We start from the raw sequence: 57,671 nt of genomic DNA, 5'->3' as shown, positions 1-57,671 counted from the left end.
ATCTGCGGTGACTGCCGACTGCTGCGACTGCCCCGTACCGGCTGTGACCGGCGGTGATGACCAGGTGGTCGGCTCACGGATGACATCGTCCGTCCGACGCGGCACAGTGAAGGCATGACGAACAACGAGACCCATGTGACCGTGACCCGCACCATCGACGCCCCGGCGAAGGACCTGTTCAGCCTGCTGACGCTGCCTGCGCGGCACCACGAGTTCGACGGCTCGGGCACCGTGCGGAACTCGGACGACACCGAGCGCATCGACAAGTCCGGCGAGAAGTTCGTGATGAACATGCACCGCGACGCGATGGGCGGCGACTACCGCACCCACAACTTCGTCACCGCGTACGACGAGAACAAGATGGTCGGCTGGCAGCCGGCCCCCGAGGCAGAAGATGGCACCGCCCCCACCGAGCCCCTCGGCTGGGAGTGGCTCTACGAGCTCAAGTCCCAGGGGACGGACTCCACCGAGGTGAGCCTGACCTACGACTGGTCCAAGGTCACCGACCAGAAGCTCCTGAAGCAGGTCGGCTTCCCGGCCATCCCCGAGGAGGACCTCGAGCAGTCGCTCAACCTGCTCGCCGCGGCGGTCACCAACCCCTGATCAGCCCCCGAGCGGCGGCCTGATCGGCCCTCGAGTAGCGGCCTGACCTGCCCCCGAGCAGCGGCCCGACCTGGCCTGCGCAGCACTGCGGTGCCTCCCGGACGGGAGGCGCCGCAGTGAGTACGGGAGGTCCGGGTCAACCGGCGTCGGGGGACGAGAGCGCGTCGGCTCTGTCCCGGAGGACGTCGTAGACGTCCAGCCGCACCCCGTTGGAGAAGGTCTCCGAGCGTTGCAGCGCCAGGCGGCTGTAGGCGTCGCCGTCGGCGAACAGACGCTTGCCCGTGCCGAGCACGACCGGGAAGGTGAGCAGGTGATAGCGGTCCACGAGTCCCGCCGCGGCGAGCGACTGCACCAGCGCCGCCGAGCCGTGCACGAGGACCGGACCGCCCTCGCCCGCCAGCAGCTCCCGCACCTCGTCGAGATCGCGCAGCAGGTGGCAGTTCTCCCAGCGCGTCCCCATGACCTGCTCCCGGGTGAGGGTCGTGGACACGACGTGCTTGGGCATGCGGTTGTACGCGGCGAACTGCTCGTCCATGTCCGGCCAGACGGGCGCGAACTCCTCGAAGGAGACCCGGCCCAGCAGCAGCGCGGTCGCCTCCTCCTGCTCGCTGCCCTTGATCGCGTACGCCTCGGGCACGAACTCGAGGCCCTGGACGGTCCATCCCGCATGGGGATGGGCGCCCCCGCCGGGGGCCTCCATCACCCCGTCGAGGCTGAGGAACTCGGTGACGATGAGCTGACGGGTCATGGGTCTCCTCGGAGAGGGGTGCGCCGCAGCGTGCATCGCAGGCGGACACAGCAGGCGGACACAGCAGGCGGACACAGCAGGCGGACACAGCAGGCGAGTGCAGCAGGCGGGCACAGCAGGCGAGTGCAGCAGGCGGGCACAGCAGGCGAGTGCAGCAGGCGGGCACAGCAGGCGAGTGCAGCAGGCGGGCACAGCAGGCGGGCACAGCAGCGATGGCACCTCGATGGCACCGCGGCGGCACGGCGACGGTGCGGTCAGCATAGGCCGCTCGGACTCGCCGCGCGGGTCGGTCTTGACTGCGGGCCGGACTCTGTCACTCTGGGGTACAGGCGGCACCGTAGCCGCCCACCGAGCACGAGGAGTTCCATCATGCGTGTTGGCAACATCCAGGCCACCTCGGACGACGTCCCTGATGAGATCAAGCGCAGCATCCGCATCAGAGCGACCGCCGAGACCGTGTTCGCGATCGTGCGCGAGCCGGGCTGGTTCATCAACGACGGGGAGTACCGCAAGCACGAGGTGCAGACCGCCGGCGGGATCTCCCGGATCAAGGACCCCGTGTACGGCATCTGCAGCCTGTCGGCCACGGTGTACGAGCCGCCGGACAAGGTCGGATTCCGCTGGCTGGGAGGAGGGATCGGAGCCATCTCCGACGCCTCCAACAGCGTCGTGTTCACCATCGATCCCGTCGGCTCCGCACGGTCCGACGAGGTGCGGCTGACCGTGCAGGAGACCGGGTTCGCCCGGCTGGGGGAGGACGTCGCAGTACGTCGGAAGAACTATGAGGAGAACGCCGTCGGCTGGGACCAGCAGCTCGAGCTGGCACGCGATCTGGCCGAGAAGCGCTCGGACCCGCGCCGACGCGGCTGACGGGTCCCCGTCGGTGCGACTGACGAGAACTTCCCACACCGGGGTGCAACCAGCGGGTTGCACCCTGTCGTCGGCTCTGGCACGCTGTGGGGAAGCGGCCGCTTCGGCCGCGCCCCCACGCCGAGGAGCAGGTCATGACCGACCACGAAACCCGTCTCACCACGGACGACGTCCCGGACGAGATCGAGCGAAGCATCCATATCGACGCCACGGCCGAGACGGTCTTCGCGATCATCCGTGAGCCGGGGTGGTACATCAACGACGGGGAGTACCGCGAGCACGAGATCACCACCGACGGCGCCGTATCCACGGTCGTCGATCCCGTGCACGGGACGTTCTCGATCGTGACCGAGACGCTCGAGCCGCCCCGTCGTGCGGTGTTCCGCTGGCTCGGTGGAGCACCTGGCGGAGCTGCTGACGACGCCGATGCCTCCTCCACCGTCGTCGAGTTCACGATCCGCTCCGCGGGTCCGACGGCAGCGGACGGCGTGCAGCTCACCGTGCGCGAGCACGGCTTCTCGACGATCAGCGAGGACGCTGCGGTGCGTCGTACGACCTTCGAGGAGAACTCCCGGGGATGGATCGAGGAGCTCGAGGTCGCACGCACGGTCGCGGAAGCCGCGCGGTGAGCCCGGACTCCGAACCGGGTCGACGACTCCTCTCACCGGACTCCTCGGGGGCGCCGGATCCGTCGGAAGGCCTGCTCGGTCCAGGTGCGGACGCCGTCTTCACGGCGCTCGCCGACCGCACCCGTCGGCAGATCCTGGTGCGCCTGGCGGAGAAACCCGATGACGCCGGCGCCGTGGCCCGCGATCTGGGTCTGTCGCGGCAGGCGGTCGCGAAGCAGCTGCGAATCCTGGAGAGCGCCGGGATGGTCGATGCCCAGCGGGTATCGGCGAGGAAGGTGCACTCGGTCGACCCCTCCCGGATTCTCTCGGTCTCCGATCTGCTCGGGGCCGTGGGCGGCGGCCGGGATCGTCGCCTCGCGCGGATCAAGGACGTGGCCGAGCAGTGGGACGGGTCGGACTGAGGGAGCGGGCCGTGGGGTGGCGCCGAGCGGGCTCGCTGTGGGCTCGGACCACGGGGTCGGATTGTGGTGCGGAGCCGCGGCGCAGGTGAGCGGACTATCCTCGGAGGATGGGCAGGGTCACCGACACGACGCGGATCCGCACCGTCCGGGTGCGTGAAGGCAGGCTGTATGCAGGCCGCAAGGGCGATCACGTCGCGGTCGAGGAGCCTCTGGACATCCGGGTGAACGGTCAGCAGATCTCGCTGACCATGCGCACTCCGGGCCACGACGTCGAGCTCGTCCACGGCTTCCTGCACGGCGAGGCCGTGATCCGCGACCGCGAGGACATTCTCGAGGCGCGCTACTGCGACGGCGCCGTGGTGGACGACGGCAGCGGCTTCGCCCGGAACTCGTACAACGTCATGGACTTCACGACCTCCCGACCCCAGTTGCTTCCCCTGGTCACGAAGAACTTCACCACCACCTCCGCCTGCGGGGTCTGCGGCTCCGAGAGCATCGACGCGGTGCGGCAGAAGAGCCGCTACACGCTGCTGCGCAGCTGGACCCTGGATCCCCGCGTGATCCTCGAGGCCGCGCGCACGCTCACCGCTCACCAGGCCGTCTTCGCCCGCACGGGCGGCGTCCACGCCGCGGCGCTCGTCGATCTCGAGGGGAACCTCCTCGTGGCGCGCGAGGACGTGGGCCGGCACAACGCGGTGGACAAGGTCATCGGCTGGGCTCTGCTCGAGGACCGGTTGCCACTGCGCGACTGCTTCCTGCTGGTCTCCTCCCGGGCCAGCTTCGAGATCGCCCAGAAGGCGTATATGGCCGGCATCCCGCTGCTGGCCTGCGTCTCCGCCGCGACCTCGCTCGCCGTGGAGACCGCCGAGGAGTTCGGGATGACGCTCGTCGGCTTCACCCGTGCGGCCGAGGACGGCGATGGACGCATGAACATCTACACCCACCCCGACCGGCTCGACCTCTCCGCCGCCGAAGGCTGACCGGCTCTGCAGGGCCAGCGAGACCACCGGGTGCCGACGGGGCCAGCGCGGCGAGCGGGCGCCGACGAGCCAGTGAGGGGAGCATGTTCCGACGGGGCCAGCGAGGGGAGTGGGCGCCGACGAGTCCATGAATTCGCTGTTCATCTCAGGAATCGGAATGTAGCGTCGCGGTGTGAATCTCTCTGCGCGCAGCGACTTCTGGGCGCTCGCCCGCGCCGCCCATCCGGGCCTCCCCTTCGAGCCCCCGGAAGCCTGGGCCTTCGGGGCGACCGCGGGACAGGCCGATGAGCTCCTTGCCCTCGTGCTCGACGGGTCCAAGTCCGCCACGAGCTCCTCAGTGCAGGATTACGCCGACGAGGACGAGCCCCTGCCCGCGATCGGGGACCTGTCGATCGTGCTTGACGAGGCAGGGGTGCCCAGGGCGGTGCTCGAGGTGGTCTCCGTCGAGGTGAGGCCCTTCGACGAGGTGACCGAAGAGCATGCCCGCGCCGAAGGGGAGGACGACCGGACCCTGGTCAGCTGGCGTCGCCTCCACGAGCAGTTCTGGCGGGAGCACTCCGCCCACGGCTTCGCCCGGGACATGCCCGTGCTCTGCGAGAGCTTCCGGGTGCTGCACGCAGCAACCCCGCGACATTCCTGACGCTGTATTGCGCAGGGGTGGGCCGATGGTGCTGCGCAGGGGCGAGCTGCTGGTGCTGTGCAGGGGTGAGCCGGTGGTGAGGTGACGTGGGGATATCGCCATGTCACCTCACCAGTGGCCCGGCGCCGACACGGCACCGTGCCCCACGCCGGGAGGTAGCCGGTGGCGCGAGGTGTGCAGCGGGGACATATATGGCGGTGCCTGTTCACCTGGCGACGGTGGATGCGTATTTGGCGGTGCCTGTTCACCTGGCGACGGTGGATGCGTATAGGTAGGGGTGGATCCGGACGGATAGGGGTGGATCCGGACGGATAGGGGTGGCCACGGACGGATGCGGGTGGATGCGTATAGGTAGGGGTGGATCCGGACGGGCATGGGCGGCTGCGGCCGCCGGCAGATCAGCGCAGTGCGAGCAGGCTCATCGCGGTGACCTCGTCGACGACCAGGTCGGTGGCGGCGCCGGCCCGCAGCGCGGCGCGCAGCGGCAGGGCCTTGCGGGTGCCGGCGGCGAGCAGCAGCCGGCGGGGGATCCGCGCCAGCTGGGACGGGTTCGGGCCGGAGCAGCGGGCGTTCATTCCGATGTCCCGGAAGGTCCCGTCGGCCCGCAGGAACACGGTGCACACGTCCCCGACCGCCCCGTCGGCCCGCAGCGACCGCAGGTCCTCGCCGGTCAGGTAGTTGTTGGTGTAGACGTGGCTGGGCACGGCGGCGTCGAAGGCGCCCACCCCGAACACGGCCAGGGTGCACTGCTGCTGGGTCTCCAGCACTCGGTGCACGGAGCGCTCGTGCCACATGGCGTCCCGGGTCGCGGCGTAGTCGAAGAAGGCGGGGACGGGGAAATGGTGCACGGTCGCGTCCCAGAGCGCCGCGGCGCGGGAGAGCACCGTGGAGACGTAGGTGAGGCCGGAGCCCTCCGTGTTGATCGCCCCGTTGAGCTGCACGATCCGCAGCCCCGGCACCGGGCGCGGCCGCAGCGACCCCACCAGGGCGGCGATCGTGGTGCCCCAGGCCATCCCCACCGTCATCCCCGGCTCGAGCATCTCGTCGAGCATCGTGGCGCCTGCGTCGGCCACGGCCTGCAGGCGTTCGCGCTCGTCCTCGGTCGCACCGGCGGCGATCACGTGCGCCTGGACGCCGTACTGCTGGGAGATCCGCCGACGGAGCTCCTCGACCCGGTGCGCCCCGGGCGGACGCAGCGAGATCTGCACCAGTCCGGCCTCCCGGGCATCGCGGAGCATCCGGGACACCGTCGACCGCGAGACGGCCAGGGAGCTCGCGATGGACTCCATGGTCTGGCTCTCGCCGTAGTACATCCGTGCAGCCGCAAAGGCGGTTTCGAGGCGGTGGTCGGGGATCACCCCCTCAGTGTTGCACGTTCGTGCACGGGACTTGCGGGATGGTGCACGGAGGTTCCACGATGGCTCCGGATGCCGCAGCTAACGGCGGCGCCCACTGCGACGGATTCGGCCTGAGAAGGTCCGGTCTCGGGAGATACGGCCCTACAGGGTCCGCCTCCACAGGGCCCGCCTCCAGAGGACCAGCCGTCGCGGCGCAGACGTCACGGCAAAGGAGCAACCACGTGTCCGATCAGCATCGGTCAGCACTCACCCCGGAGAACCGGGCGGAGCACCTCTCGCGTCTTCGCGCCGCGACCCCGCAGAACCCCCTGGACGTGCTCGTCGTCGGCGGCGGCGTCAACGGCGCCGGTGCGGCCTTCGATGCGGCGACCCGCGGTCTCTCCGTCGGGCTGGTGGAGACCCGCGACTGGGCCAGCGGCACCTCCTCGCGCTCCTCGAAGCTCATGCACGGCGGCCTGCGCTACCTCCAGATGCTCGACTTCAAGCTGGTCGCCGAGGCGCTGCGCGAGCGCGACCTGCTGCTCACGCACACGGCCCCGCACCTGGTGAAGCCCATCAAGTTCGTCTTCCCCTTCTTCAAGAAGGTCGTGGACCGCGCCTTCATCGGCTCGGGTGTGATGCTCTACGACGCGATGCAGTCGGTGGGCCGCAAGCGCGCCGTGCCGATGCACCGCCACCTCCTGCACGACAAGATGCTCGACGTCTTCCCGGCCCTGGACGGCGAGAAGGCCGTCGGCGCGCTGGAGTACTACGACGCCCAGGTGGACGACGCCCGCTTCGTGATGATGCTGGTGCGCTCCGCCGCGCAGCATGATGCCTCGGTCGCCAACTACACGAGCGTCGTCGACTACCTCCACGAGGGCACCCGCGTGATCGGCGCCCGGGTGCGCGACGAGGAGACCGGCGAGGAGTTCGACGTCCACGCCCGCGAGACCATCCTCGCCGGCGGTGTCTGGACCCAGGACCAGCAGGACCTCGCGGGTGCCGACGCCGGCCTCGAGGTGCTCGCCTCCAAGGGCATCCACATCACGATCGCCCGCGACCGCATCCCCGCCGTGCCGGATACCGGCATCATCACCCAGACCGAGAAGTCCGTCCTGTTCATCATCCCGTGGGACGAGTACTGGGTCATCGGCACCACCGACACCCCGTGGACCCAGGACCCCCGCGACGTGGGCGCGACCGCCGAGGACATCGAGTACGTGCTCGAGCACGCCAACGAGGTGCTCGCCGACGATCTGACCCGTGAGGACGTCATCGGCGTCTACTCCGGCCTGCGCCCGCTTCTGCAGCCGGTGCGCAAGAACTCCGGTGGGGGGTCGACGAAAGTCTCCCGTGAGCACACCGTGATGGAGGTCGAGCCGGGCCTGTCCGCGATCGCGGGCGGCAAGTACACCACGTACCGGGTGATGGCCGAGGACGTCGTCGACTTCGCGATCAAGGACTCCCAGCCCGGGCGCCCGAGCCTGACCCGCTCGGTGCCCGTGATCGGTGCCCAGGGTTACGAGTCACTCGTACGCGACAAGCAGGAGATCGGCCGACGCTACGGCTTCGACGAGATCCGCGTGGATCGCCTGCTCTACCGCTACGGCGCTCTGCTGACCGATGTCCTCGCCCTGATCGATGAGGACCCCTCGCTCGGCACCCCGCTCGAACACGCCCCCCGGTACCTGCGCGCCGAGGTCCTCTACGCCGTGCGCGCCGAGGGGGCCCGCCATCTCCTCGACGTGCTCCAGCACCGCACGCGCCTGGACTACGAGACCCGCGACCGCGGCGTCGACGCTGCCCCCGAGGTCGCCGCGCTCGTCGGCCCCGAGCTGGGCTGGGACGACGCCATGCGCGACCGCGAGGTCGAGACCTACCGTGACTTCATCGCCGCCCGACTGGACGGCGAACGCACCACCAGCGATGAGCAGGCCGCGGCCCGCCTCGCCGACGTCGCGGAGGTGCCCCCTCGCCGATGACCGAGACGGTGCCCGGAGACGAGATCCGGGCACCGTGGGGGCGCGCACCGTGCGCGCCCCGGCAGAGCTCCCCGGGGCTCTGCGACCGGCCGATCCGGGTTCCGCCCGACGCGCCCCCGCTCCACGACGAGCGGCAGAGGCGCGTCACCCGTCGACTTGCTGCGTCCATCGATGCCGCAGCATGCGCGCCGAGGAGCCAGGGCTCGACCGGATCCCGATCCGCACCGACGCGGATCGCTAAGGAGAACACCTGATGGAAACGATCGGAACGATCCTGCTGTCGGAGATCGCGGGCACCGCGATGCTGACGCTGATGGGTGGTGGCGTGGTCGCCAACAACATCCTCGGCAAGACGAAGGGCAACGGTGGCGGCTGGCTGATGGTCAACTTCGGCTGGGGCCTCGCGGTCTTCGTCGGCGTCTACACCGCGTTCAAGACCGGCGCGCACATCAACCCGGCCGTCACCACCGGTCTGCTCTTCAGCGAGGCCACCGAGTACGCGCCGGGCATCCCGATCACGTTCGGGACCACGATCACCTACTTCATCGCCGAGGTCGTCGGCGCCTTCATCGGCGCCGTGCTGGCCTGGCTCGCCTACAAGAACCACTACGACCAGGAGACGGACCCCGGGACCATCCTGGGCACCTTCTCCACCGGCCCCGAGATCCGCTCCAAGGGCTGGAACCTGGTCACCGAGATCATCGCGACCTTCGTGCTGGTGTTCGTGATCATCATGTTCGGCAACACTCCCGACAAGCTCGGCCCGCTCGCGGTCGCGCTGCTGGTGGTCGCCATCGGCGCCTCCCTCGGCGGGCCGACGGGGTACGCCATCAACCCCGCCCGTGACCTCGGCCCGCGCCTGGCGCATGCAATCCTGCCGATCAAGAACAAGGGCGGCTCGGACTGGGGATACTCGTGGGTACCGATCGCCGGCCCCCTGATCGGTGGCCTCCTGGCAGGCGTAGCCTCGATCTTCTACTTCTGATCGACGACTTCTGACCAGCCACGTAGCGTCGCGCCGATGCGCGGCACTGCGACCTCACGACACGTCATCCACGACGACTCATCCATGACGAAGGAGTTCTGATGAACGACGACACCATGTACATCATGTCCATCGACCAGGGCACGACCTCGACCCGGGCGATCATCTTCGACCACGGCGGCCAGATCGTCGCCAGCGGCCAGAAGGAGCACGAGCAGATCTTCCCGAAGTCCGGGTGGGTCGAGCACGATCCGAAGGAGATCTGGAAGAACACCCGCGACGTCGTGGGTCAGGCGCTCGTGAACGCCGAGATCAACCGCCATCAGCTGGCGGCCGTGGGCATTACCAACCAGCGTGAGACCGCCGTCGTGTGGGACAAGAACACCGGTGAGCCGGTGTACAACGCCATCGTCTGGCAGGACACCCGCACGCAGAAGATCTGCAACGAGCTCGCCGGCGACGAGGGCGCCGACAAGTACAAGGAGCGCGTGGGCCTGCCCCTGGCCACCTACTTCTCCGGGCCCAAGGTGAAGTGGATCCTCGACAATGTCGACGGCGCCCGCGAGAAGGCCGAGGCCGGGGACCTGATCTTCGGCAACACCGACGCCTGGCTGATGTGGAACCTCACCGGCGGCACGAACGGCGGTATCCACGTCACCGACGTCACCAACGCCTCGCGCACGATGCTCATGAACATCGACACCCTGGACTGGAACGAGGACATCGCGAAGGACATGGGTATCCCGATGTCCATGCTCCCGGAGATCAAGTCCTCCTCCGAGGTGTACGGGAAGGGCCGCAAGAACGACCTGCTCATCGACACCCCGATCGCCGGCATCCTCGGCGACCAGCAGGCGGCCACCTTCGGCCAGGCCTGCTTCGAGGTGGGCCAGGCGAAGAACACCTACGGCACCGGCAACTTCATGCTGATCAACACGGGCGAGGATCTGGTGCGCTCCGAGAACGGGCTGCTCACCACCGTCGCCTACAAGATCGGCGACAACAAGCCGGTCTACGCCCTCGAGGGATCGATCGCCGTGACCGGCTCGCTCGTGCAGTGGGTGCGCGACAACCTGGGCCTGATCAAGGACGCACCCGAGATCGAGGACCTCGCCAAGAAGGTCGACGACAACGGCGGCCTGTTCATCGTCCCGGCGTTCTCGGGCCTCTTCGCCCCGCACTGGCGCTCCGACGCCCGCGGCGCGATGGTGGGCATGACCCGCTTCCACACCAAGAACCACATCGCCCGGGCCACCCTGGAGGCCACGGCCTTCCAGTCCCGCGAGGTGCTGGACGCGATGGTCGCCGACGCCGAGAGCGAGGGCGTCGAGCTCTCCGAGCTCAAGGTCGACGGCGGCATGGTCATGAACGAGACCCTCATGCAGTTCCAGGCCGACATCCTCGGCGTGCCCGTCGTGCGCCCGAAGGTCATCGAGACCACCGCGCTCGGTGCCGCCTACGCGGCCGGCATCGCCGTGGGCTTCTGGGACGGCGAGCAGGACGTCATCGACAACTGGGCCGAGGACAAGCGCTGGGAGCCCGCGATGGACGACGAGACCCGCGATCGCTACCTGCGCCTGTGGAAGAAGGCCGTCGAGCGCACCCTGGACTGGGTCGACGACGACACCGAGGCGCTGTACAGCTGAGTCGTCGCCCTCGGGCCTTCGGGCCTTCGGGCCTTTGGGTCCCCGGGCCCTCGCGTCCCCACGCCAGTGCGCGCTGGGTTTCCATGTCTGGAAGCCCAGCGCGCACTGCCGTGAGGATGGCAAGGCGTGGGGAAGGAAAAGCGTGGGGAAGGCACGGCGTGGGGCGGGCAGTCGCCGGCGGTTCCCGACCGCACCTGAGCCCCTCCCTCCAGCCCTCACCTCAAGCCTCCCCCCCCGCCCGCCCCGCTCTCCAGGTCGTTACCGCGGGGTTATGTGCACGTGGCTTCCCGTTGTGGAAGCCACGTGCACATGACTGCGCGGTAGCTGGTGGGAGTGAGGGATACGGGTCGGCGGGACGCTGAGAGGCGAGCGGGATGGAGCGGGGGAGTGCTGGCCCGGACAGCGGAATCGACCGTCGCGAGAGATGTCACCGTTGGGATACAGCTGCAGTGATCGGCGACACGGAGGCGTATCCTCGGCGTCACCCCTCAGTACCGACGCTCGCGCGGCGTCCCGTCACCATGTCCGAGGGCCGGCGCTGCACCATCGTCGGACGGTGATCGAGATCCGCGCACCGATCTGCGGCGCTCGTCCCGAGCGTCGTGCACGGAGCACGCTGCACCCGGCAGCTCCTCGAGAGCTCGCCGTGTGCGCTCGTTCCCCCCGCCCCCCGAGCGCGCCCTGTCCGTCGCCCGCCCCTCGACCCCCTCGACCACCTTCCCCACCCCTGAGATCGGAGTCCCCTCATGGATCTCGTCTTCAAGATCATCGCCCTGGCCGTCTACTTCCTCGTCATGATCGGCATCGGCCTGTACGCCTTCCGCAAGACGTCGGACGGTGAGGACTACATGCTGGGCGGGCGCCAGCTGCATCCCTTCACCGCCGCGCTCTCCGCCGGTGCGTCGGACATGTCCGGCTGGCTGCTGATGGGCCTGCCCGGCGCGCTGTACATGAACGGCCTGGTCGAGGCGTGGATGGCCATCGGTCTGACCGTCGGCGCCGGTCTGAACTGGGCGTTCGTCGCGCCGCGTTTGCGTCAGTACACGCAGATCGCCGGCAACTCGATCACCGTGCCGAGCTTCTTCGGCAACCGTCTGCATGACCGCACGAACATCCTGCGCGTCGCGGCGGGCGTGATCATCCTGGTGTTCTTCACCTTCTACGTCTCCTCCGGCATGGTCGCCGGCGGCGTGTTCTTCCAGTCGACGTTCGGCGGCTCCTACCTCATGGGCATGCTCCTGGTCGCAGGCGTCACCATCCTGTACACGCTGTTCGGCGGCTTCCTCGGGGCCAGCTACACCGACGTCGTCCAGGGCATCATCATGATGATCTCCCTGATCGCGGTCCCGATCACCGCGATGATCGTGGTCGGCGGACCGACGGCGATGTTCGAGTCCGTGCGCGAGGTCAACTCCACCTTCGGCTCCCTGACCGCCGGGGGCACCTTCATCGGCATCGTCTCCTCGGCCGCCTGGGGCCTGGGCTACTTCGGCCAGCCGCACATCATCGTGCGCTTCATGGCGCTGCGCTCCTCGCGCGATGCCAAGTACGGCCTGGTCGTGGGCATGAGCTGGATGATCATCTGCGTCCTCGGCGCCGTGTTCACCGCGCTCGCGGGTCTGGCCTATTTCCAGCAGAACGCCGATGCGGTCCTCACCGACTCCAAGAACGGCGAGTCGGTGTTCCTGGACCTCTCGCAGCTCCTGTTCCACCCGCTGATCGCCGGGTTCCTGCTCGCGGCCGTGCTGGCGGCGATCATGTCCACGATCTCCTCGCAGCTGATCGTCTCCAGCTCCGCGCTGATCGAGGACCTCCTGGGCGGCATCGGCATCAAGCTCAGCGCCAAGAGCGCCCTGTGGGGCGGCCGCATCGGCGTGCTCGCCGTCTCGGTGATCGCGCTGATCCTGGCTCTGAACCCGGACAGCTCCGTGCTGGGCCTGGTCGGCTTCGCGTGGGCCGGATTCGGTGCGGCCTTCGGCCCGATCGTGCTGCTGTCGCTGTTCTGGCGCCGACTCACCATGATCGGCGCTGCCGTGGGCATGGTCTCCGGCGCGGCGGTCGTCTTCATCTGGGGCCAGTTCACGCCCGACGTCGCCTGGGGCCTGTTCGGTGATCAGCACCTCTACGAGATCGTCCCGGGCTTCCTGGTCTGCCTCGTCCTGGCGATCGTGATCAGCATGATCACGCCCCAGCCGCCGGCGAAGGCGATGGAGGAGTTCGACGAGATGCTCGGCTCCCTCAAGACCGGCGAGTTCATCGATCATTCGGCCGACGCGGAGCCTGCCGGCTCCGGCGCGACCGGTTCCGGACCGGCTGTCTGACCCGTTCGGAACGCCTGATCGAGACGGCGCCCGCCCGACGAAGGACTGTCGGGCGGGCGCCGTCTCGTGGCGCGGGTACCGGATCTCGCCTGCTTCTCGCCTCAGGGCAGGGCAGGGCAGGGCTCCGGATCAGGCGGCGAACAGCCGCTCGCCCGTGGGGCCCGCGACGCCGGGTCGGACCGAGAACAGCGACCCGGCCTGCGGATCCTCCCCGTCGGAGAGGTTCTCCCGGCTGGTGGTGATGAACAGGGTGCTGAGGTCCTCGCCGCCGAAGGTGCAGGCGGTGACCTGTCGCGCGGGGACCTCGATCCGGGAGGCGACCGCGCCGCGAGCGTCGAGACCCAGCACCTGGCTCCCGCCGTGCATCGCGACCCACACGTTGCCCTCCGCGTCGAGCGTGAGCCCGTCGGGGGAGCCGTTCTGGTCGGCGAGGTCGGCGAACGGGCGACGATTGGTCAGGCCCTCCGCGTCGGACCAGTCGAACAGGTCGACGCGGTTCGTCGGGGTGTCGACGTAGTACGCGAGTGTGCCGTCGGCGGAGAAGGCGAGCCCGTTGGAGATGGTGAGATCGCCGAACTCGCGGTGGGTCGTGCCGTCGGGCAGCAGGCGCCACATGGCGGCGCCGCCGGTGTGGCCGTCATAGGCCATCGACCCGCACAGGAACGAGCCGTCGGGCGCGATCGCCCCCTCGTTCATCCGCACGTCCTCGTCCCACAGCGGCGGGAGCAGGCTGATCGACCCGTCGGGATCCTCGAGGCCGAAACCCTTCTCGAGGGCGAGCACCGCGCCGCCGCTCGAGGCGGGGCGCACGCAGGCCACCACCGGGCTGGGCGTGGAGATGCGCTGCACCGTGCCGTCGGCCGTGAGGTGCATGAGGTCGCCGGCGAGCATGTCGACCCAGCGCAGCCCGCCCCAGGTGTCGGACCAGTACGGGCCCTCGGCGTGATAGCAGATCGAGTCGGTGAGGCGGTCGGCGTGCATGAGGGCTCCATTCACTCGGAACTGCGGTGCGGCCCACCGTACGGGGTGCAGCTGGTGGCGTGTGCCCAGGGGAGAGGACCCGCGGGATCCGGCCGACGGGGGACGGCCGGCGGGCTCGGGCCGACGGGGGACGGCCAGCGGGCCCGAGTCGACGGGCGTCCCGGTGCTCAGCGCGGCAGCACCCCGAGGGCCTGCGCCACGGGGACGGCGCTCGCGGCCGCCCAGGCCTGGGGCCGGCACGAGGACGGATAGGGGAGCGGCGGGTCGACGTCGTCGCTGCTCCTGCCGCCGAACAGCTCGGGCAGGCGCTGGTCGAGGCCGTCTGCCGCACGGAGCAGTCCCCTGGCCACGATCTGCGCCTCCGCCTCGAACCCGGAGCGGAGCAGGCCGCGCAGGATGAACCCGGTGTCGTGGGTCCACACGCTGCCCCCGTGGTACCGCAGCGGCCCATAGCCGCTGTTGGTCGTGGACAGGGTACGGATCCCGAAGCCGGAGAACAGGCTCGGATGCAGCAGACGGTCCACCACGAGACGCTCCTGCGACGCGTCGAGGATCCCGGTGCCCAGCAGATGGCCCATGTTCGAGGCGACCCCGGTGACCGGGCGCTTCTCGCCGTCCAGGGCGAGCGCGACGAAGGGCCCCAGCTCGTCCTCGCACCAGAACGTCCCGTGGAAGCGTGCGTGCAGGCGGTCGGCCCAGGTGCGGAGGCGGTCGGGGAGGGCGGCGCGGGATACCGACGCCTCGAGCAGGCCCGACGGCGCCTCGAGCAGGCCCGACGACCCCTCGAGCATGTCTGCGGCGTGCCGGGCCGCAGCATAGGCATAGCCCTGCACCTCGGCCGGGGCGATCGCTCCGGTGGCGACGGAGTCGTCGGCGAAACGGATCGAGTCCCCGGAGTCCTTCCACCCCTGATTGGCCAGGCCGTGCCCGGAGTCGTCGAGGTATTCCAGCAGGCCGTCCCCGTCGGCGTCGGCGTGCTCGAGCAGCCAGAGCGACGCCGCCTCCAGGGCAGGTCGCAGCTCGCCGAAGGTCGCGTCGTCCAGTCCTGCGCGCCGTGCGTCGTGCAGCAGCTCGATCCACAGCGGGGTGGCGTCGATCGTCCCGTAGTAGACCGGCGGCAGATAGGTCTCGACCATGTCCATGCCCTGGGCGCGAACCTCGTGGAGGATCTTCCCGGGCTGCTGCGCGGTCTCCACGTCGACGACCGTCCCCTGTCGGCGTGCCAGGGTGCGCAGGGTGCCTTCGGCGATGGCGCGGTCCACCGGCAGGGCGAGTGACGCGGTGATCAGAGAGTCGCGGCCGAACAAGGTGAAGAACCATGGAGCGCCGGCGGCGAAGAAGGTCTGGCACGGCTCGCCCGGCACCTGCAGCCGCAAGGCGTCCAGGTCCGACAGGGACCTGCGCAGCAAGCGGTCGACGGCGCGGGACTCGGTGCTGGTGGGCTCGAGCGGGCTGGTGGGCTCGAGCGGGCTGGCGGGCTCGAGCGGGCTGGCGGTCGTGCACGAGGCGGTGGCTCCGGTCGACGTCGCGGCGGCCCACGGCTCGTCGGCAGCCTCGAAGGGGACCGACGGATCCTCCAGGTCCAGGCGCCACGAAGCGCAGGCCTCCCCGCGAGCCGGTGCCTCGAGCGCAACGGTCCAGGTCACGATGGGGCCGTCGGCCGCGAGAGCGCTATCGGCCGCGAGGGCGCCGTCGGCCGAGAGGCCCTCGTCGGGCCCGCGTGACGTCGCGCTCGTGCCCGCGCTTGTGCCCGTGCCCGTGCCCGCGCCCTCACCTACGGTCAGCCGCGCGCGGCCGCCTTCGGTCCCGATCTCCCACTGGGCCGTGTCGGCCTCGACGCTCACGGCCGGGCGCTCATCCTCCTGGGCGAGCGCGAGTCGGTGGTCCTTCACCGCGGACATCGACATCCCGTCCGTGATCAGCGCGAGGCGGAGCACCACGCGGCGCGGGCGGTCATCGTCCGAGACCAGGCGCAGCTGCTCCCGGAACCCGTCGGTGTCCGCCGTGCGGGTGCGTTCGAGGATCAGCAGCGGATCGCCCGCCCCATCGGCTGTGGAGACGACATCACGATGGACGATCTCGTCAGCCGTCCGCACCTGCACGCCCAGCGGGGAGAGATCGGCCGCCCGGGCATCGCAGCGCAGGTCGGAGACCACCCGGGTGTCCCCGAGGTAGATGCCTTCCGCGCCTGCTCCGCGCATGGCGCCATCAGGCCGGGACCAGGCCTGCACCGGGGCACGGAAGACCCCGGCGAGGTCGTGGACGAACGGCTGGTGCAGCGGGACCGGGCGCTGCGCGGTCAGGGGCGGCGCGGTGAGGGACGGCAGGGTGGGCTCGTGCATGGATGCTCCGATCGATGGCCTGTGCGTGCCGTGCTGATCAGCCCTCGCGCTGCATGCTCGCGAGGGAGTGGGCGATGTCGCGGGTCGCGGGGTAGAGCTCGCGGTACATCCGGTACAGCTCGTCATAGCGCGCCCCGGCGTCAGGTGCCGGCACGCAGACGCGATCGATCGCATTCCAGGCCTCGGTGTCGCGGCCGTGGACCGCGCGGGCGGCGAGCATCGAGGTGCCGTACGAGGCGCCGACGGTGCGGCGCGGGATCTCCTGGGCGAGGCCCGTGACGTCGGAGACGATCTGCGGCCACAGCTCGTTCTGGGTGCCGCCGCCCACGGCGACCATGCGCTCGATGCGCACGCCCGCCGCGCGCAGCTCCTCGAGGTGGTGGCGGACGCCGTACGCGGCGGCCTCGAGGGCGGCCCGATACAGATCGCCGCGGGCGTGGGAGAGGGTCAGCCCGGCGATCACGCCGCGGGCCGACGGGTCGTGCATCGGGGAGCGTTCTCCGGCGAAGTAGGGGAGCATGAGCAGGCCATTCGCCCCGACGCCGCTCGCGGCCGCTTCGCGCACCAGGTCCGCGAAGCCGGCCCCTCCGGTCAGGTCGCGCAACCACCCGGTGATCGCCCCGGAGCTCGCCATCCCGCCGGACAGGGTGAAGGTGCCCGGTGTGGTCCCGGAGGTCACCCACATCGCGCGGCTCGGGGCCGGCTCGGCGGTGATCGCGACCAGGAACGTCGTGGTGCCGTACATGAGCATGACGTCCCCGGGCGAGGTGGCGCCCACGCTGATCGCCTCGGCCCAGGCGTCGGTGCTGCCGGCGACCACGGGCGTGCCCGCCTCGATGCCGCTGAGCTCCTGGGCCGCGGCGGCCGTCACGGTGCCGGTGATATCGCCGGACCAGGCCAGCGGCGGCAGCTCCAGCCCCGGTGCGACCTCCTCGGCCCAGGGCTGGTGCCAGTCCAGGGTGCTCGTGTCGTAGAGCGGCGTGACCATGCTGGCGCTCGCGTGATCGAGCGCGTACTCGCCGGTGAGGCGGAAGCCGAGAAAGGACGACGGCATGAACAGGTGCGTCGCCCGGGAGAAGACGTCGGGCTCATGATCGGCGACCCACCGGATCTTCGGGCCGGCGGCCTGGGAGGAGAGCACGCACCCGCTGCGGGAGAGGATCTCGTCCTCGCCGAAGCGGTCGGTCAGCTCTTGGATCTGGCGCTCGGCCCGGGTGTCGACCCCGTAGAGGATCGCGGGGCGCACGGGCTCCCCGGTGTCGTCGGCCAGCACCACGCACGGGCCCATCCCCGACACGCCGATCCCGGTGACGCGAACATCTGTGCCGGCGGTGAGCTCGGCGGAGATCCCGACGAACTCCTCCCACCACACGCGGGCGTCCATCTCGACATGGCCGGGCGCGGGACGCTCGACGACGTGCTCCCGGGTCGCCGTGCGCAGGATCGTCCCGTCGAGCGCGACCAGCACCCCCTTGGCGCTGGACGTGCCGATATCGACGCCGAGCACAGCCTCCTCGTACTTCGTCATCGACCAGCCCTTTCGTCGCCGCCTCGGCGTGATGGCCCGGTCGGATCCGCCGATGGGCCTGCTCCATACTGCCACTGACCGCGCCCCGATATGCGTCGCTCCGGCGCCGTGGCCCCGGGCCGTGCCCGGGCCCGGATCGCCACCCGGGAGGGGGCCCGATCTGCTCGACGTCGGTGCGCCCGGCTCCGACGTCGATAGGATCGGCAGCCAGAACATATGTGACCCGGGCACATCCGTGCCTCGACACCGGGGTCGGGGACGGACCGACGACGAAAGGAGCGGGCATGCTCGACTCGACCATGGACCCGCAGCTCCTGCACCGCGCGGCGTCCGCGTACTACCTCGACAATCTGCGCCAGGCGGAGGTCGCCGATCGGCTCGGAGTCTCCCGTCCCACGGTCAGCAAGCTGCTCACCGAGGCTCGACGCATCGGGATGGTGCGCTTCGAGGTCCTCGACGTCTCCGGCCCCGATGTCACCGATCTGGAGCAGCGGCTGCGAGACCTTCTGGGCATCGATCGGGTGCGCATCGCCCCCGGTGACCAGCGCGAGCGGGAGTTCCGCGGCATCGGCGACCTGCTGGGGGAGGAGCTGCGTCGGCTCGAGCTGCGCCGCCGTGACGTGCTGCTCCTCTCCTCGGGGACGACCACGCGCGCCGTGAGCCGGATGCCCGGCATGCCCGAGCTGCGCGGCGTGATCATCGCTCCCACCGTCGGCGGCCAGCAGGAGTCCGATCCGGTCTTCCAGACCAACGAGATCGTGCGGAACCTCGCCGACCGCACCGGCGGCGACCCCCGCTTCATCTTCGCCCCGGCCCTGCCCAGCCCCAGTCTGTGGCGCTCGTTGCAGGCCGATCCGAGCTTCGTGGGGATCACCGACCTGTGGGCTCGGGCCTCCGTGCTGGTCTCCGGCATCGGTGCGCCGTATTCGAGCCGTGAGTCCCTGACGTCCGTGGTCCCGCGCGACGACCCGTCCCTGCGCGACGCGGTCGGGGACGTGTGCCTGCACTTCTACGACGCCGACGGGAACACCCTCGTCTACCCCGGCTCGGACCGTCTGGTGCGACCCTCGGCGGACGTCCTGCGCGCCATCCCCACCTCGATCGCGCTCGCCGCCGGGCGCGGCAAGGCCCTGTCGATCCGGGCCGGGGCGAAGGCCGCGCTGTTCACCACGCTGATCACGGACGCGCCGACGGCCGAAGCTGTTCTCGCCGACACGGAGTCCGAACAGGGCTGAGCGGGACTGGGCGGGACGGAACGGGGGCTGAGCAGGACGGAACGGGACTGAGCAGGTCTGGGCGGATCGGCGCCCGCCGTCTGTCCTGGTGTCCGCCCCCATGCCTGCCACAGTGCCTGCCTCTGCCTCTGCCCCCGCCTCTGCGCACGCCACGTGCCGACATCACGGTCGAACATTTGTGCTTGACGAATGTGCGTCCTGTGCCTAGGCTCACAGGTGACCGGCTTCTGCGGCCCGGGCCGGCCAGGCCCCCCGAGCGGATCCGTGGACGGCGGCCGCCGGTGCCGCGCAGTGAGCCTGAACGTAGTGAAGGAGAAGTGTCGAGATGACCGATGTCCCCAAGACCATGCAGGCCGTGGTGATGCACGCGCCCGAGGACTACCGCCTCGAGGACAAGGACGTGCCCACCCCCGCCGCCGATGAGCTGCTGATCCGGGTCGAGGCCGTCGGCGTCTGCGCGAGCGACCTGAAGGCATACGCCGGTGCCGCCAAGTTCTGGGGCGACGAGAACCGTGAGCGCTGGGTCGAGCCCGGCATCACCCCCGGCCACGAGATCACCGGCCTGGTCGTCACCGGGTCCGACGAGGCGCTCGCACTGCATGGCGTGAAGCTCGGGGACCGGATCGTCGTCGAGCAGATCGTGCCCTGCGAGGAGTGCATGTACTGCAAGCGCGGCTGGTACTGGATGTGCGGCCCGCACGACATGTTCGGCTTCAAGCACTACGACGGCGGCATGGCCGAGTACATGATCGTGCCCTCGCTCGCCCGCGCCCACACGATCTCCCCCGAGATCCCGCCGCACCACGCCGCGTTCGCCGAGCCCCTGAGCTGCTCGCTGCACGCCGTCGAGCGCGCGCAGCTCACCTTCGACGACGTCGTGGTCGTCGCCGGCGCCGGTCCGATCGGCCTCGGCGCGATCATCGGTGCCTCGCACAAGACCCCCAAGATGGTCATCGCCCTCGACTTCGACGAGCACAAGCTCGAGCTCGCGAAGAAGTGCGGAGCGGACCTCACCCTGAACCCCTCGAAGGTCGATGTCTACGAGGAGATCCGCGCCCTGACCGGCGGTTATGGGGCGGACGTGTACATCGAGTGCACCGGCCACCCCAGTGCGGTCTCGCAGGGACTGAACCTGCTGCGCAAGCTGGGCCGCTACGTCGAGTACTCGGTGTTCAAGGAGAACGTGTCGGTGGACTGGTCGATCATCTCCGACGACAAGGAGCTCGACGTGCTCGGCGCCCACCTCGGCCCGCACTGCTGGCCCGCCGCCATCAAGATCATCGAGTCCGGCGTGCTGCCGCTCGACGAGATCTGCACCCACCAGTTCGGCCTGAAGGACGTCCAGAAGGCCCTCGACACCGTCGCCGACTCCGCCGGCGCCTCGATCAAGGTCTCGATCCTCCCCGGAACCTGACCCGTCCGGCCGCGGTGCCGACGGCTCCGCGGCCGCCGACGCCGACGTCGTGGTCGGAGCGTCCCGCCTGACGCTCCGGCCACGGGGTCCCGGCGATCAGCCGCTGCCCACCCCACCTACGAGCCTTCCGGACCGCAGCCGTTCCGGACCACCTCACCCCTAGTCGTTCCGGATCGCAGTCGTTCCGGACCACTTCATCCCGCTGGGCGTTCCGGACCGCAGTCGCTCCGGATCACCAGCTGTCGATCAGCACCACGGACGTCCGGTGAGTTCGACGCCGAGCTCGCCATCCCGCCGCACACGGCCCGCCGACGAGGGCGGGCCCGCGCCTCCCATCCAGGCCACCGCGTGGTCTGCCCCCGGTCCCGTCGCCGCCCGCAGCAGACGGCCCGCCGGGCCCCTCCAGAGGAAGGCTCTCCATGAGCACAGCAGCAGTCGCCGAGCACGGGAGCCGCCCCCGCCCGGCGCGCCCGCCGAAGAGGCATCTGGGCCGGTGGATCGCCGCCGCGCTCACGGTGCTCGCCCTTCTCGTCGTGGTCCTGGGCACCAAGGTGGTGCCCGACGGGCAGGAGGAGGTCGCCGGGCCCGCCGCGTTCGACAAGGCCACCTTCGGAGCGCAGGAGTTCCCGACGGTGCAGAAGCAGGTCACCGAGCAGGCGGTCCCCGCGACGGAGCTGGCCGCGGCGATCGCCGCGGACCCGAAGGCTGCCGCCGCGGACCATGGCGTCGAGGCGGCCGGCAACACCGTGTACAGCACCACCTTCACCGGCACGGTCGGGGAGGGGCAGGCCGGTATCTACGACGTCGCCATCGAGGGCATGCCGAAGAACGTCACCGTGCGGATCCAGACCGGCCCGGCCATCAACGGCACCGAGCTCCGCGACGCCACCGGGAACTACGGCTTCGGCCAGTTCACGAACCAGATCGAGTTCCAGGACGCCGGCGCCGCCCTCAATGAGGAGATGAAGAAGCAGGTCCTGGATCCGGTCGATCCGAGCACGCTGAGCGGGAAGACGGTCACCGTGACCGGTGCCTTCACCGCCATCAACCCCGAGGGCTGGCTCGTCACCCCCGTCTCCCTGGAGGTGGCATGAGCACCGCGACCGGGTCCGTCGCACCGGAGGACAGTACCCGTGGCGACAGGGTGCTGGAGGCCCGTGACATCGTGAAGACCTACGGCGGCACCCGGGCGCTGAAGGGCGTGAACTTCGAGATCCATCGCGGCGAGGTCACCACCTTGTTCGGGGAGAACGGCGCCGGGAAATCGACGCTCATGAAGATCCTCTCCGGCGTGGAGCAGCCCACCTCGGGGCAGATCGTCCTCGAGGGCGAGCCGGTCACCTTCGCCACCACGAACGACGCGCGCGACCACGGCATCGCGATCATCCATCAGGAGCTGAGCCTCGCCCCGAACCTCTCGGTGCGCGACAACATCTTCCTGGGCCGCGAGATCACCAGAAACGGGGGAGTGGACTTCGCCGAGGAGACCCGGCAGACCGCCGCGCTCCTGGCGGAGATGCACCTGGACGTGGACCCCTCCACGATGGTCGGGGACCTGCGGGTGGGCCAGCAGCAGATCATCGAGATCGCGCGCGCCCTGTCGATCGACGCCCGCATCCTCATCATGGACGAGCCGACGTCGGCCCTCGCCGCCCGCGAGGTCGAGATCCTGTTCGAGATCATCGAGGACCTCACCTCCCGTGGCGTCTCCCTGGTCTACATCTCGCACCACCTCGAAGAGGCTCTGCGGGTCACCGACCATGCGGTGGTGCTGCGGGACGGCTCCATGACCGCCCGCGGCCGACGCGAGGAGATCGACCTGGACTGGATCGTGCGGCACATGGTCGGCGAGAACTTCGACCTCGGCACCGCCCCGCAGGGCTACGACTTCGGGGAACCGGTGCTGGAGATCCAGGAGCTCACGGTGCTGGACCCCGAGAATCCTGAGCGCGCGGTCGTGGATCAGCTGTCCCTCGAGGTCCGCGAGGGTGAGATCGTCTGCGTCTACGGCCTCATGGGGGCCGGTCGCACGGAGCTGCTCGAGGCCGTCGCCGGTCGCGGGGAGATCGCCGGGGGCCGGATCCTGTTCCGCGGCGAGGAGCTCGGCACCGAATCGATCCGCGATCGCCTCGCGATGGGCATCGGCCTGGTCCCCGAGGACCGTCAGCGCGACGGATTGGTGCCGACGATGACCGTCGGCCAGAACCTCACCCTGGCGAGCATCACGCAGTTCCTGCGTCGCGGCTTGACCTCGCGTCGTGCGGAGACGTCCCTGGCCACAGGGTTGATCCACGACGTCACCGTGAAGGCGCCCGGGCCCGACGTCAGCATCGGGTCGCTCTCCGGCGGCAACCAGCAGAAGGTCGTCATCGGCAAGATCCTCGCGACCCGGCCCGGCGTGATGCTGCTGGACGAGCCCAGCCGCGGCATCGACATCGGCGCCAAGTCCGAAGTCTTCGGCCTGCTCGCGGACCGTGCCCGCGAAGGGCTGGCCGTCGTGTTCTCCACCTCCGAGATCGAGGAGTGCTTCGGCATCGCCCATCGCATCGTCGTGCTGCACCGCGGCCGCATCTCCGCCGAGTTCGGGCCCGACGCCGAGAAGGCCGACGTCATGGCCGCCTCCGGCGAAGTCGTCTCCTCCTGACCCTGCTCCCTGAACGGATACGCCTCATGACCTCCACCGCCGCAGGCGACGCGCCCCGGATGCCCGACAGCCCGACCCCCGACAGTCCGACGCCCGACAGCTCGAAGCGGGGCTCGTCGACATCTGGCTCCTCGACGCGGGAGCGCTCCTCGCTCGACATCTCCAAGGTCCTCATCGAGAGCCGGGCCTTCCTGGCCCTCGCGCTGATCATCGTCATCTTCTCGCTGCTGTCCCCGAACTTCCTCACGGTCAACAACCTGCTGATCATGTCCTCGCACGTGGCGATCTTCGCGCTGCTGTCCCTGGGGCAGCTGCTCGTGGTGCTCACGGGCGGCATCGACCTGTCCGTCGGCTCGATCCTCGGCTTCACCGCCGTGATCGGCGGCTTCCTGCTGCGCGGCGTGCCGCTGAGCATGTTCGGGGTGACGCTGTACCCCAGCGTCCCGGCGGCCGTGCTCATCGCGATCGTGCTCGGCGGGGCGCTGGGACTGCTCAACGGCGTGCTCGTGGCGAAGTTCAAGGTGGCGCCCTTCGTGGCGACCCTGGGCATGCTCTACGTGGTGCGCGGCTTCGCGCTGCTGATGACCAACGGACGCACGATCAACGACCTCTCGGGCGAGGAGGGGCTGGGCAACACCGGCTTCGAATGGCTCGGCTTCAACCGCATCCTCGGGATCCCCGCCGGCGTGCTCATCATGGCGGTGATCGCCCTGGTCATCGCCGTGGTGCTGGGTCGCACCACCTTCGGTCGGTGGCTGTACGCGACCGGCGGCAACGAGCGCGCCGCGCAGCTCTCCGGGGTGCCCGTGCGCACGGTGACCGTGTGGGTGTATGTCATCTCCGGGCTGTGCTCGGCGGTCGCGGGGATCATCCTCGCCTCGACCCTGACCAGCGCGAGCCCGACCGCCGGCAACACCTATGAGCTGACCGCCATCGCCGGCGTGGTGATCGGCGGCGCCGCGCTCTCGGGAGGTCGCGGCACGGTGCGCGGCACCCTGCTCGGCGCCTTCGTGATCGGCTTCCTCTCCGACGGGCTCGTGCTCATCGGCGTCTCCGCCTACTGGCAGACGGTCTTCGTGGGCGCGGTCATCGTGGTCGCGGTGCTGCTGAACACCCTGCAGTACGGCCGCCCCGGCGGCTCGAAGCGCAGGGCCCGACGGAAGCCCGGGACGGACACGGGCGCCTCGCCGGAATCCCCGTCGGCGCAGAACTCCTCGCCCCAGCGCTCCCCGTCCGATCCCCCGCTGGCTGAGCCCTCGTCGACTGAAACCCCGTCGACCGAACCCTCGTCGACCGAACCCTCGTCGACCGAGCCTCCGCGCCGGGGGTCACCACCGACCGACTGATCCAACCTCCGACCCCTCGACCCAGCTCTCCATCCACCCAGTCTTCTCCATCCACTCAGTCCTCTCCACCCGCTCGCTTCTCTCCACCCGCTCACTCCTCTCCATCCATCCGGCTCGCCGCATCTCGCGCACGAGCTCCGACGCCTCCCGATCGGGAGACGTCGCCCTGAAAGGAACACATCATGGAACGCAGGCATTTCCTCTCCGCACTCGGCATCGGGGCCGCAGCGGCCGGTCTCGCAGCGTGCTCCGGAAGCTCTGACGACGCCGGAGGAGGCTCCGGCGGCGGGTCGTCCGACGGCGGCAGCGATGGAGGCGGCGGGGGCACGGACGGCGGTCTGATCACGATCATCGTCAACGACCCCTCGAACCCGTACTGGAAGATCGAGGGCGACGTCGCCGCGGCGAAGGCCGAGGAGCTCGGCTACACGACCACCATCGGCGCCCACAAGGGCGACACCAACACCGAGAACACCCTGGTCGACACCGCGATCTCCAACAAGTCCGTGGCCCTGATCATGGACCCCGCGAACGCCGACGGCTCGATCGGCACCATCAAGAAGGCCATCCAGGCCGAGATCCCCGTCTTCCTCATCAACGCGGAGATCAACGAGGCCGGCCTCGTCAAGGCGCAGCTGGTCTCCAACAACGCCCAGGGTGCCGCCCTCGGCGCCCAGGAGTGGGTGAAGCAGATGGGGGAGAAGGGTCAGTACGTCGAGCTGTTCGGACTGCCCTCGGACAACAACGCCCAGACCCGTTCCAACGGCTTCACCACCACGATCAGCCAGTACCCGGATCTGGAGAAGGTCGGCGAGGAGGTTGCGGACTGGGACCGCACCAAGGGGCATGACAAGGCCCAGTCGCTGCTCCAGGCCAACCCCGATATCACCGGCCTGATCTCGGGCAACGACGAGATGGCGCTGGGAGCGATCGCGGCCTTCAAGGAGGCCGGGGCGCTCGAGGGGATCATCGTCGGCGGCTTCGACGGCTCGCCGGACGCCATCGAGGCGATCAAGAACGGCGAGCTCGCCTACACGGTGCTGCAGCCGGTCGCGACGTTCGCGGAGCTGGTCATCGAGATGGCCGATGACCTGCTGCGCAACGGCACCGAGCCGGAGACCGAGAAGCAGGCGCTGGACTGCATCCTCGTGACCGAGGACAACGTGGACAAGATGACCGCGCCGTTCACCTACACCGAGTGAGGCCGGGCGCCGCCGCGCCGCGAGGCGCGTGCGGCGCCTGATCGTCATCGCCCCACCGATGATGCACGTCGGTTCCCAGTGGCACATTTGTGCTTGACGTATGTTCTGGATTCGGCCTATGGTCGTGCCGATCCTCGGCCCGCTTCGCCGAGCCCGGGGTCGCGTTCGAAGGTCGGGGATCCGGCCGCGCCCACACGAAGGAGTGTCCTGTATGAGTTCGGCGACGCAGGCAGCCGGTCCGATCGGTGGAACAGGCGGTCGGGAGACCTTCCTGGACCGCCTCGGCATCCCCCACGTGCTGCGCTGGGGCTTCCTCGGCGTGCTCGTGTTCATGACCGGCAACGGCATCGAGTCGAACTTCGTCTCCCCGCACATCGCGCAGGCCTTCGGCGGCGGCGACGACAAGATCGACCTCGCGGCGAAGATCATCACCGCCTACAGCCTCGCAGTGCTCATCGGCTCCTACCTCGCCGGGGCCCTCTCCGACCTCATCGGCCCGCGCCGCGTGATGGCCCTGGGCGTGGCTGTGTGGGTCGTGTTCCAGCTCGCCTTCCTCGGCTCCCTCCAGCTCGAGTCGGTGCCGCTCATCGCGATCTCCTACTTCCTGCGCGGCTTCGGGTTCCCCCTGTTCGCCTTCGCGTTCCTGGTATGGATCAACGCCGTGATCGACAAGGAGCGCAACGGCGCCGGCGTCGGCTGGTTCTACGTCATGTTCACCGGCGGCTTCCCAACCCTGGGCTCGATCGTCGCCGTCTTCCTGATCGGCGGCTTCGGCGGCGGCCACACCGGGCAGACCGGGGCGATGGCTGCCTCCACGGCAGTGGTCGTGGCCGGCTTCCTCATCGCCTGGTTCGGGGTGCGCGAGAAGCACGGCTCCATGCGCCTGGCGCCCCAGGGCGAGTCCTCCGCGGGCGTGATCCTCTCCGGCCTGCGCCTGACCTTCACCAACAAGCGCATCGCGATGGGCTTCCTGACCCGGTTGATCAACACCGCCCCCGAGTTCGGCATGTTCATCATCCTGCCCAACGTCATCGCCGGGTCGATCGACGACGGCGGCCTCGGCTGGAGCCAGTCGCAGTGGCTGGTCATGACCGCGATCGTGTACGCCGGGAACATCCTGTTCAACGCTGCCTTCGGCACGCTCGGCGACAAGTGGGGCTGGACGAAGACGGTGCGCTGGTTCGGCATCGTCGGCTCCGCCATCGGCCTGCTGCTGTGGTGGTACGTGCCGCACATGGTCCCGGCCGGCTCCGACTGGGGCTTCGTGGTCTCCGTCGCCGCGGGCACCGTCTTCGGCATCCTGCTCGCCGGCTTCGTGCCGCTGGGCGCGATCATGCCCGCGATCGCCCCGAAGCACACCGGCGCCGCGATGGCGATGTACACGACGGCTGCGGGCGGCGCGACCTTCCTCGGCTCCGCCGTGGTCGCGATCGTGCGTCCGCTCGCCGGGAACGTCGGCGTGGTCTGGGCCTTCATCCTGCTGTACGCCTGCGCCTTCACGATGACCTTCTTCTTCAAGGTGCACCAGCCCCGCCTGCACGGCGAGCAGGTGCAGGATGAGGCCGACGCGAGCACCGCGGCGTCCTGATCCAGCCCCCGTCCGTCCCCGCCTCCGACCGAAAGAGACTCCGATGACCTACCTCTTCGATGATCCGAAGTCCTTCCCCGCCGACGCCGTCGAGGGCCTCGTGGCCGCCCACCCCGAGGAGCTGCTGCAGGTCCACGGTGGTGTGGTGCGCAAGAACGCCACCGTGAAGGGCCAGCCGGCGCTCGTGGTCGGCGGCGGCTCCGGGCACTACCCGGCCTTCGCCGGCTGGGTGGGCCCGGGCTTCGCGCACGGCGCCCCCTGCGGCAACATCTTCTCCTCGCCGTCCTCCGACCAGGTCTACTCGGTGGCGAAGAACGCCGAGAACGGCGGGGGAGTGATCCTCGGCTTCGGCCACTACGCGGGCGACGTGCTCCACTTCGGCGTCGCCGCGGAGAAGCTGCGCGCCGAGGGCATCGATGTGCGCATCGTCGCGGTCAGCGACGACGTGGCCTCCGGGGCGAAGGGGGACCACCGCGACCGCCGCGGCATCGCCGGCGACCTCACGGTGTTCAAGATCGCCGGCGCCGCGATCCAGGCCGGCGCGGACCTCGAGGAGGCCGAGCGCCTGGCCTGGAAGGCGAACGACGCCACGCGGTCCCTCGGGGTCGCGTTCGACGGCTGTACGCTGCCCGGCGCCGACGATGCGCTGTTCCACGTCCCCGAGGGGAAGATGGCCATCGGCCTGGGCATCCACGGCGAGCCCGGGATCGACGAGGTGGACATGCCGTCGGCCGCGGAGCTCGCGAAGGTGCTCGTGGACGGCGTGCTGAAGGAGACCCCCGAGTTGGACTCCGACCGTGTCGCCGTGGTCCTCAACGGCTTGGGCACCGTGAAGTACGAGGAGATGTTCGTGGTGTGGAAGCATGCCTCGGCGCTCCTCGCCGACGCCGGCCTCACGCTGGTGCGACCGGAAGTCGGCGAGCACGTGACCAGCCTCGACATGGCCGGGCTCTCGCTCACCGTGATGCGCCTGGACGAGGAGCTCGAGCAGCACTGGCTGGCCCCGGCCGACACCCCCGCCTTCCGTCGCGGCGGCACGGTGGGCGGCGACCTGGGGGAGGAGCGCGGGGAGCTGTACACCCCCGGCGAGGACCCGATCCCCGAGGCCTCCGAGGGGTCCCGCGGCAGCGCCGAGCGGATCACCGCGATCCTCGGCGAGGTCGAGGCCCTGCTGGGTGAGCTCGAGCCGGAGCTGGGCCGGATGGACGCGGTCGCCGGCGATGGCGACCACGGCCAGGGCATGGTGCTCGGCATCCGCGCCGCGCAGGCCACCGCGCAGCGCGTCACCGAGTCCGGCGCCGGGGCACGCACCGTGCTCGTGCAGGCCGGGGCGTCCTGGTCCGCCGAGGCCGGCGGCACGTCCGGTGCGCTGTGGGGCGCGGCCCTGACCAGCCTCGGCAGCGCCTTCGCCGACGAGGAGCCCGTGAGCGACGAGCAGCTCCTCACCGGTCTCGTGCAGGCCGTCGAGGCCGTCGAGCGGCTGGGCCGTGCGAAGCCCGGCGACAAGACGATGGTCGACGCCGCGGTGCCCTTCCGGGAAGCCCTCGCCGACGCGAAGGATGCGGCAGGTTCTGCGGCCGACGCGGTCGTCGCGGCGGCCGAGAAGGCCACCGCCGCCGCCGAGGCCACGGCGGACATCGCCGCCACCATGGGCCGGGCCCGCAACCACGGTGACAAGTCCGTGGGCACCCCGGACCCGGGCGCGATCTCCTTCTCGAAGATCGTGACCCTCCTCGGGGAGCAGCTGAGCAGCTGAGCGCTGGCCGCCAGCGCCGATCCCGCTACGAACACTCTGAACACCCCGACGACCCGAACACCCCGTCGACATGAACACCCCGTCGACACGACCACCACGACGTCACGACCACTACGAAGGAGCAGTCATGGGCTGGAAGATCATCACCGGATCCGACAATGCCGGGTACGGCCACAAGAGCGCGCTGAAGGAGCTTCTCGAGAGCGATCCCCGCGTCGACTCGGTCGTCGATGTCGGCGTCACCGGCCGTGAGGACGGCACGTACTACCCGAACGTCGCCGTCGAGGCCGCGGAGAAGATCGCCGCCGGTGTGGCGGACCGAGCGCTGCTGGTCTGCGGCACGGGCCTCGGCGTCGCGATCGCGGCCAACAAGGTCTCCGGTATCCGCGCCGTGACCGCGCACGATCTGTACTCGGTGCAGCGCTCGGTGCTCTCGAACAATGCGCAGGTGCTGTGCATGGGCGAGCGCGTGATCGGGCTGGAGCTCGCGAAGGAGCTGGTCAAGGTGTGGCTGGACCTCGAGTTCGACCCGGAGTCCTCCTCTGCCGCGAAGGTCGACGCGATCTGCGCCTACGACGGGTCCCTCGACCAGGCCTGACCGGCGTCGTAGCGGCGGCTCCGACGGCCCAGCGCCGACGGCCCGCCGACGTCACGTCGAGAAAGGTGCCAGCCGACTGGCACCTTTCTCGACACGACGCTCCGTCGCTCTGCGGGGCGCGCTCCTCGGCACGTCCCGGGCGTGGTCAGGTCACGCTGTTCCGCTGTTCCGCTGTTCCGCTGTTCCGCTGTTCCGCTACTCCACTATTCCGCGAGGGCGCGTCCGCGCTGCTCGGGCAGGGTGAACGCGGCCGCCGCGGCGAGGGCGAAGGCGATCGCGAAGGCCACGAAGGCCAGCACCTGCCCGCCGGCCACGACCAGCACCGGCACCAGGAAGGGCGCGAGCATCGAGGCGATCCGGCCGAAGGCCGCCGCCGCGCCGGTGCCGGTGCCGCGCACCGCCGTCGGGTACAGCTCCGGCCCGATCGCGTACAACGCCCCCCAGGCTCCGAGGTTGAAGAAGCTCAGCGCGCAGCCGGCGGCGATGATCGTCGCCTCCGAATCGGCCAGGCCGTAGCAGGTGGCGGCCACGGCGGAGCCGGCGAGGAACACGGTGAGCGTCCATCGCCTGCCGAGCACCTCGATCAGCCATGCGGCCATCGCATAGCCGGGGATCTGGGCCAGCGTGATGATCAGCGTGAAGGTGAACGACTGGGTGAGGGAGAATCCGCGCTCCACGAGCAGCGTCGGGATCCAGATGAAGGCGCCGTAGTAGGCCAGGTTGATGCAGAACCACACCGCCCACAGCCCGGCGGTGCGGGCACGCAGAGCCGTCGACCAGATTCCTCCGGTGCGCACCGTGTCCGCCGCCGGGACCTCGCCCACGGCCGACGGTGCAGCGGCGCTGACCGTGGCGGCTGCGCGTGCCGCGGGATCCTCCGACGCGCCGGCAGTGTGTCCCGACCCGTCGGCCGCGTGCGCTGACTCGCCGGCCGTGTGCGCCGAGCTGTCGGCGGACGCTGCCCCGGCATCCAGCCCGGCCGACTCCTCGAAGCTGCGCACCACGCTCTCGGCCTCGTCGTGACGCCCCTTCTGCTCCAGGAATCGCACCGACTCGGGCATTCCCCACCGCACCACCAGCGAATACGCCGCGGGGACGAGACCCACCGCGAGTGCCCAGCGCCATCCCGTCGGCCCCGAAGCGGCCACGAAGGTGCCGATCACGGCGGCGAGGATCCAGCCCAGCGCCCAGAACGCCTCGAGCCACACGATCACGCGACCGCGGATCCGGGCGGGGGCGAACTCGCTCATCAGGGTCGAGGCGACCGGCAGCTCCGCGCCGAGCCCCAGGCCCACCACGAAGCGCAGCGCGATGAGGGCTCCGACGCCCATGGCGAGCGCCGAGGCGCCCGTGGCGAGGCCGTAGACCAGCAGGGTGAGGGCGAAGACGCTGCGTCGGCCGATCCGGTCGGCGAGCAGACCGCCCACGCTCGCGCCGATCGCCATACCGGCGAAGCCCGCCGAGGCGATCAGGGAGCCGTCGCCCTTGGAGATCCCCCAGTGGACGCTGAGCGCGGCGATCACGAAGGAGATCAGGCCGACGTCCATCGCGTCCAGCGCCCAGCCGATGCCGGAGGCGCCCAGCAGCTTCCCGTGCTTGCGGGTGAAGGGCAGCCGATCCAGGCGCTGCGACCTGGTCAGAGTGCTGCCCAGGTCCGCGGGGGACTCGTCGGGTGAAGCGGGGGCAGGGGTCATCGTCATCTCCGGGAGGGGCAGGAAGGTCCGGGGGACATCATGACGCACGGTCGCGCCCGACGGGGGCCGGGCCGGTCGCGAGTGCGCGTCTGCGCCGGAGCCGGAGCCGCAGCCGGAGCAGGCGCAGGAGCCTGGCCGGTGCCGGTGCCGGTGCCGGTGCCGGCACCGGGTGCTGTCGGCGGGGCGTCAGCGGTGGTCGTGCGCCGTCAGATCGGGCAGCGCCTCGCCGCGCAGCACGGCGAGCGCGCGTCGGGCCCGGGCGCCGCCCCAGGAGGAGAGGATGTCCGCGTCGGCCTCGTCGATCAGGGCCCAGTCGTCGAGCTCCTCGACCTGCGGGATCACCGTCGCTTCGAGCTGGGCGCGCGGGATCATTCCGGCGTCGAACACGAAGTGCACGCCCATCGGGGCGCTCCGCACGGCGCTCGAGGGCATCCAGTCGATCGCGAGCACACGGCCCACCTCGACGTCCAGGCCGAGCTCCTCGGCGACCTCGCGCTGCGCGCAGAGACGGGGGTCCTCGCCGGGGTCGACGCCGCCGCCGGGCAGCAGCCAGTGGTCGCGGTAGTTCGGCTTCTCGACCACGAAGCGGCCGTCCTCGTCGCGCAGGATCACCGCACCGGAGCTGATCACCGTGGGCAGGGAGGCGAAGTAGGCGGGGTCCGGGAGCAGTCGGGGCATGACCCCATCGTGGCACCATCGGCGCCTTCGGGGCAGGGGCAGTCCGTCAGCGGGCGGATCCTGCTGCCGGCGTGAAGCGCACCGAGGTGCCGGGTGCCGCCTGGGCCAGTCGGTCCAACCCCGCGCGGGTCACGACGGCGACCACGGGATACCCGCCCGTGGTGGGGTGGTCCGGGCCGAACACGACCGGCAGGCCCGACGGGGGGACCTGGATCGCGCCGGGCACCATCGCCTCGCTGGGCAGCGACCCCGTTCCCTCGGGGACCGGCAGCGGCGGACCGTCCATCCGCACGCCCACCCGGTCCGAGTCCGAGCGCACCGTCCACTCCGCTCGGAGCAGGGCGTCGAGCACGCCGCGACCGAGGAGGTCGTCGCGAGGTCCGGTGTGCATCGGGATCTCGAGCAGGTGGCGGCTGGGAGATCCTGCCCCGCCGTCGTCCCCACGGGTGGTCGCGTCGTCGGCCGCAGCGTCGGCTGCATCGTCGACCGGGCCGTCCTCATCGATCCGGGGAACGGCATCCGGTACGGCATCGAGCCCCTGCTCGCGGCCGACGATCAGCACGTCGCCCGTGCGCAGCGGCGCCGGTCCGAGCCCCGAGAGCGTGTCGTGCGAGAGGGAGCCGAGGAACAGGGAGTCCGAGGTCTGCGGCTCGTGGTCGGCGGTTCCGGCAGCGTGATCAGTTCCGGCAGGGTGCACCGCCGCGTCGGACGCCCGTTGCACGCCGCAGATCCCTCCGCGCACCGCGACGAGGCGGCGCAGACCCTGCAGCGGAACACCCAGCGTCAGGACGTCGCCGGGATCCAGGGCGATCGCGCGATCCAGACCCTGGCCGGCGTCGAGCTCGAGCGCTGTGCCCTCGGGATCCGCCCGGCGCACGGTGATCTCTCCCGCCCCGCCGGCGACCGCCAGGACGGTCGGGGCGAGGGCGCGCAGCCGCACCGGCCCCAGCAGTGCCTCCAGGGCGGTCGCATGGGTCCGATTGCCGACCGCGGCGTCGGCCCGGGCCAGCGCTCCCCGATCGAAAGCCCCCGACGGGCTCACCCCGATCGCCCCGTGGCCGTGCCGTCCGGCATCCTGCAGCAGCAGCTGCGGCCCGGGAGAGAGCACCTCGAGCGCCGGGTCGCCGGATGGCGGGAGCGTCGCTGCGGCATCACGACGACGGCCCAGCCGACGAGGTGCCGCTGCGACCCCTGACCTCGCCCTGGCCAGGACAGATGCTCTGGTCGTCGTGGAGGACGTGGAGGACGTGGAGGAGGTGGACGTCGTAGAGGACGTGGTTGGTGTGGGAGCCGTGACGGCGGCCCGCGCGGACGGTCGACGGGCGACGAAGCGCACCCGTGATCCGGGGAGGAGCAGCGCGGGCGGCGTGCGGTCCGGGTCGAACAGCTCGGCGTCGGTGCGCCCGATCAGCTGCCACCCGCCCGGGGAGGGCCGGGGATAGATGCCGCAGTACCGGGCGGCCAGACCGACGGCGCCCGCGGGAACGGAGGTGCGCGGCTCTCCGCGGCGCGGAACGTCCCAGGGCGGGCCGTCGGCAGGGCGTCCGTCGGCGCCCGACTCCCCAGCGACCGGATACTCAGCGCCCGACTCCCCAGCGCCTGACTCCTCAGCTACCGGCTCTGCGGTGCCCGACTCCTCGGCGACCAGGTACGGGAACCCCGGGGCGAATCCACCGAAGGCCACGGTCCACAGCGCCCCGGTATGCGCGGTGATCAGGGCGTCGGTGCTCATCGAGAGCAGGTCGGCCACCTCGGCGAGGTCCGCCCCGTCGTAGACCACGGCGAGGGTGTGCTCCGCGCCGGCGGCCTGTTCCTCGGTCGCTGCGGGGAGGGCGCTCAGCAGGTCGGTGAGCTCGTGGCGATCGCGCGGCGCGGCGCCGACCAGCAGCAGCGTGCGTTCTGCGGGGACGAGGTCCACCAGGTGCGGTGGCGCGAGGGCTCGCAGAGCGGCGGCCGCGGCGAGCACGGCACGCGTGTCGGGGTACTCGGCCAGCACCGAGACCTCCCCGGCCCGGTGCACTGCCGACGGTGGGCCCAGCAGCTCAGGAGCGACGGAACTCTCACGGCTGCTGGTCACAGAGCCGCCTCGAGCTGCACGCCGGCCCCCGCCAGCCCGTTGCGGACAGCGCGGGCGAGCTCCACCGCGCCGGGGGTGTCCCCATGCAGGCACAGGGAGCGGACCGGAAGACCGACCCAGGTCCCGTCGTCAGCGCGCACGCGGCGCCCGGTCGCGATCTCCAGCGCCTGGTCGACGACGGCGTTCGTGTCGGTGAGCACGGAGCCCGGGCGACTGCGCGGCAGGAGCGTCCCGTCGGAGAGGTACGCCCGGTCGGCGAATCCTTCGAGCACCACGTTGATCCCGGCCGTGCGTGCCGGCGCGAGGACGGCCGCCCCGGGAGCGGCGAGCAGCGACAGCTCCCCGCCGAGCTCCCGCAGGGCCTGCACCACGGCGGCGGCCTGCGCGTCGTGGTGGGCCAGGGCGTTGTACAGCGCCCCGTGCGGCTTCACCCCGCGCACCGTGGTCCCCTCGGCCCGCGCCATCGCCTGCAAGCCGCCCACCTGCACGATCACGAGATCCGTGAGCTCGGTCGGGGAGATGTCGAGGAAGCGTCGGCCGAAGCCCTGCAGGTCCGGATAGGCGACGTGCGCCGTGACCGCGACGCCCCGGGCGGCCGCGCCGCGCAGGGCCGAACGCATCGTGCCGGGGTCCCCGGCATGCCCGCCGCAGGCGATGTTCGCCGTGGTCACGACGTCGAGCATGGCGGCGTCATCCCCCATCGACCAGTCACCGAAGCCCTCCCCGAGATCGGCGTTGAGGTCGAGCAGCACGGGGTCAGCGGTCATCGGTGATCGTCTCCTTCACACGGGGCGGAGGTGCACTTCCCTTGCCGGCCTCTCTCTGGCTGGCCTTTCCATTGTCGGCCCTTCCATTGTCGGCCCTGCGGCCGCGGGGCGACAGCCGACGTCAGTCCGCCAGGTCGTGCGGTCCCTCGGCCCACACCGGAAGCGGGTGCCTGGCCGATAGTGTCGAGGTATGAGCCAGACCCCCGCCGACCAGCCCGAACCTTCCCGAGCAGGCCCGTCGGGAGCATCCGATCCCGCGGGGCCCGGGGCGGTCCCTGACCTCCCTGCCGGCCTCGGCTCGAGCGACCCCGAGGCCCCCATCGCCTATTCCGCGGCCGACGCCGCCGCTGCCGCGGACGTGCTGGACCGTGCGGGAGAGAGCGATCCGGAGATGCTGGTCGCCCTGAGCGATGAGCAGCTCGCGGCGCTGGACGGCTACGCGCGAGCGCAGTTCACGGCGACCCCGTGGCTCGACGAGCACGCTGATCAGCGCCGATTCGCCGCCGGGGTGGGGCTGCGGTCGCTGATCGCCGCCGGTCAGGTGAGCGGGGGGATCGAGCCGAGCATCGGACGCCAGCAGTGGACAGCGGAGCCGATGATCGCCGGCTGTCTGGTGCTGCGGCGCACCGCGACCCTGTTCACCACCGCCGAGCGCACCGTGCAGACCGCGCAGGGTCCCGAGGTGCAGCGGCTCCACTATTACGTGCATCAGGGTGGAGTGCTCGAGGAGGAGGTCACCCCGCTCGGCATCCACCGCTTCACGTCCTTGCGTGCAGCGCAGGTCAATGCCCGTCTGCTGGCTGTCGTGGACCCTGCCGGGGTCGCCGCCGACGGCGGGGAGCCGATCCAGGTTCGTGCCTCCGAGCTCGCGGCGAGCCCGCTCGCGCAGCGGCTCGCCGCCACGCGCGCGCTGACCGTGTTCACGATCGTCACCACGGCGGACGGCGGAGTGAGCCAGGCGAGCGTGTATGCGACCGGCGACGAGGTGCTCGTCATGGAGGCCCTCGATCCGGGAGCGGACGATCCTGTGCTGGAGTTCCGCAGCGTCGACTCCGCGGAGCTGCACGCGCTGGCCACCGTGCTGGTGGGTGCCGCGGGCTGACGCTCGGCGGACCAGTGGAGTGCAGCGGAGCAGTGCACGTCAGCGCAGCGCAGCGGACCAGTGCAGGTCAGTCGGGATATCTTGCATGCCGCCGCCTGCCCGGGACGTTCGTGCGGGGTCGTTCGGCGCTGGGCGTTCCAGCATTCCAGCGTTCGAGCACGTCCTCGAGCCGGCCGTGCAGGCGCATGGTCGCGTCGGGGTCGGCGCGCGTGGGTCCGTCGTTGAGGATCACGACCGGTGTGCCCTGCTTGCCGGCGGCGCGCACGAACCGCAGTCCGGACTGCACGGTGAGGCTCGAGCCGAGCACCAGCAGCGCCTCCGCCTGGTCGAGAGCGGTGAAGGCGGCGGCCACCACTTCGGGGCGTGCCGATTCCCCGAAGAACACCACGTCGGGTTTGAGGATCCCTCCGCACAGAGGGCACGGCGGATAGCGGAAAGAGCTGGTGCGATCCACCTCGGCGTCCCCGTCGGGCGCCTGGGCGGCGTCGGCCGCGAGATCGGGCAGCCGTGCCGCGAGCTCAGGGTTCATCGAGAGCATCCGCGAGTGCAGCGCCGCGCGGGAGGAGAGGGCGTCGCAGCTCTGACAGCGCACCCGGTCCAGTCGACCGTGGAGGTCGAGCACCGGGGAGGAGCCGGCGGCATGGTGCAGTCCGTCGACGTTCTGGGTGATCACCGCGGGGGTGGAGAACAGGGTGTGGCCGAGTCGGGCGAGCAGCAGATGGGCGTGGCCCGGGCGGGCACGGTTGAACTGCTCCCAGCCGACGGTGGAGCGTGCCCAATAGCGGCGTCTGGCCAGGTCATGCCCCATGAATTCCTGGTAGGTCATGGGGGAGCGGGGCACGGCGTCGCGGCCTCGGTAGTCGGGCAGCCCGGAGCCGGTGGACATCCCCGCGCCGGTCAGCACCGCGACCGGGCGTCCGCGCAGCAGGTCGCGGGCGGCGTCGACATCGTCGGACGGGCTCTGCAGGCCGTAATCGCTGCTCTCCATGGGACCCCAGGCGGGCAGGCGCGGTCCTCGTCGCCGACCGGTGGATCCCGCGACAGGGGCTGCGGTCGAGAACCAGCGGCCGACGTCCGCCGCCGGGCCGATGTCCGCAGCTGCACCGGCGTCCGCAGCTGCACCGGCGTCCTCCGCCGGGTCGATCTCTGCCGTCGGGTCGATCTCTGCCGTCGGGCCGGTGTCTGCCGCCCGGTCGGCGCGGCCTCGGGTGCCCAGCGCACGTGCAGGGTCGGTCGGGCCCCGGGCCCCGGATGTTCCCGTCGGCTCACCGTGATCGGACCGGCCCGGCGGCTCCCCGGTGACCGAATCGCTGTTCATCCCTCGAGCGTAGGTGCTGGGTGGGGGTCCGTGTCGGGAGACCCGCGTCGGGCCCGGCGTCGGCGGGCGATGAGGCCTACCGCAGCAAGCAGTCCTGCCCCGGCAACGGCGACGGAGTAGACCCGCACGAAGCTTTCCAGGGTGTCCCCGCCGGCCTGGCCGAAGGCATATCCGGCGATCACGAAGACGGCATTCCAGATTCCCGACCCGAGCCCTGTGGCCAGGGCGAACAGGCCGACGTGCATCCTCTCGATGCCCGCTGGGATCGAGATGAAGGTGCGCACCATCGGCACGAAGCGGGCGATCACGACGGCAGGGAATCCCCAGCGGTCGAAGAATCGCAGAGCCGCGTCGACGTCGCCCTGCTCCAGCAGCGGGAGGCGGGCGATGACCGCCCTGGTGCGGCGAAGTCCGAGTCCTCGGCCGACGGCATACACCCCGAGGCCACCGATCACCGACCCGGCGGTCGTCCACGTCAGCGGGACCAGCACGTTCTGTCCGTCCGACGCCGCGGCGACTCCGGCGAAGGGCAGCAGGATCTCCCCGGGGATCGGCGGGAAGATGGCCTCGGCGGCGATGACCAGTGCCGTGCCCGGCCCGCCGAGGAGCTCCATGAGGCCGATGGCCCACGCGGTGATGTCCACGGCCGCCTCCTTCCGCCGGATGAGCGCGACGCTAACCGCCAGGAATGGCGGGATGGTGAACAGTGCATGGCGATGGGTCGCATGAGGTGGGTGCTGCGCGGGCAGCTGGACAGCGCGAGATCAGTCGGGACGGTCGACGGTGCCGTCGGTGCTGCGGGGCCCGCCTCCCTCGCCGAGGTTCCCCTCGACGGCACGCTGAGCCTGCTCACCCCGCGGAGGTGGTGTGTCCGATGAACTCGTGAGCTCAGGTGGTGGCTCGATCCGAGGCCCCGTGAGGGCTGTGGGCCCGGTAGTCCTCACGGTGCCTCCCCGGCTGGTCCAGGTCACCTGATGGCCGGGGCTCTCGGTGGAGAGCTCGACGGAGGTGGTCTGCTGTTCCTTGTCGTTGCAGAAGGCGCAGAGCCCCTGCCCGTTGTCCAAGCAGGTGTGGCCGCCGGCCGCGTAGGGCCGGATGTGGTCGCTGTGCCGGATCGGGGCGTTGCAGAACGGGCCCCGGCACGTCACGTCGCGCCAGCGGATGAATCTGGCCAACGCGCGGGGGAACTCACGCGCCACGGAGTCGACCGCGACGAGCTCACCGGTGGTGGGATGCGTGTAGAGCCTGCGGAGGGCGAGCCTGACCGCGGGGGCGTCGGCCCCGAGCGCGTCGTCCAGCCCGCGGGTCTCCACCGCTACAGGGTCGAGGTCGGTGGGTCCCGCGGCAGCATTCTGCGTTCCCGGGCCGCCGGTCGGGACGGCCGGCGAACGATCCTGAGCGAGCTCGCGCAAGGGCCCGGAGAGCTCGTGACGCAGTGCTTCGACGGGCACGGGGCCGTAGCCCTCGACGTGGGCGAGCTCGCCCTGTCCCGGATGCAGCAGCGCCCGGTCCGTGATGATCACGCCGATATCGAGGTCGGTGCGGTCCATGCCGTCCTCTGCGCCGAGGAGGGACGCGATGAACGAATCCGCCTGGATCTGCTGATGGCCGCGCCGGTCGCCGCTCGCCCGGAGCCGCTCGGCCTCCAGGGAGAGGCGCTTGCGGATCTTCATCGCGTCCAGGGCGGGCAGGCGCGCCGAGACCACCGCCATCCCGTGCTCGCCACGGCGCACGGTCACGCTGCGAGTTCCCCGGGCATGCTCGTGCCGACGGCTCTCGCCCTCTGCATCGGACGCTGCGATCGCTGCAGCCACCGCACCCTTCCACTCCTCGGTTCCGCACCCGTCGAGTGCGGCGAGGCGGGTCCCGAGCAGGGCATCGACCTGTTCGCGCTGGGCAGGTGCCAGCGGCGCGACCGAGGCGGCCATGGCCCGGACGGCGCTCTCGCTGAGCCGGCCCGTGGCCAGGGCTCGAAGCATCGTCGGCATCGACTCCACGAGGCGTCGCGCGGAGGCGAGCGTCCTGCTGGCCAGGTCCGGGGAGCGACGGGTGCTCATCGAGACGTCGCGCGCTGCAGCGCGGTCCGCACGCCGGTCCGTGTCCTCCTCCGGCTCGACGGCCTCCGGCTCGTACGCGGCATCGGCCTGCGCGGCGGCACGGTCCTCGTCCCGCAGCGCATCCGCCAGGGCGACCATGCACCGCGTCTCCAGGGCGTCCATCGCGGAGCGCTGCTCCTGCAGGCGTCGGATCACGGCGGAGTACTGTCCCGAGGAGCCGGGCGCCGGCGAGAAGAGGCCACCGGGCTCGGTGGCCAGCTCGACCAGGAGGAATCCTTGGTCACCCAGGAGCTCGGCGAGCGCCGTCGGCCCCTCCGCGCGAAGCGCATCGAGCAGCTGCTGGGCGGGATCGCCCTCCGCTGCCTCGGTGTTCTCCGCGAAATCGTTCATGCCCACCATGATTCGCGGGACCCACGGCCGAGGGAACCGGCGAGTCACGATGGTGGATAACCACCCGCTGTGGAGGAAAGGTCGGCATGGGGCCGAGCCCGGCAGCAGGCCTGCACCTCGGTCACGGCGCGGTCGCACCAGCGTGGCGGCACGACTCACGGCGCGGTCGCCGCACCCACGTGACGGCACGACTCACGTCCCGACCGCACTCATGTCACGACCTCCGTCGAAGCGCGGGGCACGTGTGCTCAACCCTCGGGCTGCATACCCTCCAGGACGCTCAGGATCTCGCCGGCGACATCGGCCGGGGGCCGGTTCCCGAACAGGGACTCCTCGCCGAGCCGGGAGAGCTCGTCGCCGAATCCGACGCCGGAAGCGGGGGTGACCAGCGGCGGCCGCACCACCTCGGCCTGCATGTCGCGGGCGAAGTCGAGCGAGACCATCTCGTCGTCATCGAGCACGGTCGCGATCTCGTCCTGCAGCTCGGGGAACGAGGTCACGCCGCGTTCGATCTTGAGGATCTTCGCGGCCTCCGGATCACGCAGGAGGAAGTTCACGAGCGTGGCGGCGGAGTCCACGGCCTTCGAGCCCGCGGCGATCGACCAGTACATCGAGGCCTTGTTGACCATCTGCGGATCACCGCTGGTCCGGGCGGGCAGGCGCAGCAGCTGCAGGGGCGCTCCGGTGGACTTCTGGAAGGTCTGCACCTGGGTGTGGAACTGGAGATGGAAAGCGGCACGGCTGGTCCCGAACCGGCCCTGCTCCACGCCGGCGGCGAAGTCCTCGATCTGCTCCGAGGGGCCGACGACAGCTCCGGACTCGACGAGAGCCAGGGCGTACTCGAGGTAGGCGACGATGGTGTCCTTGCTGACCAGCGTCTCGTCCTCGCGGGGGAACAGCTGCTCGCCGCTCTGGCGGGCCCAGGCGCCGAGCTCGGCAGCGCTGGTGCCGAAGAAGTCGAAGCCGATGATGTCCTCGTCGGCCTCTTTCGCCCAGTCGCTCACTGCGCCGGTGATCTCGGCGAAGTCGTCCCAGGTCCACGAGGTGTCGTCCGGCATGTCGAGGCCGGCCTGCTCGAGGATCTCCGGGTTCACGCCGACGGAGAAGATCCCGACGCCCAGCGGTGCGCCGACGAGCGTGCCGTCGGCCAGACGCCCGGTGTCCAGCACGGCCTCGTCCATCGCACTGAGGTCCAGCAGATCGGAGACCGTCTCGAGGTCGAGCAGCGAGTTCCGGGTGCCGTAGGAGTCGATGTAGGCCTCGTCCATCTGCAGCACGTCCGGGGCGTCGCCGCCGGCGAACTGGGTGGCGAGCTTGTCCCAGTACCCCGTCCACTCGCTGTACTCAGGGCTGACGGAGATCTCGGCGTGGGCCTGCGTGAACAGGTCCAGCGCGTCGCGGGTGAGCCCGTTGCGCAGGTCGCCTCCCCACCAGTAGATCCGGACGGCGCTGCCGTCCCCGCCCGATCCGCCGGAGCCTCCTGAGCCGCCGGCGGCGTTGGGGCCGCAGGCGGCGAGGACGGGCAGGGTTCCGGCGGCGAGCAGTCCGAGGGTGCGTCGGCGGGTGATCATCGTCGATCCTTCCGGCAGGGCTCCGGCGGTCGGGCCCACGTCCATGGGGGACCTCGACGCGCTGAGTCGTTTCAGGGCAAGCAGTGCGGTCACAGTAACCGGCCGTTCGTGGAGCGGACAAGGGATTCCGCACCGCAGGCGGCACGGAGGGCGTCGACGGTGGCGCTGGGCCGGCATCGTGGTTCCCGGGCGGGTCGCCGGGCGAGTCACCGGAAGAGTCGCAGGACGAGTCCTCGAGCGGGCCGCCGGATGAGTCCCGAGCGAGTCCGCCGGCGACGACATGCAACGTTGTAGATTTTGCGCCAGGATGGCGACCGGTCCACGGGGCGGCAGCGAGAGGGTCGCGAGCGGGCCGTGACTCAGCCGTAACGCCGACGGGTTGACAAGACGGGTCGTCAAGCGCTTTCCTGAGGTGAGTCGCCTGGCGGCCGCCGCCCCCTGAGCGGGACGGCGGAGAGCGGGTGGCCAGGAGAAAGGAATGAAACCTTTCACCGCCGCAGTGCCCTGGTGCGCGCCGTCGTGCGTGCTGGGTCGCAGTGGGCAGGATTCCAGCGGTCCGGGTCCCGGGCCGACGGGGCCCGCCCGAGCATCGCCCCTGATCCGGGCCGACCATGGTGGTCGACCCGAGGACCTCGCTACGGCGCCCTGGATGCGTATTCGAAGATCACAGGAGATCTCATGTTCACTCGACGTTCTGCACTTGCCCTCGGCCTCGCCGTCCCCGGCCTCGCGGGCCTCGCGGCCTGCGGTCCCAACTCCTCCGGCGGCTCCGGGGGAGGAGGCGGCGAGGACGGCGCCTCGACGCTCCGCCTCGCCTGGTGGGGCAACCCCACCCGTGACGAGAACACGAAGAAGGTCGTCGAGGCCTACAAGGAGGTCGACGACGCCGTCACCATCAACCTCGAGCCCGGCGAGTGGAGCGGCTACTGGGACAAGCTCGCCACCCAGACCGCCGGCGGCGACTTCCCCGACATCGTCCAGATGGACGAGAAGTACCTGGCCGAGTACGGCGGCCGCGGCGCGCTGCTGGACCTCGCCGGGGCCGGGCTGACCACCGACGACTTCGTGCCCGGCTCGGTCGAGGTGGGCGAGCTGCCCGACGTGGGCCTCGCCGCGATCAATGCCGGGCTGAACGCCTTCGCGTTCCTGATCAACCCGGTCGTCTTCGAGGACGCGGGGGTCGACATCCCCGACGACACCACCTGGACCTGGGACGACCTCATCGACACCGCGGTGAAGATCTCCGAGAACACCGACAAGGGCACCTACGGCATGACCCAGATGGGCTCCATCCAGGGCCTGTTCCAGGTGTACGTGCGCCAGGCCGGCCAGGACCAGTACAAGGACGGCGCCGCCGGCTTCGACGTGAAGACCGCCACGAGCTGGTTCGAGTGGTCCCAGAAGATCCAGGACAGCGGCGCCGGGCCCGACGCCAGCGTCTCGGTCGAGGACGCCGCCCAGGCGATGGACCAGTCGCTGTTCGCCACCGGCAAGGTCGCCATGACGGTGGCCTGGTCGAACCAGGTCGTCGCGCATGACGGGCTCGTCCCCGAGGGCGTCGTGGTGCTGCGCCCGCCGTCCATGGAGGGCTCCTCCGCCGCGGCCCAGCTCTGGTACAAGGCATCCATGTATTGGGCCGTCTCGGCGAAGGCGTCGGATCCCGAGGCCGCGGTCGCGTTCGTGGACTTCCTCGTGAACTCCCCGGACGCCGGCAAGATCCTCTCGGTCGAGCGCGGCGTGCCCGGCAACATGAAGGTGCGCGAGGCGATCGTCCCGGACCTCGACGAGGCCAACAAGAAGGCCGTGGACTACCTCGAGTCCATCGAGAGCGAGCTCGGCGACGCCCCGGAGATCACCCCGCAGGGCGGCGGCCAGTTCGAGGACATCCTCACCCGCGCCGGCGAGGACATGCTCTTCGGCAAGCTCACGCCCGAGGAGGCCGCCCAGCGTGTGCTCGACGACCTCACCTCCGCGCTTGGCTGAGTCGACCGACGCTGGGACAACCCGTGCCGCAGCGCCCTGCCGGGAGGGGAGCAGACCCCTCCCGGCAGGGAACTCCGGCGGAACGATGAAGGGAAGGGACCGATGAGTGCAGTCGGCGAACTGACACAGATGGTGTCGAATCGCAAGAAGGGCGGTGCGAAGGAGAAGCACCCCGACAACAAGTCGGCGCTGGTGTTCATGCTGCCGTGGCTGGTGGGGCTGCTGGGCATCACGCTGATCCCGATGGTCGCGTCGTTCGTGCTCGCGTTCACCGACTACAGCCTGCTGGCCCCGCCCGAGTTCGTAGGACTCGACAACATCAAGGAGATGATCGGCGACACCCGCCTGCACAACTCGCTGGTGGTCACCTTCATCTACGTGTTCGTGGGGACCCCGCTGCAGCTGGTCATGGCGCTGCTGCTCGCGGTGGTGCTGAACCAGGGCATCAAGGGTCTGGCGTTCTACCGCTCGATCTTCTACCTGCCGTCCCTGCTGGGCGGCTCGGTGGCCATCGCGATCCTGTGGCGCCAGATGTTCGGTGCGAACGGCCTGATCAACCAGGTCGCCGGGATGTTCGGCCTCACGGATCTGCCGGGCTGGGTGTCGAACCCCGACACCGCGCTGGGCACGATCATCCTGCTGCACGTGTGGACCTTCGGTTCACCGATGATCATCTTCCTCGCGGGCCTGCGACAGATCCCCGAGATGTACTACGAGGCGGCGTCCGTCGACGGTGCCTCGAAGGTCGCGCAGTTCTTCAAGATCACGATCCCGCTGCTCACGCCGATCATCTTCTTCAACGTGGTGCTGCAGGTCATCAACGCGTTCCAGTCGTTCACGCAGGCGTTCGTGGTCTCGGGCGGCACCGGCGGGCCGTCGGACTCCACGATGTTCTACACGCTGTACCTCTACCAGAAGGGCTTCACCCAGTTCGACATGGGCTATGCCTCCGCGATGGCGTGGCTGCTGCTGATCATCGTCGCGATCTTCACCGCCATCAACTTCTTCGTCTCCAAGTTCTGGGTGTTCTACGATGACTGATCTGCAGAGCCGACCGACCTCCGCCGAGGCCCCGGGCACCGACACCGCGGCGCCGACGCCCCGCCCCCGCCGCAATCACCTCGTGCGCCGCGGCGTGCGCCACGCGATCATGATCGTCGCGTCGATCGTGATGATCTATCCGCTGCTGTGGATGGTGGTCTCCTCGTTGCGACCCAACGACGAGATCTTCCGCAACCCCGGCATCTTCCCGATCAGCCTGGACTTCTCGAACTACGTGCGCGGCTGGGAATCCCTCGCACAGCCGTTCTCGCACTACCTGATCAACTCGACGCTGCTGGTGCTGGGCTGCGTGATCGGCAACCTCATCGCCTGCTCGCTGACGGCCTACGCCTTCGCGAGGCTGAAGTTCTGGGGCCGCAACATCGCCTTCGCGATCATGCTCATGACGCTGATGCTGCCGATCCACGTGGTGATCGTGCCGCAGTACATCATGTTCAGCCAGACGGGCTGGGTGAACACGATGCTCCCGTTGATCCTGCCGAAGTTCCTGGCCACCGACGCCTTCTTCGTGTTCCTCATGGTCCAGTTCATCCGCGGCATCCCCCGGGAGCTCGACGAGGCCGCTCGCATCGACGGCTGCGGCCACTTCCGGATCTTCTTCCAGGTGATCCTGCCGCTCATGCTGCCGGCGCTCGCGACCACGACGATCTTCACCTTCATGTGGATGTGGAACGACTTCTTCGGCTCCCTCATCTACCTGACCACGCCGGACAACTTCACCGTGCCGCTCGCGCTGAAGTCGTTCCTGGACACCCAGGGGTCCTCCGACTGGGGCGCCATGTTCGCCATGTCGGTCGTCTCCCTGATCCCGCTGTTCCTCGTGTTCCTGTTCGGTCAGCGATTCCTCGTCAAGGGCTTCGCGACCACCGGCATCAAGTAGGCACCGCACCCCGCTCCACCCGCTCGACCACCCCCAGCCAGGAGAGTCATGCCCACCCGCTATGCCCTGATCGGTTCCGGACACCGCGCCCAGCTGTACCTCGACGCGATCGCCGGCCCCCATGCCGACGTCGCCGAGCTGGTGGCTCTGCTGGACGTGAATCCGGCCCGTCGCGAGTTCCACCGCGACCGCGTCCCGGCCTTCGCCGAGGTGGTCCTCGCCGGGCCCGAGCAGCTCGAGGACGTCATCCGCGAGCAGAAGGTGGACCGCGTGATCGTCACCAGCGTGGACCGCCTCCACGCTGAGCACGTGGTGCGCTCGCTCGAGGCGGGGGCCGACGTCATCGTCGAGAAGCCCCTGACCATCGACGCCCCGTCGGCCCGCGCGATCCAGGACGCCATCGATCGCACCGGACGCAGCGTGGTGGTGACCTTCAACTACCGCTACAGCCCGCGCAACACCGCGCTCAAGCAGGTCATCGCCTCCGGCGAGATCGGTGACGTGGTCTCCGTGACCTTCGAGTGGGTGCTGGACACCCAGCACGGCGCGGACTACTTCCGCCGCTGGCACCGCGACAAGACCAACAGCGGCGGCCTGTTCATCCACAAGGCCGCGCACCACTTCGACCTCGTGAACTGGTGGATCGCCGACACCCCCGCGCGGGTCTACGCCCGCGGCGGCCTGCGCTTCTACGGGCAGGACAACGCCGCCGCCCGCGGCCGGGCACCCCTGCCCGAGCGCGGCACCCATGACGGCGCGCACGATCCCTTCGAGCTGGACCTGCGCTCCGACGAACGCCTCGAGGCGCTCTACCTCCGCGCCGAGCAGCACGACGGCTACCAGCGCGATCGCTCCGTGTTCGACGCCGGGATCACCACCGAGGACAACCTCACCGCGATCGTCGACTACGTCGGCGGGCCCGTGCTCACCTACGCCCTGAGCGCCCACAGCCCGTGGGAGGGCTACCGGGTGGCGATCAACGGCACCGCCGGCCGCGCCGAGCTCGAGGTGATCGAGCGCGCGGAGGTGATCGTCGAGGAGGAGGACGGTCATGCCCACGTCGACCCCAGCGCCGTCGCGGTGACCGCGCCCGACGCCGGGGTGCGCGAGCGCGGGGAGCGCCTCGTGGTGCAGAAGCACTTCGAGCCCGCCCGTGAGGTGGCGATCCCCGAGGGCGTGGGCGGCCACGGCGGCGGCGACGCCCTGCTGCTGCGCGACGTCTTCGTGGGCCCCGCGCAGGACGAGCTGGGACGACCCTCCGATCACCGCGACGGGCTGCGCGCGATCAGCGTGGGCATCTGCGGCAACGAATCGCTCGCCACGGGTCTGCCGATCGACGTCAGGGAGTTCCTGGGCCTGGACCTCTCGCGCCGCGACACCGCGGAGGCCGCCCGATGACTCCGAGTCCCGTGAGCACCACGACGCCCACCGGCCCGGCCCGGATCGCGCTGATCGGCACGCACGGCTTCGGTGCCGTGCACCTGCGCACCCTCGCCCGGCTCGAGGGAGCCGGCATCGCCCGCCTGGTGGGTGTCGTCGATGTGGCAGAGCCGCCCGAGGAGCTGCGCGCGATCCATCACCGCTCGCTCGCCGATCTGCTCTCCGCGACGCCCGCCGAGGACCGGCCCGAGATCGTCATCATCGCGACCCCGATCGACACCCATGTGCCGCTCGCGACCGAGGCGCTCGCCGCCGGGCTCGACGTCTACCTCGAGAAGCCTCCGGTGCCGGCTCTCGCAGATCACTGGAGCCTGCTCGAGGCGGCCGACGCCGCTGGGCGCTCCGTGCAGGTCGGCTTCCAAGCGCGCGGCGGGGCGGGCGTGGACGTGCTGCGCGAAGAGGTCGCGACCGGTGCTCTCGGACGGGTCGACACCGTGCGAGCGTATGGGGCCTGGCAGCGGGACCGCGCGTACTACAACCGCTCGGCCTGGGCAGGCAGGCGCCGCCTGAACGGCCGACGGGTGGCCGACGGGGTCGCCACGAACCCGCTCGCCCATTCCGTGCACGCGGCCCTGGTCATCGCCGGGATCCAGGAGGTCTCCGACATCGCGCGGGTGACGACCGAGCTGCGCCGGGCCCACGACATCGAGGCCGACGACACGACCTTCCTGCGCATCGACCCCACGGGGGAGGGCCCCTCGGTGGTCTGCGCGCTGACGACCACGGCGCCCGCGCAGAGTCCGCCGTGGGTCGAGATCGTCGGGACCGACGGCACCCACCGGCTGCAGTACACCGACGACACCTCCCGGCGCACGCGGGGCGCTGGGGGAGAGACGGAGAGAAGGGCCGACGGAAGAGCTGCGGAGCTCTCCCACCAGCGCCTCGACCTGCTGGAGAACCTCATCGACCATGTCCGCGAGCGCAGCGTCGCGCTGATCTCGCCGCTGAGCTCGACCGGGGCGTTCAGCGCCGTGCTCGAGGCGATCCAGTCCGCGCCCGACCCCGCCCCGGTCGCCGATGCGGCGGTCGACTGGCAGGGTGAGGGGGACGCCGCGCATCCCGTGGTCGAGGACATCGAGCAGACGCTGCACGCCGCGCTCGCCGAGGGGCGTCCCTTCAGCGAGCTCGGGGTGTCGTGGGCGCGGGAGGATGCCGTGCATATCTGGACGCCGCCGCACCGCTGAGTCGTCACAGCGCAGCTGCAGTCGCCCGGGAGGCAGCACCGAGGTCGCTGCTCCGACGGATCCGGGATCTTCGCACCACACCCAGAGGTGACCACGATGACCAGACCGACCATCGATGATGTCCGGACAGGGTTCACGGAGCCCGATCCGGCGGCGCGCCCCCTGATGCGCTGGTGGTGGTTCGGCCCTGACGTCGAGGAGGCCGAGATCGATCGCGAGCTGCGCGCGATGGCCGACGCCGGCCTCGGCGGAGCGGAGCTCGCCTTCGTCTACCCGCTGCGGGAGGGATCGCCGCGGTTCCTCTCCGACGGGCTGCTCGCGCAGGTGCGCCACGCCGCGGAGACCGCGCGTGATCTCGGACTGCGCCTGGACGTGACGCTCACCAGCGGCTGGTCCTACGGCGGCTCCCACATCGGGCCGGAGCACGCCTCCCGCACCCTGCACTGGGACCGACGGGACATCTCGCCCGAGCCCTTCGACGTGACGGTGACCAGTCCCTGGCCCGGGGACGAGCTCGTCGCCGCGTTCGTCGGCGAGGGATTCCCGCCGGATGACTGGACCCCGCTGCCCCTCGGCGAGGTGCTGCACGTCCCGGCCGGCCGCGGACCTCGCACGGTGCTGCTGGCCTGGTCCCGGGTGACCGGCCAGCAGGTCAAGCGGGCCTCCGCCGGCGCGGAAGGACCCGTGCTCGACCACTACTCGGCCGAGGCCGCCCGCCATCACCTCGACATGGTGGGCGGGGCGCTGCTCGAGGCGGTCCCCGCCGAGCTGCTCGGCTCCGTGTTCTGCGACAGCCTCGAGGTGTACGGGGCGGATTGGACGCCGGACCTCCCGCAGGAGTTCGCGCGTCGTCGCGGCTACGACCCGCTGCCGCTGCTGCACCGGCTCCACGTCGACGAGGACGGATCGGCCGCCTTCCGGATCGACATGGGCCGCACCCTCACCGAGCTCGTCGAGGAGAACTTCGTGGCGGTCTGCCGCGAGTGGGCCCGTGACCGGGGGATCCCCTTCCGCCTCCAGGGCTACGGCCAGCCTCCGGTGACGCTCAGCTCTCAGCTCGGAGCCGACCTCATCGAGGGCGAGGGCTGGGGCTGGACGGGGCTGCCGCAGACCCGCTGGGCCTCCTCCGCGGCGCACCTGGACGGCCGTGACCTGGTCTCCAGCGAGATCTGGACCTGGGTGCACTCGCCCTCCTTCCGCGCCACCCCGCTGGATCTCAAAGGCGAGGCGCACGAGCATCTCCTGCTGGGAATCAACCAGTTCGTGGGCCACGGCTGGCCGTACTCCCCGCCCGAGGCGCCCGGGATGGGATGGATGTTCTACGCCGCCGGGGCGCTGGACGACCGCAACCCCTGGTGGCCCGCGATGCCCGAGCTGACCCGTTACCTGACCCGCCTCTCCTGGCTCCTGCGGCAGGGGAAACCGGTGGCCGACGTGAAGATCTACCTGCCCACGAGCGATCTGTACGCCGCCCACGGCGAGGGCTTCGACCTCTGGCGAGCCTGCCGCGACCACATCGGGCCGGAGATCCCGGCCGCGATCCGGCGTGCCGGCTACGACCTCGATCTGGTCGACGACCAGGCGCTCGACCTGCTCGAGGCGCGCAGCGCCTCCGTCGTGGTGCTGCCGCGGGTCACTCGGCTCCGACATCCCGCCCGCGCGTGGCTCGACGCGGTCCGGGAGGCCGGCGGCACCGTCATCGCCGTCGACTCGCCCGCCTACCCCGAGGGGATCGCGGCCGACGCGGCGAGCCTCCCCGAGGTGCTCGCGAGGAGTCTGGCCCCTGACATGGCCCTGGAGGGCGGCGGAGGGGAGATCGGCGTCGTCCATCGACGGCTGGCCGACGGGGACGTCTACTTCGTGGCCAACACCGGGCCGCAGGTGCGCGCGGTCGGCCTGACCCCGCGCATCCGCCGGGCCCGCTGCGAGCAGTGGGATCCCCGGAACCCCGGGGCTGGGACCACGACGCACCAGGGCGGCGTGGCCACGGTGACGCTGCATCCCTACGAGGCGACCGTGCTCGTGGCCTCCGGGGAAGTGGTGTCCGAAGCGGTCGTCCCTGAAGCGGTCGTCTCCGAAGCGGTCGTCTCCGAGACGGTGGTGCCGGATCCGGATCGTGGCACGTCGGGTGCGGGGCGCGAGAGCGCTCGCCCGGATGCCCTCCGCCTCGACGGTCCCTGGAGGTTCACGCCCAGAGTCGGCCGGGGAGTCGGCCGGGGAGTGGGCCTGGGTGAGGGCTTGGTGGCGGGCTCGGGTGAGGGCTCGGGGGAGGAGCCCGTCGAGGTCCAACTCCCGCACCGCTGGGGGACCGAGCCGCCGCTGGTGTCCGGGACGTACGAGACCACGGTGGTCGTGGAGCCCGGCTGGTGCGACGACGCCTCCGCTCTGGTGCTCGACCTCGGTCCGAGCCGGATCCTGGAGAACTCGACTCGGCAGGCGGCGAGCTATCGCGTGCTCCTGGCACCGCCCGTGCGCGAGATCGCGGTGGTCTCGGTCGACGGCAGAGAGGCCGGGGTCATCTGGGATGCACCCCATCGGCTCGACCTCACCGACGTCCTGCGCCCCGGGGAGAACACGCTGCGGCTGGAGGTGCACGGCACCGCCGCACCGCTCGTGGCCGCCGATCCGTCTGCCGCAGGGATCGTCGCCGCGAGCCGCGATGAGTACGGCAGGCGGTTCGACCAGCAGGATCTCGACCTCGCGCTGGACCAGGTGGACCTGGGTCTGCAGGCGGTACCGGTGCTGCACCGTCTGGCGCGGGGACCACGGCACCGTCTGGCGCAGGGGACACGTCGCTGAGCACTCGGGCCGATCATCCCGCCTGAACGCACTCTCTGAACGCACTCTCTGAACGCACACTCTGAACGAGCTCTCGGGACGAACTCACTGCACAAACTCGCTGACCAGGAGCGACCTCTCCCTCCCTGCCCGGCGCCGCGCCGCCCGTCGGCCGAGCAGCGTGCGCGCGTGGTGCGGCCGTGGCGGCGGACGGGCGGGGCTCCGCGGTGCGCACAGCCGCCGCTCCGAGCCCGGGAGGGGCTGGGCGACGGAATTATGAATGCCCCCTGCAGAAATACCAGATTGTGACCGTGTCCCTCTGTGGGAGCAGTCACAATGTGGTTAGAGTTTCGCATCGAGCACCGTCGCTTGACCGAGGAGAGCAATGACCGCTGATGTATCGACGCCGGGGGCCCCGCCGGGGCTTCGTCCCCTCGCGCGCCCCAAGGCGCCGCTGGGGCATCGGATCTACCATTCGTTCGTCCTGCGGCGCCTGGTGCGCTCGGTCTTCGTGATCTGGGTGGTCGCCTCCGGCGTGTTCCTCATGGTGCGCCTGCTCCCGGGCAACCCTGTGGACGTCTATGTCAACCAGCAGATCGCCCTGTACGGCAAGAGCTACGAGCAGGCGGCCGCCGAGGCGCAGAACTACTTCCGCTTCGACCCGGCGACCCCGCTGTGGCGCCAGTACCTCGACTACCTGGGCGGCCTGCTGCAGGGCGACCTGGGCACGTCGATCAAGACCCCCGGCATCACGGTGACCGAGAAGATCGCCCAGTACCTCCCGTGGACCCTCTACAGCGTGGGCCTGGCCCTGCTGATCTCCATCACGGTGGGCCTGATCCTGGGCATGATCATGGCGTACCGCCGTGGCGGGATCATCGACCACGCCGTCTCCATCATCGGCAGCGGCTTCCACGCGATCCCCAACTACCTGCTCGCGATCCTCATCGTGGTCGTCGGCGCGGTCCAGCTCGGAGTCATCGACTACACCCGGATGCGCGGCAACGTCTCCCCGGGGGTGGATCCGGAGCTCTCCCTCCGGTTCCTCTCCGACATCGGCTATCACGCGACGCTGCCGATGATCACGTACATCCTCACCACCGTGGGGACCTGGGCGCTGATCATGAAGGCCTCGACCACCCAGGTGCTGGGTGAGGACTACGTGACCGTCGCGAAGGCGCGCGGTCTGAAGGAATCCCGCATCCAGACCAACTACGTCGGCCGCAACGCCCTCCTGCCGCTGATCGCCCAGATCGCCACGCAGGCCGGCTTCATCGTCGGCGGCGCGATCTTCGTCGAGCAGACGTTCTCGTACCGGGGCATCGGCCTGCTGCTGTTCGAGTCGATCAACACCCGCGACTATCCGACCATCCAGGGGGTGCTGCTGGTCGTGACCATCACCGTCGTGCTCGCGAACCTCGCCGCGGACCTCATCAACGCCGCGCTGGACCCGCGGATCCGGCTCGGCGAAGGAGGTGCGGCATGAGCGCCTCGGCACCGCCCGTCACCACCGAGCCGGGGATCCCGATCCCCGGCAAGGCCGCCGGGGTCAGCCCCCTGCGTCGACTGTTCAACGAGCTCACCCGCAGCACGTCCGGCTTCATCGGGCTCTGCCTGGTGGTCGCGATCCTGCTGGTCTCCCTGGTGGGACCCCTGATCCTCGGCACCCAGATCATCGGGGATCCGGCCCGCGCCTGGGAGGCCCCCAGCGGCAGCCACTGGCTGGGCCTCGAGGGCAGCGGCAAGGACACCCTCCACCTGCTCGTCACCGGCGGCACCACCGTGCTGATGGTCGGCTTCCTCGCGGCGACGATCACCACCGTGATCGCCGTGGCGATCGGCTCGCTGGCCGGCTACTTCGGCGGCCGCTTCGATGCGCTCATGCTCCAGCTGACCGACGTCGTGATGACCGTGCCGCAGATCGTGCTGCTGGCCGTGGTCGGCGCGTTCTACAAGCTCGATTCGCCCGCGCTGCTCGCCGTGATCATCGGCATCCTGAGCTGGCCGGTGCTGATGCGCTCGATCCGCGCCCAGGTGCTCTCCCTCAAGGAGCGCGAGTTCGTCGAGGCGGCGCAGCTGCTCGACGTGGGCTGGGTGCGCATCGTGTTCGGGGAGATCGTCCCCAACATGGCCAGCTACATCCTGATCAACTTCATCATCGCGGTCACCAACGCGATCTACGCGATGGTGGGCCTGTACCTGCTGGGCCTCGCCCCGCAGAAGGGCAGCAACTGGGGAATCATGATCAACGACGCGTGGACCAAGGGCGCGATGTTCAACCCCGACGCGATGCCGTACATCATCGCCCCGGTCACGATGATCGTGCTGCTCCAGCTGGGCCTGATCCTCCTGACCCGCACCCTCGAAGAGATCCTCAACCCCCGACTGAGGGACCGCTGATGACCGACTCCACGACACCCCCGACCGGCTCGCATCCCGCGACCGGCTCGCAGACCACGACCGCTGCCGGTGCCCCCGAGCCCGTGCTCGCGGTGCGCGACCTCGAGGTCGCCTATCGCACCGGCAAGAACTCCCGCGTGCGGGCGCTGCGCGGGGTCAGCTTCGACCTGTACCCCGAGAGCTCCCTCGCCCTGGTCGGCGAATCCGGCAGCGGCAAGACGACGCTCGGCCTCGCCCTGCTGCGCCTGCTGCCCACCCTCGGTGAGATCAGCAGCGGATCCGTCCAGTTCACCGGCGAGGACGGCCGGCAGCGCGAGGTCACCACGATGAGCCAGGCGCAGCTGCGCCGGTGGCGCTGGTCCGAGGCCGCCATGGTGTTCCAGGGGGCGCAGAACGCCTTCAACCCGGTGCTCACCATCGGCCAGCAGATGGCCGACACGCTCAAGGATCACGCCCACGGGAGGATCGGCCGACGGGAGATCCTCGAGCGCTCCGCCGAGGCTCTCCGCTCCGTGCGGCTGGAGCCCCGACGCGTGCTGGGCAGCTACCCGCACGAGCTCTCCGGCGGCATGAAGCAGCGTGCGCTGATCGCCACCGGGCTGCTCCTGCACCCGCGCCTGCTGGTGCTGGACGAGCCGACCACGGCGCTGGACATCCTCACCCAGCGCACCGTGATCGACCTGCTCGCGGAGCTGCGCGAGGAGTTCAAGTTCGCGATGATCTTCATCTCGCACGACCTCGCGCTCGCCGCCGAGCTCGCCGACCGGGTGGTGACGATGTATGCCGGGAAGGTCATCGAGACCGGCTCCACGCAGGACATCTTCACCGCGCCCAAGCACCCGTACACGTCCAAGCTGATCAACGCGGTGCCGCCGGTGACCGGCGACCTGCCGGAGCTGGCCTCGATCCCCGGTGCCCCGCCCTCGCTCGCGACCCTGCCTCCCGGTTGCGCCTTCGCCCCGCGGTGCGAGCTCGCGACCGACGAGTGCCGGGCCGTCGAGCCCGAGCTGATCACGCTGACCGAGCGGCCGCAGGACATGACCCATGCCGCGGCCTGCATCCACCACGACAAGGTCCACCACGAACGGAAGGTGATCGCGCGTGCCTGAGACCACCCCCGATTCCTCGGCCCAGCATCCTGCGTCGGCCCAGCCTGCTGTCCCGCTCATCGAGCTCGACGGCGCCTCGCAGGTGTTCCACGTCAAGGGCAAGGACCTTCCCGCCGTCTCGGACGTGTCCCTGAGCGTGGGCCCGGGCGAGGTGCTGTGCCTGGTCGGCGAGTCCGGCAGCGGGAAGACCACCACAGCCCGGCTCGCCGCGGGTCTGGCCTCCCCGACCTCCGGGACGGTCCGCTACGAGGGCAAGGACCTCTCGACGATGACCCGGGCGGAGCGCCGCGAGTACCGGCGCGCCGTGCAGTACATCCACCAGGATCCGTATGCCTCGCTGAACCCGATCCGTTCCGTGCGCAGCACGCTCGCGATCCCGCTGAAGAAGCACGGCCTCGCGCGGGGCGCCGCCGCGATCGATGAGCGGGTGGACGAGCTGCTGACGACCGTGGACCTCACCCCGCCGGGCAGCTACAGCGAGAAGTTCCCGCACCAGATGTCCGGTGGGCAGCGCCAGCGCGTCGCCGTCGCCCGCGGGCTCACCCTCTCGCCGCGGCTGCTGATCGCGGACGAGTCGACCTCGATGCTCGACGTGTCGATCCGCGTGAGCCTGCTGAACATGCTCACCAAGCTCCGCAAGGAGGAGGGCGTCGGCTTCATCTACATCACCCACGACCTGGCGCTCGCGAAGTACTTCGCGTGGGAGGGCCGGACCGCGGTGATGTACCTGGGCAAGATCGTCGAGGTGGGACCCACCCAGCAGGTCATCAACAACCCGCAGCACCCGTACACCAAGGCGCTGCTCGAAGCGGTCCCCGAGCCCGATCCCGAGCTGGCCGCACAGAAGAAGTCCGGCGGTGGCCTGATCAGCGCCGAGATCCCGAGCCTGTCCGACCTGCCCAGCGGATGCACCTTCCATCCGCGCTGCCCCCTCGCCCAGGACCGCTGCCGCGAGAACGTCCCCGTGCTCGAGCCCGTTCCCGGGGCGACCGTCCAGGACGTCGCCTGCATGGTGGTGACGGACCCCCGGCCGGAGTCTCCGGTCGGGGCGGCGAGCGGAGGCTCGCCGGGGAGCGCCGCGGGTGGCTCGGGGAGCGCTCCGGGCGGCACGGGGAATGCCCCGGGGCGTGCGGCGGGCGGCGCAGTCGGCGGGGGTGGCGTCCCGTGATCGACACCGCGACCCGCGCCCTGCTGTCCCTCGGGTGCTTCGTGGGGGTCGGCTCGGCCCTCATGATCCCTCTGACCGCTCCGGGCACCGGCGAGAGGGTCGTCAGCCTCCTCGCGCTCGTGCTCGGCCTCGGCATCGTCGTGGGCTCCGTGGCCGCACGACTCCTCACAGACCGACGACGGCATCGCGACGACGCGATGTCCGACCTCAACGACGACGTTGTCGTCACAACCAAGGAGAACTCATGAGCATGAACTGGAGTCGACGCGACCTGTTCAAGGCGGTCGGACTGACCAGCGTGGCCGGTGCGGGCATGGTCGCCTGTGCCCCCGCGGAGCCCGAGGGTGGCGGCGGCGGAGGCGAGGGCGGCGGCGCCAGCGCATTCCACGGCGCCTGGCCGTACCTGCCGCCGCCGGAGGGCCACTTCAACTTCGCCGCCCAGCCGTACGCGGGCGTCCCCACTGCGACGATCGGTGACGGCCTGTACCGCGATCTGCTGATCCCGCCGTCGGCCCTGTGGCTGTGGGCGGACAAGAAGTGGGAGTACCTGCTGGCGGAGTCGCATGAGCTCGACATCGATGCCGGCACCCTCACGCTGAAGATCAAGCCGGACCTGACCTGGAGCGACGGCTCGGCGCTGACGTCCCAGGACTATCTCACCTCCTTCTACCTCCAGTTCATCCAGCGCGCGGCCTCGTGGGAGTTCATCAAGGGCCTCGAGGCTCCCGATGACCTGACCGTCGTGGTGAGCTTCGAGAATCCGCCCGCGGTGCTCGAGCGCTACGTGCTCAAGAGCAACATCGTCTCCACCGCGCAGTACGGCGAGTTCGCCGACCGTGCGAAGGCGGTCATCGATGCCGGCGGCACGATGGACGAGGGCGACGGCGCGAAGCTCGGCACCGACTTCCAGACCTTCAAGCCCGACACCGTCGTGGTCTCCGGTCCGTACGACTTCGACTACGACACGATCACCAACACGCAGCTGACGCTGGTGCGGAACAAGACCGGCTACGGAGCGGACAAGGTCACCTTCGACAGCGTCGTGCTCTACAACGGCGAGACCACCGAGATCACCTCGCTCGTGCAGTCCGGGGACGTCGACTATGCGACGCACGGCTTCGCCCCCGCCTCGGAGAAGCCCTTCGAGTCGGCCGGCTACACGATCCTGCGCCCGCCGGTGTACTCGGGTCCTGCCCTGTACCTCAACCAGGACAAGTTCCCCGAGTTCGCCGATGTGCGCACCCGCAAGGCCTTCGCATACATGATCGACCGGGCCACCAATGGGCAGATCTCGCTCGCGGAGTCCGGCAAGGCCGTGGTCAACATGGTCGGCTTCTCGGACAACTTCGTCGACGAGTGGCTGACCGACGAGGTCAAGGGCAAGATCGACACCTACGATCAGGATCTCGACAAGGCCACCTCGCTCCTCGAGGAGGCGGGCTGGAAGAAGGACGGCGACGCCTGGAAGACCCCCGAGGGGAAGGTCGCAGAGTACGAGATCCAGTTCCCGCAGACCTATGCCGACTGGTCGGCCTCGGGCAAGAACCTCGCCGAGCAGTTCGTGGCCTTCGGCATCTCGGTCACGGCTCGCGGTCTGGACGACAAGCAGGCCCCGATCGACATCGACAAGGGTGACTTCGAGATGGCGATGCAGGCCTGGGGCTCGTCGGCCCACCCGCACCCGCACTTCTCCTTCGTGACGGACCTGTTCGTGCACAACATCCCGATCGCGAAGAACCAGGGCGGCAAGGGCTACGGCTTCCCGCTGCAGGACGTGAAGACCTCCGCGGGCACGGTCGACCTCGAGAAGATCGTCGCCGAGTCCGGCGAGGGTCTGGACATCGAGGAGCAGAAGAAGAACGTCTCCGTGGCGGCGCTGGCGTTCAACGAGCTGCTGCCGATCATCCCGATCTTCGAGCGCTACGGGAACAACCCCGCGCTCGAGGGCGTGCGGGTGCAGGGCTTCCCGAAGGAGGGCGACCCGATCCTGGAGAACGCCCCCTATGCGGACAACTTCGTGGTGCTGAAGATGTTCCGCGGCGAGATCACCCCCGTCGAGAGCTGACCAAGGCCGGCCCGGGCTGGCCGGGGCTGGCCGGGGCTGGCCTGGGCTGGCCGGGGCTGGCCGGGGCTGGCCGGGGCTGGCCGGGGCTGACCGGGGCTGACCTGGGCTGACCTGGGCTGACCTGGGCTGACCGAGGCTGACCGAGGCTGGCCTGGGCTGGCCAGGGTTC

General features: G+C 70.4%; 45 protein-coding genes. 32 read left to right on the top strand and 13 right to left on the bottom strand.

What is annotated here, in order from left to right; translation table 11 throughout:
* The first annotated feature begins 114 nt into the window (after positions 1-114).
* The gene (locus tag ACT3T5_RS10210; protein WP_444577258.1) at positions 115-603 is read left to right on the top strand and encodes an SRPBCC family protein; all 489 of its coding nucleotides are present in this window, start codon (positions 115-117) and stop codon (positions 601-603) included.
* A gap of 136 nt (positions 604-739) precedes the next feature.
* Here the strand turns inward: ACT3T5_RS10210 and ACT3T5_RS10205 are convergent, their stop codons facing one another.
* Entirely contained in the window at positions 740-1,351 is a 612-nt protein-coding gene (locus tag ACT3T5_RS10205; protein ID WP_444577259.1) for a dihydrofolate reductase family protein, read from the bottom strand.
* A 369-nt stretch (positions 1,352-1,720) separates the two neighbouring features.
* On the opposite strand from ACT3T5_RS10205, the gene ACT3T5_RS10200 reads away from it, so the two are divergent.
* The 5 genes from ACT3T5_RS10200 to ACT3T5_RS10180 all read left to right on the top strand — a co-directional run bounded on the left by ACT3T5_RS10200 (position 1,721) and on the right by ACT3T5_RS10180 (position 4,871).
* A complete protein-coding gene (locus ACT3T5_RS10200) occupies positions 1,721-2,221 on the top strand; it encodes a polyketide cyclase (RefSeq protein WP_444577260.1) in 501 nt (166 codons plus the stop codon).
* Between the two features lie 134 nt (positions 2,222-2,355).
* The gene (locus ACT3T5_RS10195; RefSeq protein WP_444577261.1) at positions 2,356-2,850 is read left to right on the top strand and encodes a polyketide cyclase; all 495 of its coding nucleotides are present in this window, start codon (positions 2,356-2,358) and stop codon (positions 2,848-2,850) included.
* Positions 2,847-3,251 (top strand): ArsR/SmtB family transcription factor, encoded by a 405-nt coding sequence (locus ACT3T5_RS10190; RefSeq protein ID WP_444594284.1) that lies wholly within the window; start codon positions 2,847-2,849, stop codon positions 3,249-3,251. Before ACT3T5_RS10195 ends, ACT3T5_RS10190 begins: the two co-directional genes overlap by 4 nt.
* A 107-nt stretch (positions 3,252-3,358) precedes the next feature.
* Positions 3,359-4,231 carry a formate dehydrogenase accessory sulfurtransferase FdhD gene (gene fdhD / locus ACT3T5_RS10185; protein ID WP_444577263.1) on the top strand — a complete coding sequence of 291 codons (873 nt, stop codon included), beginning with the start codon at positions 3,359-3,361 and terminating at the stop codon, positions 4,229-4,231.
* Between the two features lie 172 nt (positions 4,232-4,403).
* On the top strand, positions 4,404-4,871 hold the full coding sequence (locus tag ACT3T5_RS10180; protein WP_444577264.1) for an ASCH domain-containing protein: 468 nt from the start codon (positions 4,404-4,406) through the stop codon (positions 4,869-4,871).
* 398 nt (positions 4,872-5,269) lie between these two features.
* Here the strand turns inward: ACT3T5_RS10180 and ACT3T5_RS10175 are convergent, their stop codons facing one another.
* Positions 5,270-6,229 carry a sugar-binding transcriptional regulator gene (locus tag ACT3T5_RS10175; protein ID WP_444577265.1) on the bottom strand — a complete coding sequence of 320 codons (960 nt, stop codon included), beginning with the start codon at positions 6,227-6,229 and terminating at the stop codon, positions 5,270-5,272.
* A 221-nt stretch (positions 6,230-6,450) separates the two neighbouring features.
* Between ACT3T5_RS10175 and ACT3T5_RS10170 the strand changes: the two genes are divergently transcribed.
* The 4 genes from ACT3T5_RS10170 (at position 6,451) to putP (ending at position 13,145) form a co-directional block, all read left to right on the top strand.
* Positions 6,451-8,193 carry a glycerol-3-phosphate dehydrogenase/oxidase gene (locus ACT3T5_RS10170; protein ID WP_443352101.1) on the top strand — a complete coding sequence of 581 codons (1,743 nt, stop codon included), beginning with the start codon at positions 6,451-6,453 and terminating at the stop codon, positions 8,191-8,193.
* 262 nt (positions 8,194-8,455) lie between these two features.
* The gene (locus ACT3T5_RS10165; RefSeq protein ID WP_443352353.1) at positions 8,456-9,178 is read left to right on the top strand and encodes an MIP/aquaporin family protein; all 723 of its coding nucleotides are present in this window, start codon (positions 8,456-8,458) and stop codon (positions 9,176-9,178) included.
* Between the two features lie 101 nt (positions 9,179-9,279).
* On the top strand, positions 9,280-10,824 hold the full coding sequence (glpK, locus tag ACT3T5_RS10160) for a glycerol kinase GlpK (RefSeq protein WP_444577267.1): 1,545 nt from the start codon (positions 9,280-9,282) through the stop codon (positions 10,822-10,824).
* Between the two features lie 746 nt (positions 10,825-11,570).
* A complete protein-coding gene (gene putP / locus ACT3T5_RS10155; RefSeq protein WP_444577268.1) occupies positions 11,571-13,145 on the top strand; it encodes a sodium/proline symporter PutP in 1,575 nt (524 codons plus the stop codon).
* A gap of 129 nt (positions 13,146-13,274) precedes the next feature.
* Here the strand turns inward: putP and ACT3T5_RS10150 are convergent, their stop codons facing one another.
* The 3 genes from ACT3T5_RS10150 to ACT3T5_RS10140 form a co-directional block, all read right to left on the bottom strand.
* Entirely contained in the window at positions 13,275-14,126 is an 852-nt protein-coding gene (locus tag ACT3T5_RS10150) for an SMP-30/gluconolactonase/LRE family protein (protein ID WP_444577269.1), read from the bottom strand.
* A 167-nt stretch (positions 14,127-14,293) separates the two neighbouring features.
* Positions 14,294-16,468, bottom strand: coding sequence for a glycogen debranching N-terminal domain-containing protein (locus ACT3T5_RS10145; RefSeq protein ID WP_444594283.1), 2,175 nt, complete (start codon positions 16,466-16,468; stop codon positions 14,294-14,296).
* A gap of 37 nt (positions 16,469-16,505) precedes the next feature.
* Positions 16,506-17,996, bottom strand: a complete 1,491-nt coding sequence (locus ACT3T5_RS10140; protein WP_444594282.1) for an FGGY-family carbohydrate kinase — start codon at positions 17,994-17,996, stop codon at positions 16,506-16,508.
* 284 nt (positions 17,997-18,280) lie between these two features.
* Here ACT3T5_RS10140 and ACT3T5_RS10135 point away from each other — a divergent pair, with 284 nt between their 5' ends.
* From ACT3T5_RS10135 to ACT3T5_RS10095, 9 genes are all read left to right on the top strand, one after another.
* Positions 18,281-19,231: a sugar-binding transcriptional regulator gene (locus tag ACT3T5_RS10135; RefSeq protein ID WP_444577272.1), complete on the top strand. Its 951-nt coding sequence runs from the start codon at positions 18,281-18,283 to the stop codon at positions 19,229-19,231.
* Between the two features lie 325 nt (positions 19,232-19,556).
* The gene (locus ACT3T5_RS10130; RefSeq protein WP_193116956.1) at positions 19,557-20,645 is read left to right on the top strand and encodes a zinc-binding dehydrogenase; all 1,089 of its coding nucleotides are present in this window, start codon (positions 19,557-19,559) and stop codon (positions 20,643-20,645) included.
* Positions 20,646-21,064: 419 nt separating this feature from the next.
* Positions 21,065-21,739 carry a DUF2291 domain-containing protein gene (locus ACT3T5_RS10125; protein ID WP_193116957.1) on the top strand — a complete coding sequence of 225 codons (675 nt, stop codon included), beginning with the start codon at positions 21,065-21,067 and terminating at the stop codon, positions 21,737-21,739.
* Positions 21,736-23,289, top strand: a complete 1,554-nt coding sequence (locus ACT3T5_RS10120; protein WP_193116958.1) for a sugar ABC transporter ATP-binding protein — start codon at positions 21,736-21,738, stop codon at positions 23,287-23,289. Before ACT3T5_RS10125 ends, ACT3T5_RS10120 begins: the two co-directional genes overlap by 4 nt.
* A 26-nt stretch (positions 23,290-23,315) precedes the next feature.
* Positions 23,316-24,635, top strand: a complete 1,320-nt coding sequence (locus ACT3T5_RS10115; RefSeq protein WP_443403545.1) for an ABC transporter permease subunit — start codon at positions 23,316-23,318, stop codon at positions 24,633-24,635.
* A gap of 182 nt (positions 24,636-24,817) precedes the next feature.
* Positions 24,818-25,837 (top strand): D-ribose ABC transporter substrate-binding protein, encoded by a 1,020-nt coding sequence (locus ACT3T5_RS10110; protein ID WP_193116959.1) that lies wholly within the window; start codon positions 24,818-24,820, stop codon positions 25,835-25,837.
* A gap of 211 nt (positions 25,838-26,048) precedes the next feature.
* Positions 26,049-27,425: an RbtT/DalT/CsbX family MFS transporter gene (locus ACT3T5_RS10105; RefSeq protein WP_193116960.1), complete on the top strand. Its 1,377-nt coding sequence runs from the start codon at positions 26,049-26,051 to the stop codon at positions 27,423-27,425.
* Between the two features lie 43 nt (positions 27,426-27,468).
* Complete coding sequence (locus ACT3T5_RS10100; protein WP_193116961.1) at positions 27,469-29,181, top strand: dihydroxyacetone kinase family protein; 1,713 nt, start codon at positions 27,469-27,471, stop codon at positions 29,179-29,181.
* 127 nt (positions 29,182-29,308) lie between these two features.
* Entirely contained in the window at positions 29,309-29,779 is a 471-nt protein-coding gene (locus ACT3T5_RS10095; RefSeq protein ID WP_444577276.1) for a ribose-5-phosphate isomerase, read from the top strand.
* 203 nt (positions 29,780-29,982) lie between these two features.
* On the opposite strand, the gene ACT3T5_RS10090 is transcribed toward ACT3T5_RS10095, so the two are convergent.
* The 4 genes from ACT3T5_RS10090 to ACT3T5_RS10075 all read right to left on the bottom strand — a co-directional run bounded on the left by ACT3T5_RS10090 (position 29,983) and on the right by ACT3T5_RS10075 (position 34,995).
* The gene (locus ACT3T5_RS10090; RefSeq protein ID WP_444594281.1) at positions 29,983-31,473 is read right to left on the bottom strand and encodes an MFS transporter; all 1,491 of its coding nucleotides are present in this window, start codon (positions 31,471-31,473) and stop codon (positions 29,983-29,985) included.
* Between the two features lie 186 nt (positions 31,474-31,659).
* Positions 31,660-32,151, bottom strand: coding sequence for an NUDIX domain-containing protein (locus ACT3T5_RS10085; protein ID WP_444594280.1), 492 nt, complete (start codon positions 32,149-32,151; stop codon positions 31,660-31,662).
* Between the two features lie 46 nt (positions 32,152-32,197).
* Positions 32,198-34,228, bottom strand: a complete 2,031-nt coding sequence (locus ACT3T5_RS10080; protein ID WP_444594279.1) for a carboxyltransferase domain-containing protein — start codon at positions 34,226-34,228, stop codon at positions 32,198-32,200.
* Positions 34,225-34,995 (bottom strand): LamB/YcsF family protein, encoded by a 771-nt coding sequence (locus ACT3T5_RS10075; protein WP_444594278.1) that lies wholly within the window; start codon positions 34,993-34,995, stop codon positions 34,225-34,227. Before ACT3T5_RS10075 ends, ACT3T5_RS10080 begins: the two co-directional genes overlap by 4 nt.
* Before the next feature lie 190 nt (positions 34,996-35,185).
* On the opposite strand from ACT3T5_RS10075, the gene ACT3T5_RS10070 reads away from it, so the two are divergent.
* Complete coding sequence (locus ACT3T5_RS10070; protein WP_193116966.1) at positions 35,186-36,097, top strand: hypothetical protein; 912 nt, start codon at positions 35,186-35,188, stop codon at positions 36,095-36,097.
* A gap of 67 nt (positions 36,098-36,164) precedes the next feature.
* Here the strand turns inward: ACT3T5_RS10070 and ACT3T5_RS10065 are convergent, their stop codons facing one another.
* The 4 genes from ACT3T5_RS10065 to ACT3T5_RS10050 form a co-directional block, all read right to left on the bottom strand.
* Positions 36,165-37,415, bottom strand: a complete 1,251-nt coding sequence (locus ACT3T5_RS10065; RefSeq protein ID WP_444594277.1) for a Sir2 family NAD-dependent protein deacetylase — start codon at positions 37,413-37,415, stop codon at positions 36,165-36,167.
* A complete protein-coding gene (locus ACT3T5_RS10060; RefSeq protein ID WP_193116967.1) occupies positions 37,412-38,059 on the bottom strand; it encodes a DedA family protein in 648 nt (215 codons plus the stop codon). Before ACT3T5_RS10060 ends, ACT3T5_RS10065 begins: the two co-directional genes overlap by 4 nt.
* A 120-nt stretch (positions 38,060-38,179) precedes the next feature.
* Positions 38,180-39,862 (bottom strand): DUF222 domain-containing protein, encoded by a 1,683-nt coding sequence (locus ACT3T5_RS10055; RefSeq protein ID WP_444594276.1) that lies wholly within the window; start codon positions 39,860-39,862, stop codon positions 38,180-38,182.
* Positions 39,863-40,110: 248 nt separating this feature from the next.
* Positions 40,111-41,433: an ABC transporter substrate-binding protein gene (locus tag ACT3T5_RS10050; protein ID WP_444577286.1), complete on the bottom strand. Its 1,323-nt coding sequence runs from the start codon at positions 41,431-41,433 to the stop codon at positions 40,111-40,113.
* A gap of 678 nt (positions 41,434-42,111) precedes the next feature.
* Between ACT3T5_RS10050 and ACT3T5_RS10045 the strand changes: the two genes are divergently transcribed.
* The 12 genes from ACT3T5_RS10045 (at position 42,112) to ACT3T5_RS09990 (ending at position 57,502) form a co-directional block, all read left to right on the top strand.
* Positions 42,112-43,416 carry an ABC transporter substrate-binding protein gene (locus tag ACT3T5_RS10045; protein ID WP_444594275.1) on the top strand — a complete coding sequence of 435 codons (1,305 nt, stop codon included), beginning with the start codon at positions 42,112-42,114 and terminating at the stop codon, positions 43,414-43,416.
* 102 nt (positions 43,417-43,518) lie between these two features.
* Complete coding sequence (locus ACT3T5_RS10040; RefSeq protein WP_441462698.1) at positions 43,519-44,457, top strand: carbohydrate ABC transporter permease; 939 nt, start codon at positions 43,519-43,521, stop codon at positions 44,455-44,457.
* A complete protein-coding gene (locus ACT3T5_RS10035; protein WP_444577287.1) occupies positions 44,450-45,358 on the top strand; it encodes a carbohydrate ABC transporter permease in 909 nt (302 codons plus the stop codon). The genes ACT3T5_RS10040 and ACT3T5_RS10035 overlap by 8 nt, the downstream gene beginning before the upstream one ends.
* Before the next feature lie 48 nt (positions 45,359-45,406).
* The gene (locus ACT3T5_RS10030; protein WP_444594274.1) at positions 45,407-46,756 is read left to right on the top strand and encodes a Gfo/Idh/MocA family protein; all 1,350 of its coding nucleotides are present in this window, start codon (positions 45,407-45,409) and stop codon (positions 46,754-46,756) included.
* On the top strand, positions 46,753-47,982 hold the full coding sequence (locus ACT3T5_RS10025) for a Gfo/Idh/MocA family protein (RefSeq protein ID WP_444594273.1): 1,230 nt from the start codon (positions 46,753-46,755) through the stop codon (positions 47,980-47,982). Before ACT3T5_RS10030 ends, ACT3T5_RS10025 begins: the two co-directional genes overlap by 4 nt.
* A gap of 96 nt (positions 47,983-48,078) precedes the next feature.
* A complete protein-coding gene (locus tag ACT3T5_RS10020) occupies positions 48,079-50,781 on the top strand; it encodes a glycosyl hydrolase (protein WP_444594272.1) in 2,703 nt (900 codons plus the stop codon).
* 364 nt (positions 50,782-51,145) lie between these two features.
* The gene (locus ACT3T5_RS10015) at positions 51,146-52,246 is read left to right on the top strand and encodes an ABC transporter permease (RefSeq protein WP_444577291.1); all 1,101 of its coding nucleotides are present in this window, start codon (positions 51,146-51,148) and stop codon (positions 52,244-52,246) included.
* On the top strand, positions 52,243-53,160 hold the full coding sequence (locus ACT3T5_RS10010; RefSeq protein ID WP_444577292.1) for an ABC transporter permease: 918 nt from the start codon (positions 52,243-52,245) through the stop codon (positions 53,158-53,160). The genes ACT3T5_RS10015 and ACT3T5_RS10010 overlap by 4 nt, the downstream gene beginning before the upstream one ends.
* Entirely contained in the window at positions 53,160-54,269 is a 1,110-nt protein-coding gene (locus tag ACT3T5_RS10005; RefSeq protein WP_444594271.1) for an ABC transporter ATP-binding protein, read from the top strand. The genes ACT3T5_RS10010 and ACT3T5_RS10005 overlap by 1 nt, the downstream gene beginning before the upstream one ends.
* Positions 54,262-55,437 (top strand): ABC transporter ATP-binding protein, encoded by a 1,176-nt coding sequence (locus tag ACT3T5_RS10000; RefSeq protein ID WP_444594270.1) that lies wholly within the window; start codon positions 54,262-54,264, stop codon positions 55,435-55,437. Before ACT3T5_RS10005 ends, ACT3T5_RS10000 begins: the two co-directional genes overlap by 8 nt.
* Complete coding sequence (locus tag ACT3T5_RS09995) at positions 55,434-55,685, top strand: hypothetical protein (protein ID WP_444594269.1); 252 nt, start codon at positions 55,434-55,436, stop codon at positions 55,683-55,685. Before ACT3T5_RS10000 ends, ACT3T5_RS09995 begins: the two co-directional genes overlap by 4 nt.
* Positions 55,682-57,502 carry an ABC transporter substrate-binding protein gene (locus ACT3T5_RS09990; protein WP_444577295.1) on the top strand — a complete coding sequence of 607 codons (1,821 nt, stop codon included), beginning with the start codon at positions 55,682-55,684 and terminating at the stop codon, positions 57,500-57,502. Before ACT3T5_RS09995 ends, ACT3T5_RS09990 begins: the two co-directional genes overlap by 4 nt.
* Positions 57,503-57,671: the final 169 nt, after the last annotated feature.

Origin of the sequence: Brachybacterium sp. AOP3-A1-3 (genome assembly GCF_052378285.1) — a bacterium.
Classification (GTDB): Bacteria; Actinomycetota; Actinomycetes; order Actinomycetales; family Dermabacteraceae; genus Brachybacterium.
This window is presented reverse-complemented; position numbering and strand designations above follow the sequence as displayed.

Excerpts from the sequence above, each read along its gene's own strand:
- ACT3T5_RS10020 (WP_444594272.1), top strand. The coding sequence starts at position 48,079 with ATGACCAGACCGACCATCGATGATGTCCGGACAGGGTTCACGGAGCCC.
- ACT3T5_RS10030 (WP_444594274.1), top strand. The coding sequence starts at position 45,407 with ATGCCCACCCGCTATGCCCTGATCGGTTCCGGACACCGCGCCCAGCTG.
- ACT3T5_RS10140 (WP_444594282.1), bottom strand. The coding sequence starts at position 17,996 with ATGACGAAGTACGAGGAGGCTGTGCTCGGCGTCGATATCGGCACGTCC.
- ACT3T5_RS10125 (WP_193116957.1), top strand. The coding sequence starts at position 21,065 with ATGAGCACAGCAGCAGTCGCCGAGCACGGGAGCCGCCCCCGCCCGGCG.
- ACT3T5_RS10205 (WP_444577259.1), bottom strand. The coding sequence starts at position 1,351 with ATGACCCGTCAGCTCATCGTCACCGAGTTCCTCAGCCTCGACGGGGTG.
- ACT3T5_RS10005 (WP_444594271.1), top strand. The coding sequence starts at position 53,160 with ATGACCGACTCCACGACACCCCCGACCGGCTCGCATCCCGCGACCGGC.
- ACT3T5_RS10055 (WP_444594276.1), bottom strand. The coding sequence starts at position 39,862 with ATGAACGATTTCGCGGAGAACACCGAGGCAGCGGAGGGCGATCCCGCC.
- ACT3T5_RS10145 (WP_444594283.1), bottom strand. The coding sequence starts at position 16,468 with ATGCACGAGCCCACCCTGCCGTCCCTCACCGCGCCGCCCCTGACCGCG.
- ACT3T5_RS10065 (WP_444594277.1), bottom strand. The coding sequence starts at position 37,415 with ATGAACAGCGATTCGGTCACCGGGGAGCCGCCGGGCCGGTCCGATCAC.
- putP (WP_444577268.1), top strand. The coding sequence starts at position 11,571 with ATGGATCTCGTCTTCAAGATCATCGCCCTGGCCGTCTACTTCCTCGTC.
- ACT3T5_RS10210 (WP_444577258.1), top strand. The coding sequence starts at position 115 with ATGACGAACAACGAGACCCATGTGACCGTGACCCGCACCATCGACGCC.
- ACT3T5_RS10150 (WP_444577269.1), bottom strand. The coding sequence starts at position 14,126 with ATGCACGCCGACCGCCTCACCGACTCGATCTGCTATCACGCCGAGGGC.
- ACT3T5_RS10200 (WP_444577260.1), top strand. The coding sequence starts at position 1,721 with ATGCGTGTTGGCAACATCCAGGCCACCTCGGACGACGTCCCTGATGAG.
- ACT3T5_RS10100 (WP_193116961.1), top strand. The coding sequence starts at position 27,469 with ATGACCTACCTCTTCGATGATCCGAAGTCCTTCCCCGCCGACGCCGTC.
- ACT3T5_RS10010 (WP_444577292.1), top strand. The coding sequence starts at position 52,243 with ATGAGCGCCTCGGCACCGCCCGTCACCACCGAGCCGGGGATCCCGATC.
- ACT3T5_RS10120 (WP_193116958.1), top strand. The coding sequence starts at position 21,736 with ATGAGCACCGCGACCGGGTCCGTCGCACCGGAGGACAGTACCCGTGGC.
- ACT3T5_RS10075 (WP_444594278.1), bottom strand. The coding sequence starts at position 34,995 with ATGACCGCTGACCCCGTGCTGCTCGACCTCAACGCCGATCTCGGGGAG.
- fdhD (WP_444577263.1), top strand. The coding sequence starts at position 3,359 with ATGGGCAGGGTCACCGACACGACGCGGATCCGCACCGTCCGGGTGCGT.
- ACT3T5_RS10035 (WP_444577287.1), top strand. The coding sequence starts at position 44,450 with ATGACTGATCTGCAGAGCCGACCGACCTCCGCCGAGGCCCCGGGCACC.
- ACT3T5_RS09990 (WP_444577295.1), top strand. The coding sequence starts at position 55,682 with ATGAGCATGAACTGGAGTCGACGCGACCTGTTCAAGGCGGTCGGACTG.
- ACT3T5_RS10045 (WP_444594275.1), top strand. The coding sequence starts at position 42,112 with ATGTTCACTCGACGTTCTGCACTTGCCCTCGGCCTCGCCGTCCCCGGC.
- ACT3T5_RS10050 (WP_444577286.1), bottom strand. The coding sequence starts at position 41,433 with ATGATCACCCGCCGACGCACCCTCGGACTGCTCGCCGCCGGAACCCTG.
- ACT3T5_RS10195 (WP_444577261.1), top strand. The coding sequence starts at position 2,356 with ATGACCGACCACGAAACCCGTCTCACCACGGACGACGTCCCGGACGAG.
- ACT3T5_RS10025 (WP_444594273.1), top strand. The coding sequence starts at position 46,753 with ATGACTCCGAGTCCCGTGAGCACCACGACGCCCACCGGCCCGGCCCGG.
- ACT3T5_RS10135 (WP_444577272.1), top strand. The coding sequence starts at position 18,281 with ATGCTCGACTCGACCATGGACCCGCAGCTCCTGCACCGCGCGGCGTCC.
- ACT3T5_RS10105 (WP_193116960.1), top strand. The coding sequence starts at position 26,049 with ATGAGTTCGGCGACGCAGGCAGCCGGTCCGATCGGTGGAACAGGCGGT.
- ACT3T5_RS10115 (WP_443403545.1), top strand. The coding sequence starts at position 23,316 with ATGACCTCCACCGCCGCAGGCGACGCGCCCCGGATGCCCGACAGCCCG.
- ACT3T5_RS10095 (WP_444577276.1), top strand. The coding sequence starts at position 29,309 with ATGGGCTGGAAGATCATCACCGGATCCGACAATGCCGGGTACGGCCAC.
- ACT3T5_RS10130 (WP_193116956.1), top strand. The coding sequence starts at position 19,557 with ATGACCGATGTCCCCAAGACCATGCAGGCCGTGGTGATGCACGCGCCC.
- glpK (WP_444577267.1), top strand. The coding sequence starts at position 9,280 with ATGAACGACGACACCATGTACATCATGTCCATCGACCAGGGCACGACC.
- ACT3T5_RS10085 (WP_444594280.1), bottom strand. The coding sequence starts at position 32,151 with ATGCCCCGACTGCTCCCGGACCCCGCCTACTTCGCCTCCCTGCCCACG.
- ACT3T5_RS10070 (WP_193116966.1), top strand. The coding sequence starts at position 35,186 with ATGAGCCAGACCCCCGCCGACCAGCCCGAACCTTCCCGAGCAGGCCCG.
- ACT3T5_RS10040 (WP_441462698.1), top strand. The coding sequence starts at position 43,519 with ATGAGTGCAGTCGGCGAACTGACACAGATGGTGTCGAATCGCAAGAAG.
- ACT3T5_RS10110 (WP_193116959.1), top strand. The coding sequence starts at position 24,818 with ATGGAACGCAGGCATTTCCTCTCCGCACTCGGCATCGGGGCCGCAGCG.
- ACT3T5_RS10090 (WP_444594281.1), bottom strand. The coding sequence starts at position 31,473 with ATGACCCCTGCCCCCGCTTCACCCGACGAGTCCCCCGCGGACCTGGGC.
- ACT3T5_RS10015 (WP_444577291.1), top strand. The coding sequence starts at position 51,146 with ATGACCGCTGATGTATCGACGCCGGGGGCCCCGCCGGGGCTTCGTCCC.